The sequence below is a fragment of the Arthrobacter sp. MOO21 genome, from assembly GCF_057369995.2.
In genome coordinates this window covers 3,799,276-3,856,797 of record NZ_CM170671.2, presented here as the reverse complement: position 1 = coordinate 3,856,797, position 57,522 = coordinate 3,799,276, and the positions used below count along the sequence as shown (strand labels likewise).

The window sequence follows — 57,522 nt, the reverse complement described above, 5'->3', positions numbered from 1 at the left end:
GGCGCGGAAGGCAAATTCCGACGGCGGTCCGGCCAGTTCCGCGGACCAGGACCTCGTGCGCAACGCAGTGGACGCCCTGCTGGGGATCCGACTCTAAGCTTCGGGGTCCACGGGCTGACAGAAAGGGGGCCCCGCCGGGATTCTTTCCCGGCGGGGCCCCCTTTTTGGTCTAAATGTCAGGGCTGGTTGCCGTCAGGGCCGGTCCTGGCCCCGCCGCTTCAGGTACCGCTCGAATTCACGGGCAATCGACTCGCCACTTGCTTCCGGCAGGTCGGCAGTGTCCTTGGCTTCTTCCAGCTGCCGGACATACGCGGCGATCTCCGGATCCTCGGTGGCCAGTTCATCCACGCCACGCTCCCACGCGTCCGCTTCCTCCGCCAGTTCATGCGTGTCCAGCGGCACCTGCAGCAACTCCTCAATCCGGTGCAGGAGGGCCAGCTGGGCCTTGGGGGAGGGGGCCTGGGCAACATAGTGCGGAACAGCCGCCCACAGCGACACCGTGGGAATCCCCGCCAGGAGCGCCACTTCGGAAAGTACGCCCACGATGCCCACAGGACCTTCGTACTGTGAGGCTTCCAGGTTCATCCGCTCCCGCAGCTGGGCATCATCCGAGGAGGTGCTTACTGGAATGGGTCGGCTGTGCGGAACATCCGCGAGGAGGGCCCCCACCAGGACCACGTAGTCGACGTTCAGTGCCTCGGCGTGGACCAGGAGCTCCGCGGTGTACGCGCGCCACTTATAGGACGGTTCCGTGCCCTGCACGAAGATGACGTCCACGTTGGAATTCGGCGCACTGGCCTTGTAGATCCGGGTGGACGGCCATTTGATCTTGCGCTCCCCGGCCGCGTTCCGCCGGACCGTGGGACGCGTGAACTGGAAGTCGTAGTACTCATCGGCGTCAATGGACGCCACCTTCTTGCCGCCCCACAGCTTGTTCAGGTAGCGCAGCGAATCGCTGGCCGCTTCTCCGGCGTCGTTCCACCCTTCAAAAGCGGCAAGCATCACAGTTACGCGCTGCCCGTCAGCCACTGGCTGCAGGAACCGTTCCCGCTCGGGTCCGGCACCCTGTTCGGCGGTGTCTCCCTCGAAGCTATTCATTTCTTCACCCTACGTCCAAGGAGCTCACTCGTGCAGGGAATGAAGCGCCGCAAATCCCCGGAAGACGAAGGAAGATCCACATTGCCGGTGCCGGCTTCGCCGAGGGCGTAGCCCACAGCCCCCGCCCAGACAGTCCCCGTAGACTGAAGGCATGCGACTGCCAGCCTCCGAAAGCCCGCTCAAAGCCGTCCTCTGGGACATGGACGGAACCATTGTGGACACCGAGCCCTACTGGATCGCTGCAGAGCATGCGCTGGTGGAGGCCCACGGCGGAACCTGGTCCCACGAGCAGGCCATGCAGCTGGTGGGGCAGTCACTGACGTTTTCCGCCGGCCTGCTGCAGCAGGCCGGGGTCAAGCTTGAAATCCGGGAGATCATTGACTCGCTCACCGCCGAGGTGATCAGCAGCGTCAGGCATCAGGTCCCGTGGCGGCCCGGTGCCCGTGAACTCCTGGAGGAGCTGCACCAGGCGGGGGTCCGGTGCGCCCTCGTCACGATGTCGGAGGAGCCACTGGCACGGCAGGTGGTGGACAGCCTTCCCCGGCCGTACTTCGAGATCCTGGTCACCGGCGACACGGTTGCCCGGGGGAAGCCGCACCCAGAGGCGTACCTGACCGCCGTGGAGCTGCTGCAGGAACGCGACCCGGAGCTTGGGATCCACCACTGCGTGGCATTGGAAGACTCCGTTCCCGGGGTGGCCGCGGCTGTTGCTTCCGGCGTAGCCACGGTGGCGGTTCCGCACATCGTGCCGCTGCCTGACGACGGCAGCTACGCGCTCTGGGAATCCCTCGCGGGCCGGTCCCTTGCCGAGCTTGAGGCCCTGCTGGAACCTGCCCCGGCTGCGGGTTATCCCCGTGGCTGAGCCGGCCGGGCCGGGCCGCCGCGAAGGCATCCCGCTGGGACGCATCGCGGGCGTTCCCGTGGTGCTCGCCTACTCCTGGTTTGTTATTGCCGCCTTCACGGTGATTGCCTACGGTCCGGTCCTCGCGCGGAACAACCCGGTGCTGGGGGCCAGCGCCTACCTGGTCGCGTTCGCCTACGCCGTGCTGCTCCTGATCTCCGTCCTGGTCCACGAGCTGGCCCACGCGCTGACCGCCAAGATCTACGGCTGGCCCACCCAGAAGATCGTCCTCAACCTTTGGGGCGGACACACCCAGTTCGAAAGCTTCACGGCGTCCCCCGGCAGGTCCGTCCTGGTGGCACTGGCAGGGCCCGCCGCCAACTTCGTCCTTGCCGGCGGCGCCTGGCTGGTGCTGGCCACCTTCGGCCTGGGAAGCGTCGCCGAGATCCTGACCAACATCTTCATGTGGGCCAACTTCCTCATCGGCATCTTCAACGTACTTCCGGGCCTGCCGCTTGACGGCGGACGCCTCGTCGAGTCCATTGTCTGGAAAGCCACCGGAAGCCAGGCGAAGGGCACCGTCGCCGCGGGCTGGGGAGGCCGGATCATTGTCCTGGCCATCGCGGCCTGGTTCATTCTCCGGCCGCTGGTGGCCGGGGACGAACCGGACTTCAGCCTCCTCATGATCACCGTACTGGTGGGCAGTTTCCTGTGGATGGGCGCGTCTGCGGCCATCCAGCAGGGGAAACTGCGGGGGCGGCTTCCCCTGGTGAGTGCAGCGGCCTTGTCGACGCCGGCTGCCGGGCTTCCTGCCACCGGCACCGTTCACGATGCGTTGGCTTTGGGAGCTGCGGAAGGCGTATCCGTGGTGGTGTGCGGATCCGACGGCAGGCCCCAGGGCGTGGTGGACCCCCGTGCGCTGGCCTCAGTGCCGGCACCGGCGGCGGCCTCGACCCCCGTGACGGCGGTTTCCTTCCCGCTCGCACCCGGCGCCTACGTGCCGGAATGGTCCAAGGGGCAGGAGCTGATCCAGTTCCTGTCGCAGCTCGAAGGGCGCCACTACGCCGTCGTCGACCACAACGGCAGGGTGACCGGTTTGCTGACCCAGGAAGCCGTCCTTGCCGCCATGACAGGAAAGCGTCCCCCCAACGATAGGTACCCGCAGGGCCAGAACCGGTAGAGTTACCTGCCGGTCATGCATTGCCGCCGGGAACCACGACGTCCAAAGACCCAGTGGCGGCGGCACCATAGGTTTACAAGAGCGAGGAAGACATCATGAGCAGCGAAACCGCCGTCAACGACGCCCAGGGAGCAGCACCAACACATGCTGCCGCCAGCGGCTCGCAGCCGGTGGGTGCTGCCCGTCGCCGCGGCCCTTTCCGCGAAGGGGAACGCGTCCAGTTGACCGACGAGCGGGGGCGCATGAACACCATCACCCTTGAGCGCGGCGGCGCCTTCCACACCCACCGCGGCTTCCTGAACCACGACGAGATCATCGGCAAGGTGGACGGGTCGGTGGTCGTTAACAACGTGGGCCAGCAGTACCAGACCCTGCGCCCGCTGCTCTCCGACTTCGTCCTCTCCATGCCGCGCGGGGCCGCCGTCGTCTATCCAAAGGACGCCGGCCAGATCGTCACCATGGCGGACATCTTCCCCGGGGCACGCGTCGTGGAGGCGGGCGTCGGCTCCGGCGCGCTGTCCATTTCCCTGCTCCGCGCCGTCGGCGACAACGGCTACCTGCACTCGTTCGAACGCCGCGAAGAGTTCGCCGACATCGCCCGTGGAAACGTCGAGACCATCTTCGGCGGCCCGCACCCGGCATGGCAGGTTTCCCTCGGGGACTTCCAGGAAGAAGTGGTCAAGGCCGAGGCACCCGGCTCCGTGGACCGGGTGGTCCTGGACATGCTGGCGCCCTGGGAGTGCCTCGACGCCGTCGCCACTGTCCTTGCGCCGGGCGGCGTCTGGATCAACTACGTGGCCACGGTGACCCAGCTTTCCCGCACCGCTGAAGCCATCCGTGCCGATGGCCGCTTCACCGAACCGGATGCCTGGGAATCCCTGGTCCGCGGCTGGCACCTCGAGGGCCTCGCCGTCCGCCCCGACCACCGGATGGTGGCCCACACAGGATTCCTGCTGGTCACCCGGCGGCTCGCCGACGGCGTCACCGGCATTTCGGTCAAGCGCCGCCCCTCCAAGACGGAGTTCAACGAAGAAGACGTGAACGCCTGGACCCCCGGCGCCGTAGGCGAGCGGGCAGTGTCAGACAAGAAGCTCCGCCGCGCCGCCCGCGACGCCATCGCGGGGACGAACGTCGTGGACACCCCCGAGGTCACGAACTAGTCCAGATTTCGAGAGTCTCCATCCCTACCCGCCCTCTTGGGACTAATGTCTTAAGAGAAGCGCAGGAAGGGGCTGATACATCATGGAGACACCAAACCAGGACTCCGGACGTACACCGGCAGAGCAGTCTGCCGCCAACGACCTCTCGGTTGCTGACCGCCAGGTCAACATACTTCGGGACAAGCTCAGGCACATCGACCGCCAGCTCGCAGCGGCAACGCAGAACAACTCGAAGCTGGTCAGCATGCTTGAGACTGCGAAGGCAGAGATCCTCCGCCTGAAGAACGCCCTCGACCAGGAAGGGCAGCCGCCCTACAGCTTCGGCACCATCCTCCAGATCAACCCGAAGCGGCAGCCCTCGCCGGGCAGCAGCGGCCAGGCCGCCACGGAGGAATCGGTGGACATCTTCAATGCGGGCCGGAAGATGCGCGTGGGCGTCAGCCCGCTGGTCAACATCAACCAGCTCGCCGTGGGGCAGGAAGTCCTCCTCAATGAGGCACTGCTGATCGTCGCCGGGCTCGGGTACGAACGCGCCGGCGAGCTGGCCACGCTGAAGGAGATGCTGGGACGGGACCGTGCCCTGGTGGTCGGCCGGGCAGACGAAGAGCGCGTGGTCCGGCTCTCCGGCGCTCTCCTGGCGGAAAAGCTCCGGGTGGGCGACGCCCTCTCCGTGGACTCGCGGACCGGCTACGCCCTGGAAAAAGTCCCGCGCTCCGAAGTGGAAAACCTGGTCCTCGAAGAAGTCCCGGACATCACCTACGAGGACATCGGCGGCCTCGGCCCGCAGATCGAACAGATCCGCGACGCCGTCGAGCTGCCGTTCCTGCACCCTGACCTGTACCGGGAGCACGGACTGAAGGCCCCCAAGGGCATCCTGCTGTACGGCCCTCCGGGCTGCGGCAAAACGCTCATCGCCAAGGCCGTGGCCAATTCGCTGGCTGCCCGGGCCGCCGAACGCTCGGGAAACGTGGACCTCAAAAGCTACTTCCTGAACATCAAGGGCCCGGAACTCCTGGACAAGTACGTTGGCGAAACGGAGCGGCACATCCGGCTGATCTTCTCCCGCGCACGGGAAAAGGCCTCCGACGGCAGCCCGGTCGTGGTGTTCTTCGATGAAATGGATTCGCTGTTCCGCACCCGCGGGACGGGCATCTCGTCCGACGTCGAAACCACCATCGTGCCGCAGCTCCTGAGCGAGATCGACGGCGTGGAGCGGCTCGACAACGTCATCGTCATCGGCGCCTCCAACCGTGAGGACATGATCGACCCCGCAATCCTGCGGCCCGGCCGCCTGGACGTGAAGGTCAAGATCCAGCGACCCGATGCCGAAGCCGCCGCCGACATCTTCAACAAATACATCACCCCGGACCTGCCCTTCCACGAATCGGACCTGGCCGAGCACAACGGGGACGTCCAGGCCACCGTGGATGCCATGGTGCAGCGCACAGTGGAGGCCATGTACTCCACGGACAAGTCCAACGAGTTCCTTGAGGTCACCTACGCCAACGGCGACACCGAGATGCTCTACTTCAAGGACTTCAACTCCGGTGCCGTGGTCCAGAACGTAGTGGACCGGGCCAAGAAGTACGCCATCAAGGACCTGTTGACCACCCACCAGAAGGGGCTGCGCATCGAGCACCTGCTGCGTGCCGTGGTTGACGAGTTCCGCGAGCACGAGGACATGCCCAACACCACCAACCCGGACGACTGGGCACGCATCTCGGGCAAGAAGGGTGAGCGCATCACCTACATCCGCACCATCGTCCAGGGCAAGGCCGGGCAGGAGCCGGGCAAGTCGATCGAGACCATGCCCACCACGGGACAGTATCTATGACCGGAGCACAGGGACCCGCCGCCGGGGAAGGACTCCCCGTCGGCGGGGCGATGCGGGTCATGGGAGCCGAGACCGAATACGGGATCCACGCCCCCTCCGCACCTTCCGCCAATGCCACCATGATGAGCGCCCGGGTGGTGCAGGCGTATGCCCAGGTCACCCGGCAGCGTGCCGCCGGCGGCGCGGAAACGCGGTGGGACTACACGGACGAAGAGCCCCTGCACGATGCCCGCGGCTGGACGGTGGACCGGGGCGCCGCGCACCCCAGCCAGCTCACGGACCAGCCACCAGTGCTCGACGCCGAGGCGGTCGCCTTGGCGTACGGGCGCGAGGAACTCGAACTCGACGGGCAGGACGAATCAGGCACCCTCCTGATGAACATGGTCCTGGGCAACGGCGCGCGGCTCTACGTCGATCATGCACATCCTGAATACTCCAGCCCGGAGGTGACAAATCCCCGGGACGCTGTGGCGTGGGACGCCGCCGGCGACCTGGTGGCCCTGGCTGCCGTACGCAGGCTGGCAGCGGACCCTGCCCTGCCTCCCGTAAACCTGTACAAGAACAACACGGACAACAAGTCCGTCTCCTACGGGTCGCACGAGAACTACCTCATGCCCCGCTCCGTACCGTTCGGGGACATTGTGCGTGGGCTGACTCCTTTCTTTGTCAGCCGCCAGGTTATCTGCGGTGCCGGCCGGGTGGGGATCGGCCAGGACAGCGGCGTTCCGGGCTTCCAGATCAGCCAGCGGGCTGACTTCTTCGAAGCCGAAGTGGGCCTGGAAACCACCATCCGCAGGCCCATCATCAACACCCGGGACGAACCCCACTCCACCGCGGACAAATACCGGCGGCTGCACGTCATCATCGGCGACGCCAACCTCAGCCAGGTCTCCAATTACCTCAAGTTCGGGACCACAGCCCTGGTGCTCAGCCTCGTCGAGGCGGGACTGGCGCCCAGGATCGAAGTCCATGAACCAGTCATGGCCCTCAAAACCGTGAGCCACGATACCTCGCTGACAGCCAGGTTCCGGCTGGTGGACGGCAGGCGGGTCACCGCCCTGGACCTGCAATGGATGTACCACGAGGCAGCCGCCAAGCTTGCCCAGGACACCGGGGTGGGGGACGCGGTGGACGGCGATGGGCACACCCACGAGGTGCTGGAACGGTGGGCCACCGTCCTGACCCAGCTCGACAGTGACAGGGCGGCCGCGGCCTCCTCGGTCGAGTGGCTGGCCAAGCTTTCCCTGCTGGAGGGTTACCGGCAACGCGACGGACTGGAATGGAGCGACGCCCGGTTGGGGCTGGTGGACCTCCAATGGGCCGACATCAGGCCCGAGAAAGGCCTGTACTACCGCCTCCTGGCCCGGGAGCGGATGCAGCGGGTGGTGGAGGACTCCGCCATCGCCACCGCAGTATCGGAACCGCCCGCAGATACCCGGGCGTTCTTCCGGGGCAAATGCATCAGCACCTTCGGCAAGGATGTGGTGGGCGCAAGCTGGGACTCCGTGATCTTCGATGTGCCGGGGTATGGCCGGCTCCAGCGCGTGCCCACCCGGGAGCCGCTCAGGGGAACGAAAACCCTGACCGGAGCGTTGTTCGAGCGCTACCGCGAAGCGGGCCCGTTCCTCGGTGAACTGCTGGGACACAATAGCGCTCCGCCTGCGGCATAAACCGCGCCGGACGGCCCGTACCGTGGCAGGATGGGCATATCAGCGGATCCGCCGGATCCACTGGGAAGTAACAGGGAGGGATACCAATGGCAGGCCAGGAGCAGCAGCAGCCGCAGTCACGCGACAGCCAGGTCGACGACGACATTCCCGAGGCACCCCCGGCACCGCCCGAGGCGCAGGCCTCGGCCTCGACAGAAGGCGTGGACGACCTGCTCGACGAGATCGACGGCGTTCTGGAGTCCAACGCCGAGGAGTTCGTCCGGGCATTCGTTCAAAAGGGCGGCCAGTAACCGGGACCGCAGGGTGGCGGAAGCCGCGGACGGCCGGAATCTGTACCGACGTTGAAGTACCACGTACAAGGAGTGCATGAGTGCAGGAATCAACCGCCAACCAGGTAGCCGCCAACGCCACCTCGTCCTTTGCCGAACACCTGCAACGGGACCGGCCAGAGCTTTTGCCCTTCACCCGGTCCCTCCAGGGCGGCGCGCCAGGTGCCGCCCCGGTGCAGGTGCCGCATGCCACCACCATCGTCACCCTGAGCTACGACGGCGGTGTCCTGATGGCGGGGGACCGGCGTGCCACTATGGGGAACGTCATAGCCAGCAGGCACATCGAGAAGGTCTTTCCCGCTGACCGCTTCTCGGTGCTGGGCATCGCCGGAACAGCCGGCATAGCCATCGACCTGACCCGGCTGTTCCAGGTGGAACTCGAGCATTACGAAAAAATCGAAGGAACCCAGCTCAGCCTCGAAGGCAAGGCCAACCGGCTGGGCGCCATGATCCGTGGCAACCTTCCCATGGCGCTGCAGGGCCTCGCTGTGGTCCCGCTCTTCGCAGGGTTCGACACCAGCGCCGGTGTCGGCCGGCTGTTTTCCTACGACGTCACCGGCGGCCGGTACGAAGAACACGAACACCACACCGTCGGGTCCGGCTCCGTCTTTGCCCGCGGCGCCCTCAAGAAGCTCTGGCGTCCCAACCTCACCGCCGCCGAAGCACTGTCCGTCGCGGTCGAAGCTCTGTACGACGCCGCGGACGACGACTCCGCCACGGGCGGTCCGGACACCGTCCGGCAATTGTGGCCGGTTGTCTTCACAGTGGACAGCACCGGCGCACGCCGGGTTCCCGACGCTGAACTGGCTGCTGCCTCAAGAAACGTCATCGAAGCCCGCACCATCGCCGGACGGGAGGCCTGAGATGACCCAGCAGTTCTATGTTTCGCCCGAACAGTTAATGAAGGACCGCGCGGATTTCGCGCGGAAGGGCATCGCCCGCGGCAGGTCCGTCGTGGTCATCAGTTGCGCGGACGGCATCGCGCTCGTGGCTGAGAACCCCTCACCATCGCTGCACAAGATCGGGGAGATCTACGACAAGATCGCCTTCGCCGCCGTGGGCAAGTACAACGAATTCGAAAGCCTGCGGCAGGCAGGGGTGCGCTACGCGGATGTCCGCGGATACTCCTACGATCGTGAGGACGTCACGGCCCGCGGACTCGCCAGCGTCTACGCGCAAAGCCTCGGCGCGGTTTTCACCGCGGAGCAGAAACCCTTTGAGGTGGAACTCGCAGTTGCCGAGGTTGGCCCCTCCCAGGCGGAGGACCACCTGTACCGGCTGACGTTTGACGGGTCCATTGCCGACGAACACAGTTTCGTCGTGATGGGGGGGCAGGCGGAGCGGGTCTCATCGGCCATCGAGGCAGGATGGGAGGCGTCACTGGGCTTCGCCGACGCCGTCCGGCTGGCGCTGAAGGGGCTCACTCCGGCCCAGGAGGGGGACCAGCCGGCCATGACGCTGCCGCCCAGCGCACTCGAGGTGGCGGTGCTGGACCGGCTTTCCGAAACCTCTCGCGGCTCCCGGCGGGCCTTCCGCAGGCTCAACGCTGCGGACATCACAGCACTGCTGGCCTAGGAGGACCAATGGACAAGAGAATCTTCGGCATCGAAACCGAATTCGGGATCTCGTACTCGAGCCCCGACTCCAGGCCTCTTGCTCCCGAGGAGGTGGCCAGGTACCTCTTCCGCAAGGTTGTCAGCTGGGGACGATCGTCCAATGTCTTCCTCACCAACGGCTCCCGGCTGTACCTGGACGTCGGGTCCCACCCCGAGTATGCCACCGCTGAATGCGACGACCTCGCCCAGCTGATCGCCCATGACCGTGCCGGCGAACTCATCCTTGATGACCTGGTGGATGAGGCCCAGGCGCGGCTGGCCGCGGAGGGGTTCAACGGGACCGTCTACCTCTTCAAGAACAACACCGACTCGGCCGGCAACTCATACGGCAGCCACGAGAACTACCTCATCCCGCGGCGCGGCGAGTTTTCCCGGCTGGCCGAGATCCTCATCCCGTTCCTGGTGACCCGCCAGCTCATCGCCGGGGCAGGGAAGATCCTGAAGACCCCGCATGGCGCCACCTACGCCTTCTCCCAGCGCGCCGACCACATCTGGGAGGGTGTGTCCTCAGCCACCACTCGGTCCCGCCCCATCATCAACACCAGGGATGAGCCGCACGCCGACGCCGAGTTCTACCGCCGGCTGCATGTCATCGTGGGCGACTCCAACATGTCCGAAGCGACCGCCCTGATGAAGGTCGGAACCGTGGACCTGGTCCTGCGCATGATCGAAGCCGGCGTTATCATGCGCGACATGCGGATGGAGAACCCGATCCGCAGCATCCGGGAAATCTCCCATGACCTCAGCGGCCGGGCGCTGGTCCGTCTGGCGAACGGACGCCAGCTGACCGCGCTGGAAATCCAGCAGGAATACCTCACCAAGGTCACCGCCTTCGTCAAGGAGCACGGCGCCCACAACCCGCACGTCCCGGTGATCCTCGATCTCTGGGAACGCACGCTGCATGCGATCGAAAGCGGAGACACCAGGGCCATTGATACCGAGATCGACTGGGCCATCAAGAAGAAGCTCATGGACAACTACAGGGAGCGCCACAACCTGAACCTTGATGCGCCGCGCATCGCCCAACTGGACCTGACCTACCACGACATCTCCCGCAGCCGGGGCCTTTATTACCTGCTGCAGTCCCGCGGTGCGGTGCGCCGGATCGTGGATGACACCGTCATTAAGAGTGCGGTGGACGCCCCGCCGCAGACAACGCGTGCGAAGCTCCGCGGCGACTTCGTCCGCCGCGCCCAGGAATTGGGGCGTGACTACACCGTTGACTGGGTGCACCTGAAGCTCAACGACCGGGCCCACCAGACCATCCTCTGCAAGGACCCGTTCCGGAGTGTCGATGAGCGCGTCGACGCGCTCCTTGACTCCATGGGCTGAGCAGCTCCGGGCTGGCGTCCAGGTTCAGGGTCTATTCTGGATAAGGTCCTTTTTCCAGGGGACCTGCCACGATGCTGTCCGCTGCCAGGCGGGACGTCGTATCCACCCTGCCCCGACGAAAGTTTCTTACGTGCGCCGACTACTAGCAATCCTTCTTCCCGGCCTGCTGCTGCTGACCGCCTGTGGAGGCCAGAGCTCCCAGCCGGAGCCCACCAGCCAGTCCGCCGGGGAGACTGCGAAGTTCGACTCCCTCAAACTGACCGACAATGGGGACAAAAAGGCCCCGGGCGTGGAATTCGAAAAGCCCCTTACCGTGAGCGAACCGACCATCAAGGTGGTTTCCGAAGGCAGTGGCGACGCGGTCAAGGCGAACCAGGTTGCGAAGATTTCCATCCTGGCCCTGAACGGTTCCGACGGCTCCCAGCTCGAGGACACGTTCGCCAACGAACCCGAATCGCTTGAGCTGAACGACGAGCTCAAGACCAGCAGCGCCGTCATCTACAACGCCTTCGTGGGCGCGAAGGTCGGGTCCAGCCTGGCACTCGCCGTTCCCGGACAGCAGAGTGCGCCCGCCAGCGCCGGCCCGTCCGATGGCGCCACGCCGAGCCCCAGCGCCGCAGCCGAACCGTCCCAGCTGCTGATCATCAAGGTGCTTTCCGCCGCGGATGCCACGCCTGTCCTCGACAAGCCACAGGGCGAGACGGTAACCCCGCCGGCCGGACTGCCCACCGTGACGGAAAAGGACGGCGTCCCGGAAATCAACGTCCAGGGCGCCGCAGCCCCCACCGCACTGGTATCCCAGGACCTGATCAAGGGCACCGGTGCCACCGTCAAGGAGTCCGACACCCTGACGGTCAACTACGTGGGTGTCAACCTCGACGGCGGCACCAAGTTCGACTCGAGCTTTGACCGCGGCCAGCCCGCAACGTTCCCCCTCACGGGAGTCATCAAGGGCTGGACGCAGGGCCTGGCCGGCAAGGCGGTAGGGTCACGCGTCCTGCTGGTCATCCCGAAGGACCTGGCCTACGGCGACGCCGGCCAGGGCCAAGCCAAGGGCGACCTGGTGTTCGTAGTGGACATCCTCGGGGTCAAGTAGCAAGACTTACACCAGATGCCGCGTCACCGCGGCACCCTTCAGCACAGACACAGAGGAGAAAGCATGTCGTTTGGACAGCGGGAATTCGACCGCCAAAAGCCCGAGATCGATTTTCCGGAGGGCGACGTCCCCACGGAACTGGTCATCACCGACCTCATTGAGGGCGAAGGCCCCGAAGCCAAGGCAGGGGACACCGTCTCCACCCACTACGTCGGCGTCGCCTGGTCCACGGGCGAGGAGTTTGACGCTTCCTGGGGCCGCGGTGCACCGCTGGACTTCCGCGTCGGCGTCGGGCAGGTCATCCAGGGCTGGGACCAGGGACTGCTGGGCATGAAGGTGGGCGGCCGCCGCCGTCTCGAAATCCCCTCCGAGCTGGCCTACGGCTCCCGTGGCGCCGGCGGGGCGATTGCACCCAACGAGGCCCTGATCTTCGTGGTGGACCTCGTCGGCATCCGCTGACCAGTTCCACCAGCAGCACCAAGCGCGGCAGCACCGGGAGCCATTCCCGGTGCTGCCGCGCTTTCTGCGTTCACCCGCGGAGTTTAGTAACGTAGCCAACGTGTCCGTACCCCGCACTGAACGACTCCTCAACTTGCTGATTGCGTTGCTGAACACCCGTTACGGGCTCCGCCGCAGTGAACTGCGCGAAAAGGTCTACCACGACACTTCGGGCAACGATGTGGCCTTCGGGCGCATGTTCGAACGGGACAAGAACGACCTGCGGGACATGGGCTTCGAGGTCGAAACGTTGACGGACCTCGGCTGGAGCGAGGACGATCCCGCCACCACCCGCTACCGGATCGGCAAGGAGTCCAACCGGCTCCCTGACGTCCAGCTTGGACCCGAGGAATGGACCGTCCTGCTGCTGGCCGCCCAGCTCTGGGAACGGGCCGCGCTGGGAACAGCTGCCCGCAGCGCGGTGCGGAAACTCCAGGCTTCGAGCCGCCTTGCCGACGTCGAGCTCCCGGCCGGGGTCCAGCCGCGGATCAAGCCTGCCGGACAGGCCTTCGATGACATCGTCGCCGCCATGCACGCCAGGCATCCGGTCACCTTCACGTATCTTGCCGGCAGTACCGGGAAGGAGGAACCGCGCACGGTTGAGCCCTGGGGGCTCGGCAGCCGCTTCGGGCAGTGGTACCTGGTGGGCCACGACCGCGGACGGAATGCGGTCCGTTATTTCCGGCTTTCCCGGATGACCAGTGCCGTCACCACCCTGGCCAGGGAAAGTTACTCACCGCCGGGGGACTTCAATATCCGCGAGGAACTGGACCGGCTTCCGGAATTACCGCTCCGCACCGCCGTCGTAGACATCAAAGCGGGGCGCCTGCTGGCACTTCGCCGCCGTGCGGTGGATGGCCTGCCGGATGAGTCGGCAGACGGTCCCGCCGACGGCTATGACCGGCTCAGCCTGGAGTACCGGGATCCGGAGGTGCTGGCAGAGGAACTGGCGTCCTACGGGCCCGACGCGCTGGCCGTTGCCCCTGCCGAACTCACCGGGGCGGTCCGGCGCCGGCTACGCGCTGCGGCGGACTTCAGTGCGTCGCCCGTGCCCGCCTACGCGTTTACCGGCACCCGGCCGCGGACGGCCGCGAAGGGCACCTCCGAGGACCAGCTCAGGCGCATGCTCCAGCTGGTCCCCTTCCTGGTGCACAACCAGGGCCTCCACATCCAGGATGTGGCCACGCACTTTGGCGTCAGCAGGGACCAGCTGGAAGCGGACCTTCGCATCCTCATCTGCACGGGCTTGCCGGAGGGCTATCCGGATGACCTGCTGGATATCCAGTGGGAGGACGACCATGTCTTCATCACCCAGGACCTGGACCTGAAAAAGCCTGTCCGGTTTACGGTCGAGGAAGCCTGCGCCCTCCTGACCGGACTGGAAACCCTCAACGGCCTCCCGGACCTTCCCGGCGGCGGTGCCCTGGAATCCGTCACGCTGAAGCTGCTGGCAGCGGCCGGCGAAGAGGGCCTCCGCGCTGCCTCCCTGGCTGGGCCCCAGGTTGCACCCGCCGACGCCGCCACCCATGCCACCGTACGCCGGGCCATCGAATCACGCGCACAGCTCCATCTGACGTACCTCTCGCCCCAGCGTGACGCCGTCACCGAGCGGGACGTGGATCCCTTGCGGCTCTATTCACTGGACAACACCTGGTATGTCGAAGCCTGGTGCCACCGGGTGGACGGACTGCGCAACTTCCGCCTGGACCGCGTACAGGACGTGTACCCCAACGGGGCGCCCGCCATGTCGGGGTACCCGCCTGCCGGCGGCGTACCGGCCAAGCTTTTCACCGCGAACGACGACGACACGACCGTCACGCTGCAGCTCACCCGCCAAGGGCGCGGGCTTGCGGAGGACTATTACGCCGAGCGCACCGCGGAACTTCCCGACGGCGGGCTGGTCGCCGACGTCAGGTTCGGCAATACCGCCTGGCTGCCAATGTTCGTGGCCCAGCACGGCGGTGCGGCAAGGATCCTGGCTCCCGCCGAACTGGCACGGGCCGCGCAGGAATGGCTCGCGGCCTCGCTCGCGCGTTACGGCGGATAGACTTTCGAGATGCCTTGGTGGTCCTGGATCCTGATATGGGTGGCGCTTGTTGCGCTGTCGTTGCTGTTTTACGTCCTGTTGGGCATCCGCCTCTTCCGCCAGTTCATGGCCACCGTCAGGGACCTGGGCGAGGCCGGCAGCACGCTCGGCAGGCTGGGTCCCCTGGACCAGCAGCCGGAGCCCGACGACGAAAAACGTGCGGCGCCCGGCTCCGCTGTTTTTGCCTCACCCGCACTCATGCGACATGATTACGAGGCATCCAAATCCAAAAGGCGCGAAGAACGCCGCCGCCGGCGGGTCCAGCGCAAGAAGGACCGGGGCCAGCCCCAGGCACTCGGGGATCTCGACTTCACATAGAAGTAGGATGTATTTAGAGGAAAGGATTTCCCGTGGGAAGACTCTTTGATGGCCCCTGGCCCATCGTCATTATCATCGTTGTCGCTTTGCTTCTCTTTGCTGCGCCCAAGCTCCCGGCCATGGCCCGGAGCCTCGGACAGTCGATGCGGATCATCAAGTCCGAGGTCAAGGAAATGAAGAACGACGGCAAGACCGAATCCACCGATGCCAGCGGCCCGGTGGAAGGCACCATCGTGAACCACCCCAAGGCGAAGCCAGGTGAGCCGACAGACGGCACCGACGTTCCGCCGTCGAACCGCGCCTGACCTCCAGTGGCACTGTCGCGGTCCCGTAAAGCCAATCCCGAGGGACGCATGTCCCTTTGGGAGCACCTCAAGGAGCTGAAGAACCGGCTGATCAAGTCGGCAATCGGCGTCGTCATTGGCGGCATTGGGGGCTGGATTCTTTACGATCCGCTGCTGAAGGCACTGGCCGAACCGGTCAACCGGATCTCGGATGAGACCGGAGGCCTCGCGGCCATCAACTTCGGCACCATCGCCTCGCCCTTCGACTTCAAGCTCCAGATGTCGCTGCTCATCGGGGCAGTCATCTCCAGCCCCATCTGGATCTACCAGCTCTGGGCCTTCATTACCCCGGGGCTGACGTCCAAGGAACGGCGCTACACCCTGGGCTACATGGCGGCCGCCATCCCGCTGTTCCTTGCTGGAATCTGGGTTGGCTGGCAGGTGGTCCCGCAGGTGGTGCACGCGCTGACCCAGTTCACGCCCGAGGGATCATCCAGCGTCATCGACGCACGCACATACATTGAATTCGTGACCCGGATGGTGCTCGTCCTCGGTATCGCGTTCCTGGTCCCGGTGGTGCTGGTGGGCGTCAACATGGCAGGACTCGTCTCCGGCCGCACCATCCTCAAGGCCTGGCGCATCACCGTCTTCCTCGTGTTCGTCCTGGCGGCCATCGCGGCGCCGGGTGCGGACGCCATTTCCATGTTCATGCTGGCCGGTCCGCTCCTGGTGCTGTTTTTTGCCGCCATCGGCATCTGCATCATGAACGACAAGCGCCGCGCACGCCGCCAGTCCCGGCAGGCCGAAGAGACCGAGGCCACGGCCGACATCGCCACCCCGAGGAGTGAGCTAAAGAACCTCTAGGCTGCCGCTAGGCTAGGACTATGTCCTCCACCTCCGGGCCGGTCTCCTCCGGGCCCACCGATCCCGAAGAGCTGTCACCTGCTGAACGGTACCGGGCCAGCGCCGAGCGCCGGGCCGAGGCAGCCACCTACCTTGGGTCGTTCACCCGGACCCTGGACTTCGAGCTCGACGACTTCCAGCGGCAGGCATGCCGCTCCCTGCAGGACGGCAGGGGTGTCCTCGTGGCCGCCCCCACCGGTGCCGGCAAGACCATCGTGGGGGAGTTCGCCATCTACCTGGCCCTGCAGCGGGGCCTGAAGGCTTTCTACACCACCCCCATCAAAGCGCTGAGCAACCAGAAGTTCACCGAACTCACCGCCAAGTACGGCGCCGGCAACGTCGGGTTGCTGACCGGCGATACCAGCATCAACGGCGATGCCCAGGTAGTGGTCATGACCACGGAGGTCCTGCGGAACATGCTCTACGCGGACTCGGAGACCCTGGCTGACCTGGGCTACGTGGTCATGGACGAGGTCCATTACCTTGCGGACCGTTTCCGCGGCGCCGTCTGGGAGGAGGTCATCATCCACCTGCCCAGCGAGGTCCAGGTTGCTTCGCTGAGCGCCACGGTCTCGAACGCCGAGGAATTCGGCGCCTGGCTCGACACCGTCCGCGGCGACACCGACATCATCGTCTCGGAGCACCGGCCGGTGCCGCTGTGGCAGCACGTCATGGTGGGCCGCCAAATCATGGATCTCTTCGCCGGGGAAACCAGTTTCGATGAGATCGCTCCGCCGGTGGAACCGGGTGATGGCGAACCGGAGCGCGCGGGACTGCCGCGCGGAACCTCCAAGGGCCGGGGTTTCGACGTCAACCCGGACCTGCTCGCGGTGGCGCGCAGCGAAAGCCAGCAGGGCTACCGCAGCAGCCCGGCGGGCCGCGGCCAGCGCGGGCGGCGCGGAAACGACCGTCCAGGCCGCGGGGCTGAACCGACGGGTGTTCGCCGGGCCAGCCGTCCCCAGGTGATCGCCAGCCTGGACCGCATGGACCTGCTGCCCGCCATCACTTTCATCTTTTCCCGCGCCGGGTGCGAGGCGGCGGTGGCTCAGTGCGTGTCATCGGGGCTGTGGCTCACCACCGAGAAAGAGCAGCGCATCATTGCGCAGCGGGTTGATGAAGCGGGGCAGGACATTCCGCCGGACGATCTCGACGTCCTGGGTTTCTGGACGTGGCGGGACGGCCTGCTGCGCGGCTTCGCCGCCCACCACGCCGGAATGCTGCCCACCTTCAAGGAGGTGGTGGAAAAGCTGTTCGCCGACGGCCTCGTCAAGGCTGTCTTCGCCACGGAGACGCTGGCACTGGGCGTCAACATGCCCGCCCGTTCCGTGGTGCTGGAGAAACTGGACAAGTTCAACGGTGAGGCCCACGTGGACATCACCGCGGGGGAGTACACCCAGCTCACCGGCCGTGCCGGCCGGCGCGGCATCGATATCGAGGGCCATGCCGTGGTGCTGTGGCAGCCCGGCACGGACCCGACGGCGGTCGCCGGCCTGGCATCCCGGCGCACCTATCCCTTGAACTCCAGTTTCCGGCCCACCTACAACATGAGCATCAACCTGCTGGCCCAGTTCGGCCGGGCCAGGGCGCGCGAGATCCTGGAGTCCTCCTTCGCGCAGTTCCAGGCCGACCGTTCCGTGGTGGGCCTGGCGCGTCAGGTCCGGAGCCGGGAAGAATCGCTGGCGGGCTACGCGAAGTCCATGACCTGCCACCTGGGCGACTTCACCGAATATGCCCGCCTGCGCAGGGAACTTTCCGACGCCGAGAACGCAACATCGCGCTCCAAGTCCCGCATGCGGAAGTCCCTCTCGGACGACTCGCTGGCGCGCCTGCTGCCAGGCGACGTGGTGAATGTCCCCGGCGGACGCGCCCCCGGGCCCGCCGTCGTCCTGAGTTCGGACCACAGCAGCCGTGAACCGCGGCCCGCCGTTCTCACGCTCGACAGCCAGCTCCGCAGGATCGGCATTGACGACCTTGAGGGCCCCATCGCCCCCGTCACGAGGATCCGGATCCCCAAATCCTTCAACGCCAAGGTACCGAAATCGCGGCGGGACCTGGCCTCTTCGGCGCGGAACGCGCTGCGGGAGAACCGGCCGCCGGCACCGGGCCAGAACCGCAACCAGGACTTCGGCCGTGGCGCGGCGCTCCCCAACCAGGAGAAGCGCATCGCGGACCTCCGCCGGGCCCTGCGCTCCCATCCCTGCCACGGCTGCAGCGAACGCGAGGACCACGCCCGCTGGTCCGAGCGGTGGTGGAAGCTGCGGCGGGAAACCGATGGCCTGGTCCGCCAGATCCAGGGGCGGACCAACACCATCGCCAAGACCTTTGACCGGGTGTGCGACGTCCTGTCCGCCTATGGCTACCTCGAGGATGCGGGCGACGACGGGCTGCGCATCAGCCGTGACGGGCAGCGGTTGCGCCGGATCTACGGCGAGAAGGACCTGCTGATCTCCCAGGCCCTGCGGTTGGGCGCCTTCGACGACCTGGACGCCGCGGAGGTGGCCGCCCTGGCCAGCGCGCTGGTGTACCAGGCCAAGCGCGAAGACCGCGGGCTCCGGCCACGCATGCCAAGTGTCTCCCTCGAAACGGCGGTGGACATCGTGGTGAGGGAGTGGTCCGTCCTGGAAGACGTGGAGGAGGAGAACAAGCTCCCGCTCACGGGTGAACCCGAGCTGGGCCTCGTCTGGCCACTCTACAAATGGGCCCGGGGGCGGCACCTGCAGGATGTCCTCAATGGAACAGACCTCGCCGCCGGGGACTTCGTCCGCTGGGTCAAACAGGTGGTGGACCTGCTCGACCAGCTGGCCAAGATCCCGGGCCTGGATCCGCGCCTGGCCCGGCTGTGCGCCGAGGCAATCTCCTTGATCCGCCGCGGCGTCGTGGCCTATTCGTCCGTCCTCTGATTCGCCAACGCCGGCCCCCGGCCGGCCCGTTCCGTCCCAGGAGCCTGCCCAGTATGACCCTTCCCGATGGCCAGTCCATGTCCCGCCCCAAGCCCGTGCTGTACCGCAACGGGTCCGTTTACACTGCAGCGGACCCCTTCGCAACGGCCATGCTCATCGACGGGGACACCGTGGCCTGGGTTGGATCGGAGCAGGCCGCGTCGTCCATCGCTGACAGCTCCATGGAGATCATCGACCTGCGGGGCGCACTGGTCGCCCCGGGCTTTGTTGACTCCCACATGCACCTGACCGAAACCGGGATCGCCCTGGAGTCACTGCAGCTGGGTGAGGTGGCGTCTGCCCGGGGGCTGCTCGACGCCGTGGCATCAGCACCCGGCGAAGGGCCCGTCCTGGGCCACGGCTGGGATGACACGGCGTGGGAGGACCCTACCCTGCCCACCGCGGAGGAGCTGGAGCGGGCGTCCGGCGGCAGGCATGTCTACCTGTCACGGGTGGACGTGCACTCGGCATTGGTTTCGGCGTCACTGGCGCAGGCCGCGGACCTGCGCGGCAAGGACGGGTACGACGGCGGCGGGCGGGTGACCCGGGCAGCCCACGCGGCTGCCCGGTTGGCCACGCGGCGGATGCCGGCCGGGACGCTGCAGCGGCACCAGGCCCGCGCCCTGGCCGAAGCGGCAGCGAACGGATACGTTGCGCTGGCCGAGATGGGTGCACCCCACATCGGGGGCGCAGACGACCTGCGGCTGGCCGCCGGTTGGAATACGGACAGGGCCGGGACGCGGCCGTATCCCGAAGTCCTTCCGTACTGGGGGGAGCTGGTCGCCTCCGAGGAGCAGGCACGCGGCCTCCTTGACCAGTTCGGCTTTGGTCTTCGGGGCCTTGCCGGGGACCTGAACATCGATGGGTCCCTCGGGTCCCGGACGGCTGCCCTCCGCGCCGGGTATGAAGACGCGGCAGGGGAGCGGGGCAGCCTGTACCTGGACGTCGACCAGGCGGCCGCCCACCTTGCAGCCTGCTCGCTGGCCGGGATCCAGGGCGGATTCCACGTCATCGGCGACGCCGGCCTGGACGTTGCGCTGGCGGCTCTGGAGCGTGCCGCGCAGGAAGTGGGCGAGCAGCGGGTGCGTGCAGCAGGCCACCGCCTCGAGCATGTGGAGATGGTCGATGCCGCAGCCATTGGGAAGCTGGCCCGCTACTCGGTCACCGTCAGCGCGCAGCCTGCGTTCGATGCGGCGTGGGCCGGCCCCGGCGGCCTGTACGAACGAAGGCTGGGGGAGCGGAGCAGGGCCATGAACCCGTTCGCGGCTCTTTACGCCGCCGGCGTTCCGGTCTGTTTCGGAAGCGACAGTCCGGTGACCCCGCTCCGCCCCTGGTCCAGCGTCCGGGCCTGCCTGGAACACCACAACACCGATGAACGGATCTCCGCGCGCGCGGCATTCCTGGGCCACACCCGGGCCGGTTGGCGTGCGGCCCGCCACTCCAACCCCATGGCAGGCCAGCTGGTACCGGGTGCACCGGCAAGCTTTGCGGTGTGGGAAGTCGAGGAACTGATGGTCCAGGTCGCCGATGGCCGCGTGCAGTCGTGGAGCACCGATCCGCGGGCCAGGACACCGATGCTGCCCGCACTGGACACCGGCGCCGATCCGGTCTGCCTGCAGACGGTCAGGAACGGCACCGAACTGTTCGCCAGCCCGGCCCTGCGATCCTGACCCAGCAACCCGTCCTATAATGGGGAGTTGCGCCCGCCGCCGACCAGCTTGGCATCCGGTGCTCCGACCACTTCCCCCAGGAAAGGCCCTTTGTGCGCGTCCTTACGATCATTCCCACCTACAACGAACTTGAATCGCTGCCCAAGACGCTCCAGCGGCTGCGGACGGCTGTTCCGGCGTCGGACGTCCTGGTGGTCGATGACAACAGCCCGGACGGCACTGGCAAACTTGCCGACGGCATCGCCGCCGAGGATTCACAGGTCCACGTCCTGCACCGCAAGGGCAAGGAAGGGCTGGGCGCGGCCTACATCGCCGGCTTCAAATGGGGCCTTGAGGCTGGCTACGACGTCCTGGTGGAGATGGACGCCGACGGCTCCCACAAGCCCGAGCAACTGCCGCAGCTGCTGGAAGCCGTGGACCAGGGCGCGGACCTGGCGATGGGTTCGCGCTGGGTTCCCGGCGGCAGCGTGGTCAACTGGCCGCTGTACCGGCAGGCGATTTCCCGGGTGGGAAGCACCTACGCCCGCCTGATGCTGGGACTGAAGATCAAGGACGTCACCGGCGGCTACCGCGCGTTCCGCCGCACCACGCTGGAGAAGCTCAACCTGGACCAGGTGGACTCGGTGGGCTACGGCTTCCAGGTGGACCTGGCATGGCGCGTGGCCAAACTGGGCCTCCGCATCGAGGAACGGCCCATCACTTTCGTGGAGCGCGAGCTGGGTGCCTCCAAGATGAGCGGCAACATCGTGCTCGAAGCCATGATTAACGTGACCAAGTGGGGACTCGCGGCGCGCTGGAACACCCTGGCCGGAAAGCTGAAGAACTCGTCCCGGCCCTAAGCTTTTGGTGGCGCCGGGCAACGGCACAGGAGGCTCGGCACAGGAAGCACGGCACAAGAAAAGGGGGCTTCCCGCACCACGGTGCGGGAAGCCCCCTTTTCTGCAAATCCGGTCTTAGGCCGAGCGGCGTTCACCGCGGCGTTCACGCAGAATGGTCAGGCGGTCCTCGAGAATCTGTTCCAGCTCGGGCAGGGAGCGGCGTTCCAGCAGCATGTCCCAGTGCGTGCGAACAGCCTTGTCATTGCTGGTGTCAGGCTTTTCACCGTCCACCAGAAGCGCTTCCTTGCCGGTCTTGGACACCCAAACCGGAGGAATCTCGGCCTCGGAGGAGAACGTGACGAAGACCTGCTCGCCGTCCTCGCAACGGTATTCGACGCGCTGGCGCGGAGCCGGCTCAACTCCGGATTCGGTCTCCATGCTCTGCGCGCCAAGGCGCATGCCCCGCAGGCTGCGATCGCTCATGATTTCTCCCTCTGTTCGGTTCGCGGATCAAAACCCCGCGTAAGCCGGCGGTGGCCACGCACCGCCGGACTAGTGTGTGCACTGTGCTGCATCATAGGATTCAACGCATTGCGAAGCTTGGTTGTTCCAGCGGGTATTCCCTGCCGGACAAATACCCAATTATACGGGCGCCATATCATCTGGACCAAAACAGCGAGGGATCCGCGGTCATGCGGATCCCTCGCGTGCCCTGTGCACCTGTTTCGTGGGCCCTTGGTTACGGCTCGGCAGGCCTGGCGGCCACCTCGTCGAAAAGCCCGCCGACGGCGGAGTCCGGTGCGGTGCCGCCCAGCGCGTTTCCGATTCCCTTCAGCGCTTCGCCCACTTCGCTGGGGATGATCCAGAGCTTGTTGGACGAACCCTCGGCCAGCTTCGGCAGCGTCTGCAGGTATTGGTAGGCGAGGAGTTTCTGGTCCGGGTTGCCCTTGTGGATGGCGTCGAAGACCTTCTGGATTGCCTGCGATTCACCGTCCGCACGGAGAATCGCGGCCTTGGCTTCACCTTCGGCCTTGAGGATGGCAGCCTGCCGCTGCCCTTCCGCCGTGAGGATCGCAGACTGCTTTGTTCCCTCGGCAGTGAGGATCGCCGCACGGCGGTCACGCTCGGCACGCATCTGCTTCTCCATTGAATCCTGGATGGAGTGCGGCGGATCGATCGCCTTCAGCTCCACCCGGGAAACCCGGATGCCCCAGCGCCCGGTGGCCTCATCCAGCACGCCGCGCAACTGCCCGTTGATCTGGTCGCGGGACGTCAGGGCTTCCTCCAGGTTCAGGCCACCCACGACGTTGCGCAAAGTGGTGGTGGTGAGCTGCTCCACGGCCTGGATGTAATTGGCGATCTCGTAGGTGGCTGCCCTGGGGTCGGTCACCTGGAAGTAGACGACCGTGTCGATCGAGACCACGAGGTTGTCTTCGGTGATGACCGGCTGCGGCGGAAACGAGACCACCTGCTCGCGCAGGTCCAGGAGCGGGAGGAGCCGGTCCACGAACGGAATCAGGATGGTCAGGCCAGGGTTGAGCGTCCGCTGGTACTTGCCAAGGCGTTCAACGACGCCGGCGCGGGCCTGCGGGATGATCCGCACCGACCGGACCAAAACAATAATCACGAACACGATCAGGACCATCAGCACGATGGCCAGTGCGGTTCCGCCCACGTTTTCCATACAACTCCTTGTTCCCCAATTGTCAGGCTGTATCTGGACCGGCAACCGCCTCCGGCGGTGCCGACACAACTGCTGTGGCACCGTCGATTGCGGCCACCACCACTTTTTGCCCGGCGGGCAGGACACCGGCGGCCGAGCGGGCGCTCCAGATGTCGCCGCCTATCTTCACCAGGCCGCCGTCGGAAGTGACGGCCTCCATCACCACAGCCGGTTCACCGATCAGCCGGTCCACGTTGGTGCGCTGTTCGGCGGGGCCCTTCTTGAGATGCCCAAGTGCCACTGGACGGACAAAGGCCACCATGAGCAGGGACACGATGCAGAAGACCACCACCTGCAGCCAGGGTTCCGCGCCGGCGAAGTCAGCAACCAGCGCGGCAAGTGATCCGCCGCCCAGCATGATGAAAAACAGGTCAAGGGTGATCATTTCGACCACGGCAAACGCCAGGAAGGCCGTGAGCCACAGTGCCCACCAGTTTTCCCCTAGCCATTCGAACATCCTGGTTCCCCCTTCGCCACGGGGAACCGCCTCTGCGGACCCGCCGGTAGCTGTTCCTTCATCCTAGTCCGCCGGACGCGCCGTATGGTGGGGCGCACACGGGCGCCGGGGCTTAGTGGCCAAGTCGTTACGCGGCGCTGGCCCTCCGCGGCCGGAAGACCAGGATCCGGAATTTTGCGTCGGCGGTGACCGGCTCCCTGGAGCCTTCAAGCCGGGCCGCGATCGCTTCCCGGTCCAGGTGGTGGCCCGCCGGTCCCATGAACGCCAGGTCGGCGGCTTCCCGCCGCGTCAGCAGCAACGGAATATCGACGTCGGCGCTGGTTTCCGCTTCGAAGTCCCGGGCCATGGATTCGGCCAGCCTGTTGTCCTTGCCCTCCTCGATGCCGAGCATCCCCGTGACCTTGGCGATGCTGGCGAGATGTCCTGGCCTGGGCGTGACCACCACCAAGGCTCCGCCGGGCCGGAGGACCCGGGCGAACTCGGCGGGATTGCGCGGGGCGAAGACCACCGTGACGGCGTCCACGGATGCGCTGGCCAGCGGCAGGGGCTGCCAGATGTCCCAAACGAGGTTGACGGCTTCCGGGTTGAGCCGGGCGGCACGGCGCAGGGCGAACTTGGAGATGTCCAGGCCGACGGCCCCGGCGCGGACTCCCCGCGCTGCTGCGGCGTCGAGGATTTCCCGGAGGTAGTGGCCGGTCCCCGTGCCCGAGTCCAGCACGGCGCCGCCCTCCTGCGGCAGGAAGGGAACGACGGCGGCTGCCAGCGCTTGCGCCAGCGGCCGGTAATGCCCGTCCCCGAGGAAGTTGAACCGGGACTCAACCATCGCCGCGCTGTCGGCTTCGAAGGCTGTCCCTTTGCCGACCAGCAGGTTGAAGTAGCCCTGCCGCGCCGCGTCGAAGCTGTGGCCTGACGGGCACCTGAGGCGCCCCTGGTATCCGGCGCCCCCGGCTGCGGGCTCGAAGTGGCTCCTGCACACCGGGCACAGCAGGGGCAGGTCGGCGGTGGAAGGCATGGGAACCATCTTAGGGCCGCGCGTGCCGGGGACGGGCTGCGCCTGCCCGGGCCCAAAGGTCAGGGAAGGGAAATACCCGCCGGGCCGTCGTCGAACCCCAGCCCCTCGCGTGCCTTGCCAATCCCTGCTTCTGCCCAGTGGGCAGCGTATTCGGCGTTGCTGCTCAAGGAACGGAGCTGGGCGCGGTCGATGTATAGGATCCCGTTGAGGTGGTCGGTCTCATGCTGCACGATCCGCGCCTGCCAGCCGGAGAACTCCCGCCGCTCGGCTGTGCCTCCGGGTGTCTGGAAATCGAGCAGCACGGTGTCCGCCCGCGCCACGACGGCCTGCAGGCCGTTCAGGGAAAGGCAGCCTTCATAAAACGATGCCAGTCCGGAACCCACAGGGGTGTAGCGGGGGTTGACGATGGCCAAAAAGTCCAGTGGCTCCCTGTTGCGCAAGGCCGCGGCCTCCGGGGTGACGTCGTAATGGTCCTCCAGGACTGCCAGCTGCAGCGGAATGCCCAGCTGCGGTGCCGCCAGGCCAACACCGGGCGCCTCATGCATGACCTCGCGCATGACGCCTATCAGACGCTCAAGCTGTCCGGCCGGGAGCTGGCCGTCGAATGCAGCCGCCCGCTGCCGCAGGGCGGGATGGCCTGCCTGGACGATCGGCGGCAGGGTGCCGGCAGCAAGGATCCGCTCGACGGTCTCGACGATCTGTTCAGTGCTGGCGGTGGTCTGCGGAACGGTGGAGGTCATGGTCACAGCCTACTGGCGGACCGGGAGCGGCCACCTGCGCTAGTGTCGGGTGCATGGCTGATGAATCCCCGCTGCCCGCCCCGCCCCTGGAGCGTGTCCTGGCGTTTTTACGGGTGCTGGAGGCAGGCGGGGGAGCGGAGGATATCCGGCCGTTCCTGGCTGAATCGTTCGTATTGACCGAAGCCCCGCACCTTCTGGCACCGGAGGGGTCCACGCGGACGCTGGCGGAGGTGCTGTCGGGTGCGGACCAAAGCCGTGAGGTGGTGGCGGACCAGAAGTTCACCATCCGCAGGACAACCTGCGAGGACGGGCGGGTCGCTGTGGAGGCCGACTGGTCGGCAACCGTCCTGATGGACCTGCGCTACTGGGACCGCGGTGAGACCATCCGGGCCAGGACGTCGTCGGTGTTTGAGGTCAGCAACGGCGTCATCACCAGCCAGGACAGCTACGACTGCTACTTCCGTTAGCCGCGCGGCGCATCCCAGTCCATCGTGAAACGCCTGGCCACCCACCGGTTCACGGCAGGCCTCGACGCCGCGGCGCCAATGGCGGCGCTCCGGATCCGCTGCAGCGGAGGCGGAAGCGGCCTGCCCAGCATCATGTTGATTTCGGCCTGGCGGCGCGCCACGGCTGCGGCCCGCCGCCGGGTCTTCTCGAAGCGCCGGAATTGTCCGTCCAGGGGCCGGCCCTGCAGCGTGGATTGCACCAGTGGCGCCAGCGCCTGGGCGTCAAGCCAGCCCAGGTTCATGCCCTGGCCCCCGATGGGACTGATCTCATGGGCGGCGTCGCCCAGCAGCAGCGACCGGCCGGCGCGGGTGCGGCGCGCCAACGTGGACTGCACGCTGAATGCGCTCAGCATGGAGTTGGTGTCCGGATCAGGGCGGATGCCGGTGCGCTCCATGACCATCGCGGCCAGGTCCAGTGGGCCCGCTGTGGTTGCCGGGCCGCCCAGCCGGACCACCCACCGCCGGATCCCGCCGGGAAGGGGAAACGACTCAACAATCCCGGCGGGCTCAAGGAACAGGACAGCGTCATCCCCATAGCCGGTGCCGTCGGCGAAATCGCCCATGAGGTAATGGTCCGGATAGGCCCTGCGGGTAGTCGCCAGGCCCAGGGCGCCGCGCAGCTGTGAGCGCGCACCGTCTGCGGCCACCAGGAATGATGCCGTCGCGGTCCCGGCGTGCCGTGTGGCACTTCCGCGCGTCTCGAATGCCAGGGTGACGGGGCCGCCGTCGTCCTTAACCCCCACCACCTTGGCGCCCCTGACCAGGGCCGCGGGGTCCAGGGCCCGGACGCGGTCCTCCAGCAGCTGCTCCGTCCTGAACTGGGGGAGTGCCAGCACGAACGGATAGTCCCCGGACACGGCGTCGAAGGACATGGTCCCCACGGTCCTGCCGCCGCTCACCGCGCGGCCCCGGCGGATCTGTACCCCTTCGTGGACCATGGCTGCCGCCACCTGGATCCGGTCGAGCGCCTGCAGGGCGGGCGGATGGATTCCGATGGCGCGCGTGTGCAGGTTCCGCGTGTGCCGCTGCTCCAGGACCCTGACCGACACCCCGTCCTGGAGCAGCACGGCGGCCAGGTAAAGACCCACCGGACCGCCGCCGACGATCAGCACATCCGTGTCCATGTCACCCCCGGCGGTAGGCAAGGACCTGGTGGAAGGCCGACGACCTTTCCACCGTCCACCCGGGACGTGCGGCAGCGGACAATTCGGCCGGCTTGTAGCTCCGGCGGATCGACGTCAGGCCGTCCCCGCGGATGAAGGAATGCCGGAAAGGGAGGGCCGCAACACTGAACAGGGCAAAGGCTGCGGGGCTGCGTACGAGGTCGTTGTGCAGGGCCTTGTCCACCGCGAGGATTTCAGAGTGCTTCAGGAGCTGCTGGAGCTCCTCGGGCACGAGGTGGTGCAGGACATGGTTGGAGATGACGACGTCGAATTTCCGCCCCTCGCCGACGAGGTCGCCGCTGTGTGCCTGGCGGAATTCGATGCCGGGGGCGGGCGGACGCCGGAGGGCGAAGCTGGCCGCGCGGGGGTCGGGGTCGATTCCGGTGATGTGCAGCGGCTTGCCGTCCCGTGCCGCCCACCGGGAAAGCATGACGGCGAGGTCCCCGCCGCCGCAGCCGATGTCCAGGACGGTCACGGGCCGCCGCCCGTCCCGTACCACCGTGCGCACTTCCTTCACATAGAGCCGCCGCCAGCCCGACAGGACCCGGTTGATGATGCCAAATTGCCGGTAGGTGTTTTCCAGGAGCCGCGGGTCGCAGTCCGGAAGGTCCATCTTCTCGGTGGCCCCGGCGGCGCGCTGGTGCATGAGGATCCCCATCTTGTGGCCTCCGCGTCAGCCGACGCCCGCTTCATCAGGGATGCCCGCTTCATCCGGGGCGCCCGCTTCATCCGGAAGGAAACGTTCCGGCTCCACGGCAGATGCCTGCCGGAGCTTGGTGAACAGTCCGGTTTCCACAGTGAGCCCGGGTCCGAAGGCCATGGAGCAGATGCGTTCTCCGCCGTCGTCACCTTCCGCCAGCTCCTGCTCCAGGATGTGCTTGAGGACAAACAGGACGGTGGCACTGCTCATGTTGCCGTAACTGCGGAGGGTTTCACGCGCGGGGACCAGTTGGGTGTCGGTCAGGCCCAGCCGGGACTGGACTTTGTCCAGGATGCTCCGACCTCCCGGGTGGATGGCCCAGTGGGGGACGGCAGCGTAGGGGAGTGCCGCCAGGTGCGGCTCCCGTTCGAGGAGCGGCTGCAGGGCGCCGACAATGTGGTCATCGATGATGTGCGGCACATAGTTGCCCAGCACCATTTCGAATCCGTTGTCGCCGATGTTCCATGCCATGGAATCCTCACCGACGGGGGTCAGCACAGTCTCGAAATGGTCCAGCGTGAGCAGCGCCCTTTCTTCCGTGCCGGGCCGGGCGGTGACGACGGCGGCTGCGGCCCCGTCAGCGAACAGCGCCGAGCCCATGATGGTGTCGGGGTCGTTGGACGTCCGGACATGGAGGGAACACAGTTCGGCGCAGACAACCAGGACGACGGCGTTCGGGTCCGCTTCACAGAAGAGCTTTGCCGCCCGGAGCGCAGGGAACGCCGCATAGCAGCCCATGAATCCCAGGTGATAGCGCTGGACAGCCGGATTGAGGCCCAGTTCCCGGACCACCTTGTAGTCGGGGCCGGGGTTGAAGAAGCCTGTACAGGAGACGGTCACGAGATGAGTTATGTCAAGTAAATCGAGTTCGGGGGCAGCATCCAGGGCAGCGCGGGAGGCCTTCACGAAGAGTTTGGTGGCTTCCCGGGCAAAGATATCGTTGCGGACCTTGGTGCTGGGGTTCAGGAGCAGCCCGGTTTGCTGGTCGTAGAACTGCGGGTTGTCCGAGCGGGACGAGTTGGTCAGTTCATCGACGGCGGTGAACCTCGTGTCGATGGCGGCGCCGTCAAAACAGGTAGTCACCAGCCGGGAACCCAGGCGGGACAGGCCGGGCTGGGCTGCGAACACGTCACGGGCTTCGGACTGGATCAGCATTGTCGTCGGGACTGCAGTTTCAAGTGAACGCACGTAGACCGTCATTGACTCATTCTTGACGCGCACCGGGATAAAGACAATGGTGCGCACGGCGTGGACCTGCGCGTTTATTCGCTTTGACCAGCGTCAGTGAACTCATCGAAGGGCTGCTTCACGGCGTCCTGCCGAACCCCCTGCTGCGGCCCGCTACTAAACGCCGATAATCAACATTATGTAAAGTAACGCGAATCCGGCGCTGCCCCACCGCAGCCTTGGCTACGCCGGCGACGCTGCGCGGCCCCTCCGCGGCAGTGCATCGGACTAGTGGCGGCGGCGGATGGACGCCCCCACAACAGCACCCACTCCGAGCCCCGCAGCGAATCCCCAAAAAGGAGTATGGAAAATTGCAAGGCCGAGGCTGATCCCCAAGGCTGCACCGACCAAACTGCAAATCCAGAGCGGCTTGTTCACCTGAACCTCCCGATGTGCCGAGTCCGGTTTTCTGAACCGGCGCCCGAGCCGAGCCTACTCCCCCGCTGCTGCCGGAACGGCCTGCCCGGTGACCCGCATCAGCAGTAGTCCGGCAGTACTTGCACTGCCGCTCGGGCCGATAAGCTCGAAAGTATGAGTTCCGTGGAAACGAAACCGGCCAACAAGGTACCCGCAAAAATTGTCCTGGCGGCGGCCATTGCCGACGCCATCCTGATCCTCACCTTCGCAGCGATCGGACGCGACGCGCATCACCGGGAGGATCCGGTGGCTGGCGTGTTCCTTACTGCGTGGCCGTTCCTCGCGGGCGCAGCACTTGGCTGGATCGCAGTCAAAGCGTGGCGCGACCCTCTGTCCGTGCGCCGCGCCGGGGTCGTCGTGTGGCTCGGCAGCCTCGCCGGGGGCATGCTGCTCAGGGCGCTTACCGGCCAAGTGGTCGTGCTTCCCTTTGTGGTTGTTGCCACGCTGAGCCTGGGGCTCTTCCTGGTCGGCTACCGCCTCGTGGCCGCGGCAGCAGGCAAGTTCCGCAACAGATGACGCCGGAGGTGGATCCAGGCCGCCGGCAGGTACCGATGTAATAGGCTGGCAGCAGAGAAAAGCTTGCCGGGCACTGGCTGGGCGCAACAGATCCGAAGGGGTTTAGACGTGGTTACCGCATTCGTTCTGATCAAGACTGACGCCTCCCGCATTCCCGAGACCGCCGAGGAGATTTCAGCCATCGACGGCATCAGCGAAGTGTATTCCGTCACCGGGGAATGGGACCTGATCGCGGTGGCCAGGGTCCGCCGGCACGAGGACCTGGCGGATGTCATCGCGGACAAACTCTCCAAGGTACCGGCGGTGGTCCACACCACAACCCACATTGCCTTTCGGGCGTACTCGCAGCACGACCTGGATGCCGCGTTCTCCCTCGGCTTCGAGCAGTAAACCTGCCGTTATGACCGGCTGAGCGAGACCCAGCGGTCCAGGACCGCGGCGGCTGCCCCGGAGTCGATCGACTCGGCTGCCCGTTCAAACGCCTTCTGCATGCGCTCGAGGAAGGTCCCTTCGGCCTTGAGGTCGAAGGCGACCAGGCCGGCGGCGGCGTTCAGCAGCACGGCGTCGCGGGCAGGACCTTCCTTCCCGGCCAGAACCTCCCGGACAACGCCGGCGTTGGCCATTGCATCCCCGCCACGAAGCTGTTCAACAGTTGCCAGGCGGATGCCCAGGTCCTGCGGCGAGAAGACCAGTTCGCCCACCTTTCCTTCGCGGATCTCCCACACGGTGGAAGGGCCGGTGGTGGTCAGCTCATCGAGGCCGTCGTTGCCGCGGAAGACAACTCCCCTGCTCCCCCGGCGTGCCAGGACGCCCGCAACGAGCGGCGCCATCCGTGCATTGGCAACACCCACAGCGGATGCCTGCACCTTGGCGGGATTGGTCAGCGGTCCCAGGAAGTTGAAGGCAGTAGGAACAGCCAGTTCACGGCGCGGCACCGCAGTGTGGCGGAACGAGGGGTGGAAGACCTGCGCGAAGCAGAACGTGATCCCCGCCTCTTCGGCGTTGCGGGCCACGCGCTCTATGGGCAGGTCGAGCCGCACGCCGAGTGCCTCGAGCACATCGGCGGAGCCCGACGACGACGACGCAGCCCGGTTGCCGTGCTTCACCACCTTCGCACCGGCGCCGGCGGCCACGAGGGCGGCCATGGTGGAAATGTTCACGGTGTTGAGCTGGTCACCGCCGGTGCCCACGATGTCCAGCTTTTCCCCGGAGATCGCCACCGGATTGGCATGGGCAAGCATCGCCTCGACCAGGCCGGAGAGTTCATCCACCGTTTCACCCTTGGCGCTGAGGGCCACCAGGAACCCGGCAATCTGGGCGGGCGTTGCTTCCCCGGACATGATGGTGTCCATGGCCCAGGAAGTGTTGTCCGCTGTGAGGTCGACGCCGTTGATCAGTGCCGAAATCAGTCGGGGCCATGTGTTGCCGGGCGCTGCAGATGCCTGTGAAGTCACCTCCTGATGCTATCGAGCGATGGCGTGCACTGACCAATGTGAACGGTCGCGGGAACTTTTCGCCGCGATTTCGCGTCTTTGTAGAAAAAGTCCTCCGAAAAGGCGGTTTGCGTTGGGCAGCACGGACTTTTACAGACATAATGTCTATGTGACATCTGCGACCCATGCCCCCAGTACCCCGGCGCACCCCACGCTGAACCGCCCCAACATGGTTTCTGTCGGAACCGTTGTGTGGCTGTCCAGTGAGTTGATGTTCTTCGCCGGTCTCTTTGCCATGTACTTCACGCTTCGCTCCACGAGCGGGCAGATGTGGGCGGAAGAGACGGCCAAGCTCAACTTCCCGTTTGCGCTCGTTAACACGATCGTCCTCGTGGCCAGTTCCTTTACTTGCCAGATGGGCGTCTTCGCCGCAGAGCGGCTGCAGCCCCGCCGGACCGGAGGTGCACTGCAGTTCGCCCGCTGGGGAATGAACGAGTGGTTCACCCTCACGTTCCTGATGGGCGCATTCTTCGTCGCCGGCCAGACCACCGAATACGCGATGCTGGTGTCGGAGCACGTTTCGCTCTCCTCCAACGCCTACGGCTCAGCCTTCTACATGACCACCGGCTTCCACGGCCTCCACGTCATCGGCGGCCTCATCGCCTTCCTGCTCATCATGGGCCGGTCCTTCGCTGCGAAGAAGTTCGGACACTTCGAGGCAACGTCCGCGATCGTCACGTCTTACTACTGGCACTTCGTTGACGTCGTGTGGATCGGCCTCTTCCTGGTCATCTACGTACTCAAGTAGCCAGCTTTGATTCTTTTTCTACAAGAGGCAGAATTTCAGGTAGCGGCTCCCGGAGCCGGCGCAGGATCGAATAAAGGAACCACCACGTGAAGGCACTCTCACAAAAGCGGCGTCACCCACTTGCAGCAATAGCGCTGCTTCTGATGGGCCTCCTCATCACTGGTGGGCTGTACGCCGTTGCCACCACCGTCAACGAGGCCAAGGCTTCCACCACCACCTACAGTGCGAGCGACGTGGAAGAGGGCGGCAAGCTGTTCGCCGCCAACTGCGCCACCTGCCACGGCATGGGTGCAAGTGGCTCCAAGGATGGTCCCTCGCTGGTGGGTGTCGGTGCCGCTGCTGTTGATTTCCAGGTGGGCACCGGACGTATGCCCATGCAGATGAACGGCCCCCAGGCCATGAAGAAGCCCGTCCAGTTCAATGACGAGCAGACCCACCAGCTTGCAGCCTACGTTGCTTCCCTGGGAGCCGGCCCGGCGATTCCTGAAGAGCACCTGCTGGACGAGGGCGGCGACGCCGCTGCCGGTGGCGAGCTCTTCCGCACGAACTGCGCCATGTGCCACAACGCCGCTGCTGCCGGTGGCGCCCTGACCCGCGGTAAGTTTGCGCCCGCCCTTGCGGACGTTTCCGGCAAGCACATCTACGAGGCCATGGTCACGGGTCCGCAGAACATGCCGGTGTTCAGCGACGCGAACATCTCCCCGGAGGGCAAGCGCGACATCATCACCTTCCTGAAGCAGATCGAAACCACCGGTTCCCCTGGTGGTGCCGATCTCGGATCCCTGGGTCCGGTAGCCGAAGGGCTGTTCGTATGGGTTGCCGGCCTCGGCGTCATCATCGCCTTCACCATCTGGCTGACGTCCCGGACTTCCTGACATTCCGCAGGGAACCAGAAACTTCTGCTGACCCGGTCAGCAGCTTGATATTAGAAACTAACCCGGCGATCGCCGGGACGAGAGAAGGATGAGGCGAATTATGGGCAACCATAGTGACGGCAGTCCGAACCACTCGGGCACCGTAGCTACGGCTGGTCAGAATGAGGTGGAGAAGTTCCAGGATCCTGGAATCCCTCCGCACCGTTTGCGCCTGGCTGACACGGACCCGAAGGCCGCCAAGCGGGCAGAACGGCAGGTCGCCTTACTATTTGGCGTTTCTGTTGTTGGAACCCTGATCTTCCTGGTGGCGTACTTCGCCATCGATCTGGGTGACGATTCCAGCATTGCCACCATCCGGCTCCAGAACGCCCTGCTCGGCGTCGGCACTGCGTTCGCCATGCTGGGCATCGGTACCGGCATCGTGCACTGGGCCAAGGCCCTCATGCCCGACCACGAGGTTTCCGAGGAACGCCACGCGATCCGTTACGAAGAGGACCGCCAGGCTGCTGTCCGCATCGTCGACGACATCGTCGAGGAAACCGGCATCAAGCGCCGCCCGCTGATCCGGAACACTCTTCTCGGTGCCGTGGCCCTTGCCCCGCTTCCGGCGGTTGCCATCTTCGGCGACCTCGGTCCCCGTCCCGACGACAAGCTCGCACACACCATGTGGGCCCCCCAGGACGGCAAGCGCAAGCGCCTCACCAGGGACCCGGACGGGACCCCCATCAAGGCATCGGATGTCACCATCGGTTCGGCGTTCCACGTCATCCCGGAAGGCCTGAACGAACTCGAAGAAGGCAAGCTCAATGAGAAGGCCAAGTCCGTTGTGCTGCTCATGCGCCTTGATCCGGCATCGCTGAACCCCTCCAAGGGTCGTGAAGAGTGGGGCTACAACGGCATCGTTGCCTACTCGAAGATCTGCACCCACGTCGGTTGCCCCGTTGCTCTCTACGAGCAGCAGACGCACCACCTGCTGTGCCCGTGCCACCAGTCCACCTTTGACCTCACGCAGGAGTGCAAGGTGATCTTCGGCCCCGCCAGCCGTCCTCTCCCCCAGCTGCCCATCGCAGTTGATGACGAGGGCTACCTCGTCGCTACCAGCGACTTCCATGAACCCGTAGGACCAAGTTACTGGGAGCGTGATATGCATGAGCGCAGCATCAACAGCTGAGCCCGCTTTCGTCGCCAAGACCAAGACAGGCCGGTTTACCGACTTTGTCGATTCACGTGTTGGCGGTTCCGGGATCCTCCGCGAGTTCGGCCGCAAGGTCTTCCCCGACCACTGGTCCTTCATGTTCGGTGAAGTGGCGCTGTACTCGTTCGTCATCCTGCTTCTCTCCGGCACCTTCCTGACGTTCTTCTTTGATCCGTCCATGGCGGAAACGCACTACGACGGTGGATACGTACCGCTCAAGGGCGTCGAGATGTCGGTGGCCTACAGCTCATCGCTGAACATCTCCTTCGACATCCGCGGCGGACTGTTCATGCGCCAGGTACACCACTGGGCAGCACTGCTCTTCGTGGCGTCCATCGCTGTACACATGCTGAGGGTCTTCTTCACCGGCGCGTTCCGCAAGCCCCGCGAAATGAACTGGGTTGTGGGCGGTGTCCTGCTGATCCTGGCCATGGCTGCCGGCTTCACCGGCTACTCGCTCCCCGATGACCTGCTGTCCGGCAACGGCCTGCGCATCATCGACGGCGTGATCAAGTCGATCCCGGTTATCGGCACGTACATCTCGTTCTTCCTGTTCGGCGGGGAGTTCCCCGGTACGGCCATCATCAGCCGCCTCTACATGCTGCACATCCTGCTGGTGCCGGCACTGATCCTGCTGATGATCGTGCTGCACCTCTTCATGGTTGTCGTCCACAAGCACACCCAGTACCCGGGTCCGGGCCGCAACGACAACAACGTCGTCGGCTACCCGCTGGGTCCGGTGTATGCAGCCAAGGCCGGCGGCTTCTTCTTCATCGTGTTCGGCGTGATCGCGCTCATGGCCGCGTTCTTCACCATCAACCCGATCTGGAACTACGGTCCGTACGACCCCTCCCCCGTTTCCGCCGGTACGCAGCCTGACTGGTACATCGGATTCGTCGACGGCGCCCTGCGCCTCATGCCGGGAACCTTCGGCGACTGGCACGTCGAGCAGATCTTCTTCGGACAGGTCTTCACGTTCAACGTCCTGCTGCCCGCCCTGGTACCGGCCGGCATCCTGTTTACCGTGATGTTCACCTACCCGTGGATTGAGCGCTGGGTGACCAAGGACGACCGTGAGCACCACGTCCTTGACCGTCCGCGTAACGCGCCGACCCGTACGGGCATCGGTGTCGCCGGCTTCATCTGGTACTGCGTCATGTGGGCAGCTGCCGGCTCCGACCTCATCGCCACGCACTTCCACGTGTCCCTGAACGATGTCACCTACTGGCTGCGCGCCTTGTTCTTCGTGGGACCGATCATCGGCTTCATCGTCGCCAAGCGCGTCGCCCTGGCGCTGCAGCGCAAGGACCGCGAGATCGCACTGCACGGCCGGGAGACCGGACGTATCGTGCGGCTCCCGCATGGTGAGTTCATCGAGGTTCACGCTCCGCTCGACGAATACAAGCGCTACAAGCTTGTTGGCTTCGAGTCGCCGGAGGTGCTGCCTGCCGTACCGAACGAGCACGGCGTCGTGACCCGCAAGGAAAAGCGCCGCGCTGCGCTTTCCCGCTGGTTCTTCGAGGACCGGGTCGCCCCGGCCACCCCCGCAGAGCTTGAGGCTGCACACGGCCACGGCCACGCCGCTGTCGAAAGCACAGAGGAAGCGAAGAGCCTGACCCACTAGGGTTCAAGCCCAACGGATAGGGCCCGGTCCATATGGACCGGGCCCTATTTGCGTCCGGGCGTCAACCCAGGTTGGGGGCGCTGCGCGGGATGGCGCGGCGTGACGCGAAGGGACTAGTGGTTCCTTGCCCGCCGCGCACCTGGCCGCTGCAGAGGAACCCAGAGCTTGTAGCGGTCCGCGCGGTAGTACGAAACGGAGTAGTCCACCATGGCCCGTGCCACGAAGGCGTGGCGCTGGATCTTGAGCAGTGGTGCCCCGACATCCACGTTCAGCAGCCGGGCGGTGGATGGCGAAGCGGCGGTCGCTTCGATCATGTCCTCCCCCCACTCCATGACGAGGCCGAACTGTTCGCTGAGGACGTTGTACAGGGAAGTCGGCGGCTCGCCGTCGAGAAGGCCCGGAACACGGTGGGCGGGGATGAAGTTCTCGTCAACGCTCATGGGCTCGCCATCGGCCAGCAGCAGCCGCCGGAAGCGCACCAGCGGCGTGCCCTCATCCAGCTGCAGTTCGCGGGCCAGGAAAGCGCTGGCGCCAATCTGTTCAAAGCTCAGAACTTTCGCGGCAGGAACCATTCCGCGCCGCTGCATCTCTTCGCTGTAGGACGTCAGCTTCACCTGCAGGTCGAGTTTTGGCTTGCGAACGAATGTACCCAGGCCAACGACACGCTCAATGACTTCCTCGCCCACGAGCGCGTCAATGGCCTGCCGCACGGTCATCCTTGCAAGCCCGAAACGCTCCGCCAGGTCCCGTTCGGAAGGGAGGGCCGAGCCCGGCGGGCACGACTGGGCAATGTAAGCCCGCAGTATCTCGCGCAGCTGAACGTAAATGGCGGTACCGCTGGTGCGGTCGATTTCACCGGTGATTGCCGTGGCGCCAGCTGCCATCTGTATGTCTCCTGCCGTGGGGTCCGTACTCCAATTTTAGGACGGTCTAGACCAGCCCGGAGACAGCACGCCTTCTTTCGCGGGACCGGTTTACGGCCAGCTATATTGGGTCAGGAAAATCAGACAACAGGCGGGATTGGGGCCCGTCGCGACGAAGGAGTCCCCCTTTGCCAACACAAAAGGCCGTGGTCACCGCCCCGGTGGGCCTGCACGCCCGTCCTGCTGCGGTGTTTGTCCGCGCGGCGACGGAAACGGGACTTCCCGTGACCATCAGGAAGGCCGGCGCCGAGGATGTTGACGCCACCTCGCTGCTGCACGTGATGACTGCCGACTTCCCGGTGGGCTGCGAGGTGGAGCTTTCCATCAGTGACGCGGCCCTGGACGGCGCACACGGCCGCCGGGAAGCGGAAGAGGCACTGGGCAGCCTCCGCCGGCTGCTCGAGTCGCAGGGGGCCTCGTAGCCCCCTTTTTGACGACAACGACGACGGGCCCCACCTTCCTTGAGTTCTAGCGGTCGTTGCAACACCCATAGATTTTGGGAGTTGCAACGACCGTGCCGCATTTAAGCGAAATTTCAGCGGAGTCCCGGAAGTACGCGAGATCGACTGTTCAGCAGAGGGAAGAGTTCTTCCGGGTTTTTGACCGACTCGGAAGTGCGACATTGGCCGCGGCAGAACTGGGTTTGAACCGGAACAGCTGCTATCAGTGGCTCCGCAAGGCTGGCCTCACTTCCGGGAACACCGCATCAACCCGGGCGGCAGCCAGAGCCAAGTACACGCCCGAACAGAAACGGGAGTTCTTGTCCGTTCTCGAGCGGGAAGGGAGCGTGACTGTTGCCGCAGCTGAAATCAGCCTGAATGTAAACACCGCGTTCCGCTGGGCACGCGAGGCGGGCATTTCCAGCCGACCGGTGAGTCATCGCAGGCGGGTGGAGTACCTGCGCTTACGGGACCAAGGACTGAGCCGGCGCGATGCGGTCAAGGTGCTGGGCGTTCCCCGCAGCAGTGCACGGGAGTGGGAGCTTGGGGTGAGGAAATCGGGCGGTCGACGCATTTATCCAGCTGGACAGAGAGTGCACTACAACCATGTCGTGGATTCTTCGACACTTCCTGCCGTCCCCGACAATAGGCAGCAGACCCGGCCTGTATCGATCTCGGTGCTTGAACGGCCCCTTGACCCGAGGTTTCTGTCGCTGCAAGAACGCGAAACCATCCGGGACCTGAACGCCGCTGGGGCTTCGGTACGTTCAATCGCGGCAGTGTTGCAGCGATCGCCGTCGACCGTTAGCCGGGAAATCACCCGTAACGGCCACCCGGGCGTTGGCTACCAGCCGTATGCGGCGCAACGTCAAGCTGCCTCACGCCGCGCCCGGCCCAAGATCGCGAAACTCGCTGGTGAATCGGACCTGAGCAACTACGTGAAAGAGAAACTGCTCATACGCTGGTCTCCGGAGCAGATCAGCCACACCCTGGTCGACGAGTTCCCCGACAAACCGGAGATGCGCGTGAGCCCAGAGACGATCTATCAAGCCCTCTACATCCAGGCCCGGGGCGGCCTCAAACGCGAGGTCGCAACTGCCCTGCGGACGGGCCGGGCCCGCCGCAAACCCCACAAGGATCCACAACAACGCCAGTCACGGTTCGTGGATCCGATGGTCATGATTTCCGAACGCCCGCCCCAGATCGAAGACAGGGCCGTTCCCGGGCACTGGGAAGGCGATCTCATCACCGGGGCGAACAACCAGTCCGCGATCGCCACGCTCGTGGAACGCACCACCCGCTACGTGATGCTCGTCCACCTTCCCGGGGACCACACCGCGGAAACCGTCCGCGACGGACTTATCAACACCATGTCCACCCTTCCGGGGCACCTGCGCGGCTCCCTGACCTGGGACCAAGGCGCGGAAATGGCAGCCCACAAATCCTTCAGCCTCGCCACCGACATGGACGTCTACTTCTGCGACCCGGCCAGCCCCTGGCAGCGCGGCTCGAACGAAAACACCAACGGGCTACTGCGCCAATACTTCCCCAAAGGAACCGACCTGTCCGTCTACGGCCCCGAAGACCTCGAACACGTCGCCCAGGAACTCAACGGCCGCCCACGCAAAACGCTCGACTGGAAAACTCCAGCCGAGCGTCTGCGTGATTTACTACTAACCACCTAACCAGCAGGTGTTGCAACGACCCCTAGAATCCGCCGAGCCGGGCACCCGCCGTCGTTGTTTAGCTGGTTCTGCCTAGTGCGCGTGGTCTCCGCGGCTGTATTCGTAGACCCAGCCCACGAGCGCGACCACTGCGATGCCTCCAGCGACGAAGACGATCCAGAAGCCGACAGCCAGGCCAAGGAAGCCGGTGGCGCAGGCGATGCCGAGGACCAGAGGCCACCAGCTCCAGGGGCTGAAGTGGCCCTGTTCGCCGGCGCCCTCGTGGATCTCGGCGTCGCTGCGGTCCTCAGGACGCATGCCGACGCGCTTGCCGGTGAAGCCGAGGTAGGCGCCGATCATGCCCGCGAGGCCACCGACCAGGAGAATACCCAGAATGCCGACCCATTCACTCCAGTTGGTCAGGAAGCCGTACACCAACGCAACCGGGACGAAGAAGAAGACGCCCGAGCCAAAGATCCAGGATTCGATTTTCACTGTGCGGTGTCCTTCTGGTCGGCGTTGCCGAGGGCCCGCGCTGCGGGAGCCGGCGACTCAACGGTGTGGACCTGGCGGAGTTCAGGGTGGTGCAGGTCCAGGGCGGGGCGCTCCGAACGGATCCGGGGCAGGGAGGTGAAGTTGTGCCGCGGCGGCGGGCAGGACGTGGCCCACTCAAGCGAGGCCCCGAAGCCCCAGGGGTCGTCCACCTGCACCTTTTCGGCGCTGCGCCAGGTGATGTAGACGTTCCAGAAGAACGGAATCAGGGAAGCGCCGAGCACGAACGAGGCCACCGTGGAGAACTGGTTCATCCAGGTGAAGTTGTCTTCCACGAGGTAGTCGGCGTAGCGGCGGGGCATGCCCTCGACGCCCAGCCAGTGCTGGATCAGGAAGGTGCCGTGGAAGCCGAGGAACAGGAGCCAGAAGTGGATCTTGCCCAGGCGCTCGTTGAGCATCTTCCCGGTCCACTTGGGCCACCAGAAGTAGAACCCGGCGAACATGGCGAACACCACCGTGCCGAACACCACGTAGTGGAAGTGCGCCACCACGAAGTAGGAGTCCGAGACGTGGAAGTCCAGCGGCGGCGAGGCCAGGATGATGCCGGTCAGGCCACCGAAGAGGAAGGTGATCATGAAGCCGATGCTCCACAGCATCGGGGTCTCGAACGTCAACGACCCGCGCCACATGGTGCCGATCCAGTTGAAGAACTTCACGCCCGTGGGGACCGCGATGAGCATCGTCATGAAGGAGAAGAACGGGAGCAGGACCGCGCCGGTGACGTACATGTGGTGGGCCCACACCGTCACCGAAAGGGCGGCGATGGCGATGGTGGCGTACACCAGGCCCTTGTAGCCGAAGATCGGCTTGCGGCTGAAGACCGGGAAGATCTCGGAGACGATGCCGAAGAACGGCAGCGCGATGATGTACACCTCGGGGTGGCCGAAGAACCAGAACAGGTGCTGCCAGAGGACGGCGCCGCCGTTTTCGGGATCGAAGATGTGGGCACCGAACTTCCGGTCCGCGCCGAGCGCGAACAGTGCCGCGGCCAGCGGCGGGAACGCCATGAGAACCAGGATCGCAGTGACCAGGGTGTTCCAGGTAAAGATCGGCATGCGCCACATGGTCATGCCCGGGGCGCGCATGCAGATGATGGTGGTGATGAAGTTGACCGCGCCGAGGATGGTGCCGAAGCCGGACAGCGCCAGGCCGAACACCCAGAGGTCACCGCCGACGCCCGGTGTGAACGTCGTGTTGGACAGCGGCGCGTAGGCGAACCAGCCGAAGGACGCAGCACCCTGCGGGGTGATGAAGCCGGAGACGGCGATGGTGGAGCCGAACAGGAAGAACCAGAACGCCAGCGCGTTCAGGCGCGGGAACGCCACGTCCGGGGCGCCGATCTGCAGCGGCATGATCACGTTGGCGAACCCGGCAAACAGCGGGGTGGCGAACATCAGCAGCATGACGGTGCCGTGCATGGTGAACAGCTGGTTGTACTGTTCCTTGGTCTGCAGGATCTGCATGCCGGGCTCGAACAGCTCGGCACGGATCAGCAGCGCCATCACGCCGCCCAGGCAGAAGAACACGAAGGACGCGATCAGGTACATGTACCCGATGGTCTTGTGGTCCGTGGAGGTGATCCAGTTGACGACGATGCGCCCCTTGGATTTTGGCACCACGGGAGCCGCCAGGGTTCCCGCGGGTGCGGTTTGGGTGTACGTAGCCACGTCGCTCCCCTTACTTGGTTTCGTTCAGGTTCGGGTTGCGGTCGTACTCCACGCCAAGCAGGCCGGTGTTGCCTTCAGCCTTGAGCTGGTCCATGTGCGTCTGGAATTCGGATTCCGACACCACCTTGACGCGGAACAGCATTTCGGAGTGGTACTCGCCGCAGAGTTCGGCACACTTGCCGTCGTAGGTTCCCTCCTTGGTGGGGGTGAACCTGATGTAGTTGGTCTTCCCAGGGATCATGTCGCGCTTCTGCAGGAAGGCGGGAACCCAGAAGGAGTGGATAACGTCGCGGGCGTTGAGCTCAAGATCAACGGACTTGTTGACCGGCAAGTACAGCGTGGGGAGCTGTTCCTTGTCGATGGTGTTGCCGGTGAGGTGCGCCTGGACGCCGGCTTCGTGCAGGTCTTCCTTGATCACGTCGCCGGACTTGTAGTTGAAGTCCCATGCCCACTGCTTGCCGCGGACGTCGACGACGACGTCGGCCGGCTGGGAGCGGTCGTCAATGGCCTGCTGGTCGCGGTCGGTGAAGTAGAAGAACACCAGCACCATGAACAGCGGGATCGTCAGGTAGAAGACCTCCAGCGGGAGGTTGAAGCTGGTCTGCCGGGGGAAGCCGACGGTGCCTTTGCGGCGGCGGTAGGCGACCAGGCACCAGACGATCAGACCCCAGGTAATGATGCCCACAACCAGGGCGGCAATCCATGAGTTGACCCAGAGGTCCATGATGCGGTCGGTGTTGCTGGTGGTGCCACGTTCTGTGGGCAGCCACCCCTTCTCTACCTCTGGCGAACATCCGGTCAAAACCAACGCGCCGGCAATTGCCAAGCTTGAGATCGTGGTGATCGTTTTGCGTCGGCTGCCGGTTCGGTTCTGCGAACTCACAGACGGCCCTTCCTACTTGTTGCTGTTGTCCGGGCAGCCATCGGCGGCCCCGGGCACACTAAAAAGTTTTACTACTCGGTGTAGAGCTTACCGCTCCCCCGGGCGTTTCGCCCACATGTCGGCGCCGAGCCTCCATGCCGTTTTTCACGGCAGGAAGCCCGGCGCGGGCATCGGGCGAAATAACCGGCTTAGTGGAACGAATCGCCGCAGGCGCAGGAGCCGCCGGCGTTCGGATTGTCGATGGTGAAGCCCTGCTTCGAGATGGTGTCCTCGAAGTCGATGCTGGCACCGCTGAGGTACGGCACGCTCATCTTGTCCACGACCACTTCGACGCCGTCGAAATCGCGCACGGCGTCACCGTCAAGGAGCCGCTCGTCGAAGTAGAGCTGGTAGATCAGCCCGGAGCAGCCGCCGGGCTGCACGGCGACGCGGAGGCGAAGGTCCGTGCGGCCTTCCTGTTCGAGGAGGCTGCGTACTTTGCCTGCAGCTACATCGGTCAGGTTGACCTCGTGAACGGGCAGTTCCTCGCTGGCCGCGGGGGCGGCGGTGCTGTTTTCGTTGGTTGCGGTGCTCATTGGCCTACCTTCTTAGGACGGTCTGGCGGCGCCGCTCTGACGGCGCCTGCCCCTACGGATACGGTATGGGCTATAGCTACATGCTACGCGCGGCAGTCCTGTAGCTCTAACTGCTGACGTAACCCGCAAAGTCTCCCGGTTGTTCCCTGGAAGCGCATGTTCAGGACGCTGATTCAGAGCCCTTCGTCATTCAGCCCGGCCAGAAGCAGTGCCTCGGCCAGGATCGCGTTGCGGAAATCGCCGATATGCAGGGATTCGTTGGCGCTGTGGGCCCTGGAGTCAGGGTCCTCGACACCGGTCACCAGGATCTGGACATCGGGATACAGCTCCGTCAGATCCGCGATGAACGGTATGGAGCCGCCAATTCCGGTTTCCACGGCCGGGACGCCCCATGCCTCCCCCAGCGCCCGCATGGCCAGCACTGCGGCAGCGGATGAGGTATCCGTTTGGAACGGGTTGCCGGCCTCCCCCGGCGTGAAGACGACTTTGGCACCGAAGGGCGCGTTGGCTTCCACGTGCCGGCGGACCGCTTCCATGGCGTCGGCAGGCACCTGGCCGGGCGCCAGCCGGAGACTGAATTTGGCCCGGGCGCGCGGCAGCAGGGTGTTGGATGCAACCTCTACGGCAGGCGCGTCGAACCCTATGATCGACAACGCAGGCTTGGTCCACAGCCGCGACGCTATGTTCCCCGACCCGGCCAGGCGCACACCGTCCAGCACGGAAGCGTCAGCCCGGTAGTCGGCCTCGGGCATGTCGACGGCGGCCGAATCCGTAGCCACGAGTCCTTCGATGGCAACGTTCCCCTCGTCGTCGTGGAACGTGGCGATCAGGCGGGACAGCAGGGTTGGCGCGTCCAGGACCGGTCCGCCGTACATGCCGGAGTGGACGGCATGCTCCAGGACCTGCACCTCGATGACGCCGTCCACGAGGCCGCGCAGGCTGGTGGTCAGGGCCGGAATCCCCACCTTCCAGTTGCTCGAGTCGGCGACGACGATGACGTCGGCCCGGAGCAGTTCGCGGTTCGCTTCCAGGAAGGGCCGGAAAGTCGGCGACCCCGCCTCCTCCTCCCCCTCGATGAAGAAGGTCACGCCCAACCCCAGGGAACCGGCGAGGACCTCCGAAACGGCCGCGTAGGCAGCCACGTGCGCCATGATGCCGGCTTTGTCATCGGCCGCGCCGCGCCCGTAGAGCCGGCCGTCCTTTTCCACGGCGGCAAACGGCTCCGAATTCCAGAGGGATTCGTCGCCCACGGGCTGGACGTCGTGGTGTGCGTAGAGCAGGATGGTCGGCTTGCCCGGAGCAGCAGGGCGGCGGGCGACGACGGCGGGCCCGCCCGGCGTGCCGTCCGGCTTGTTGCAGGCCAGGATCTGCACGTCGGCAAGTCCGGCTGCCCGCAGCAGGCCGGCGACGGCCTCGGCGCTTTGCTCGAGCGGGGCCCGGTCAAAGCTCGGCCAGGCGATGCCGGGGATGGCAACCAGTTCCTTCAGCTGGGCGAGGGTTTGGTCAAAGGAACGGTCCACGGCCGAGCGAAGGTCGTCCGCCCGGGTTCCGTCGGAACGGGAGCCTGAAGGGCCCGGGGAATTGCGCGGGGTGTCCGCCGATGATGAAGTCATGGCGAAAACATTACCCGCGTCACATTGCGCCGCAGCTGAAGGCGGGCTGGACGCAGGCCGCCGGCCGCCCTCCGCAAGGTATTCTGTTCAGGTGTTCGGACGTAGAAAAGAAGCGCCCTCGGCGCAGGCAACAGTAGACCAGCAAGCTCCAGAGGCGGCGGCCCGGCAGGGCAGCTCCGCAGGCAAAGGCGCACCCACTCCCACCCGCAAGGCCCAGGAGGCTGCCCGCAAGCGCCCGCTGGTGCCCGAGGACCGCAAGGCCTCCAAGGCTGCCGAACGCCAGGCCGTCCAGGACCAGCGCCTGAAGATGCGCCGTGCGCTGGACACCGGCGACGAGAAGTTCCTGCCGCTGCGGGACAAGGGTCCCCAGAAGCGGTTTGCCCGCGATTACGTGGATGCGCGCTTCAACCTTGGTGAGTACCTGATGTTCGGCGCCCTGGTCTTCGTGCTGGTGTCCCTGGTGGTCCCGGCTTCCAGCGACATGATGATCTACGTCCTGGGCGCTTTCTGGGTCATGTTCCTGGCAGTGTTCGTCGACGCCTTCATCCTCTCCCGCAAGCTCCGGAAGCGGCTGGCGGAAAAATTCGGCGAGGTGGAGCGCGGCACCGTGTGGTACGGCTCCATGCGTTCCCTGCAGTTCCGCAAACTGCGCCTGCCCAAGCCCCAGGTGAAGCGCGGACAGTACCCGGCCTGACGTCCTCCCGGGAAAGAATCCCGGCAGCATTGAAAAACGAGCCCCGGCGGTAGTACCGCCGGGGCTCGTTGTGCATTCTCAGGCGCGGCGGTTCTTCGCCAGCTGCCGGTTGATCCGGGCCGCCCAGAACGGCCCCTCATACAGGAAGGCCGTGTAGCCCTGGACCAGGGTGGCGCCGGCATCCAGCCTGTCCTGGACATCCTGTGCCGACTCCACCCCGCCCACTGCCACGAGAACCAGCTGGTCGCCCGTGGCTTTCTTCAACCGCTGCAGGACCTCGAGGGAGCGCTGTTTCAGCGGCGCCCCGGACAGCCCACCCGCCCCGCACTTCTCCACGTCAGCCGCCGGTGAAACCAGCCCGGTCCTGGCGATCGTGGTGTTCGTGGCGATGATGCCATCCAGCTTCAGGTCCAGCGCAAGCCTGGCGACGTCGTCGATGTCCTCGTCACTGAGGTCCGGGGCGATCTTCACCAGCAGGGGCACATGCCGTCCGGCGGCACGGTCCGCCTCCTCGCCCACCGCGGTGAGCAGCGGGCGGAGGGTTTCAACATCCTGGAGCAGCCGTAGCCCGGGGGTGTTGGGCGAGCTGACGTTGACCACCAGGTAGTCGGCGGCGGGGGCCAGGCTGCGTGCGCTGATGAGGTAGTCATCCACTGCGTCGGCGAGCTCCACGACCTTTGTCTTGCCGATGTTGACGCCGATGACCGGCCGCACGCCGGGGTACCTGCGCTGAAGTGCCGCGCGCGCTGCCTTCAGGCGCGGCGCGACTGCGGAGGCGCCGTCGTTATTGAATCCCATCCGGTTGATGACCGCGCGGTCCTGGACCAGGCGGAAGAGACGCGGCTTGTCGTTTCCCGGCTGGGCCTGCCCGGTGATGGTGCCCACCTCTACGTGGCCGAACCCCAGTTCCGTCAGGGCCTCGATGCCGTGCCCTTCCTTGTCGAACCCGGCGGCCAGCCCGAACGGCGACGGAAAAGTCACACCGAACGCCGTGGTCTGCAACGACGGGGCCGGGGCGGTCAGCTTCTGCAGGAGCTTTCCGGCACCCGAGGCATGCACCAGCCTGATGCCCATGAATCCGATTTTGTGGGCGCGTTCTGCGTCCATCCATGAAAAGGCAAGCCTGAAGAAAGTGGGATAAACGCGCATGGCACTAGTTTTCCGTCTCGCGGGCTCCAAACCAAAACGGCGCAGCGAAAACGTTCGTCCTGGCACGGCACCGCCGGTTGCAGCCGGATTAGCATGAGGACATGGAGTGGCAGCCGGACATCCTGGGCGGGGAGTTCCAGTCCCACGCCTTCACCGCGAGAGGGTCCGACGGAGTGGAACGCACGGCCACCCTGGTCCGGCTCCGTCCGGCCGGCGCCCAGCCCCCTCCCGCCCACGGCCACCGCGCCGTGTTGTTCCTCCACGGCTGGAGCGACTACTTCTTCAACGTGGATCTGGCGCGGTTCTGGGCCGCGGCCGGCTACGACTTCTATGCATTGGACATGCATAACCACGGACGGAGCCTGCGCCCCGAATCACCGGGCGGATACGTCGCTGACCTTGCCGCCTACGACGCCGAGATCAAGGAGGCGTGCCGCCTGATCGCCCGGGAAAGCGGCCCGGACCCGGTAACCCTGATGGGCCATTCAACCGGCGGCTTGGTCGCTGCCCTCTGGACGAGCCGCCACCCCGGGACCGTGTCCCAGCTGGTCCTCAACAGCCCGTGGCTGGAGATGCATGGAAGTTCGCTGGTGCGCCGGGCCGCGTCCAGCATGGTGCGGCCCGTGGCCCGGTTCCGGCCCCAGGCAATCCTCCGCCTGCCCGAGCGGGGACACTACTGGCGCACCATCAGCAGTGCCGCGGACGGTGAGTGGCCGCTTGATGAGCGCTACCGGCCGCCGATGGCCTTTCCCGTGCGTGCCGGCTGGCTGAGGGCAATACTTGCCGGGCACGCACGGGTGGCCCGTGGACTGGAGATCGAAGCGCCGATTCTTGTCCTGCTGTCCAAGGGGAGTGCGAATGGGCTCCTCTGGTCGGAGGAGATGCGGCGGACCGACGCCGTCCTGGACGTCAACACCATTGGCGTGCGCGCGTTGACGTTGGGCCGTACCGTCACCGTGGAACGGATCGACGGCGCCCTGCACGACGTCTTCCTCTCCCCCGGCCCGGTCCGCGCTGACGCCTACGCACGCCTGGCCCGCTGGCTTGGCGCCTACGGCAGCCTGGCCGGCGGGCCGCCCGGCGCAGCGCATGAAGCCAGCCCCCATGAGGGCCGGTGAGGCTAAGCCCCGGAGGTATCCGGCCCGGCGTCCGCAGCCGGCGCCGCGGCATCGACGGCACCCCCGTACCGGCGGTCCCGCCGGGCATATTCCTCGACGGCGGCCCAGAGCGTTCTCCGGTCCACGTCCGGCCACAGCGTGTCCATGAAGACGAATTCCGCGTAGGCAGACTGCCAGAGCAGGAAGTTGGACAACCTCTGCTCCCCGGAGCTGCGCAGGAACAGGTCCACGTCCGGCAGGTCGGGTTCATCGAGGTATTTCTGGATGGTGCGCTCGGTGATGGCGCCCGGCTTCAGCTTGCCCGCAGCTACGTCGGCGGCAATCGCAGAGACCGCATCGGTGATCTCGGCGCGCCCGCCGTAATTAACACACATGGTCAAATTACAGGTGGTGTTCGCGGCCGTGAACTCCTCCGCTTCCTCCAGCTCCCGGATGACCGAGCCCCACAATCGGGGGCGCCGCCCGGCCCACCGGACACGGACGCCCCAGTCGTCCAGCTGGTTGCGTTGGCGGCGCAGCACATCCTTGTTAAATCCCATCAGGAAGCGCACCTCTTCCGGGGACCTGCGCCAGTTCTCCGTGGAAAAGGCGTATACGCTGACGTATTCGATCCCCAGCTCGATGGCGCCGGCCATGACGTCCAGGAGGGCCGGTTCCCCTGCCTTGTGGCCCTCGATCCGCGGCAGGCCGCGCTGGTTGGCCCACCGGCCGTTGCCGTCCATCACGATGGCGACGTGCCGCGGAATGAATTCGGCCGGTATGGACGGGGCCACCGCACCTGACGGGTGCGGGTAAGGCGCCAGCACAGGATGGGTGCGTTTGCGGGCAGGACTGTTCTTTTTCCCCAGGACCACTGTCAGTTACGCTCCACATGCTTGAGGGATTTCAGGACTCGTTCGAGATGCCATTGCAGGTATGCAGCCACCAGGCCCGCAGCTTCCTTCCGGTGCTGGTGAAGCGACGCGTCGGCCGTCCCCCAGTCTCCGGTCAGCAATGCCGCCAGAAGGGAGACTGTTTCCGGGGCGGGTGCCGGTGAACCGGGCGGCCGGCAGCCACCACACACCATTCCACCGAAGGGGGCGGAGAAGGCCGAGTGCGGACCCGGCAGGCCGCAGCGGGCACAGTCGGTGAAGCTGGGCGCCCAGCCACCGGTGGCCAAGGCACGGAGCAGGTATGAATCCAGGATGAGGCCGGGCGCGTGTTCGTCGCGGCTCAAGGCCGCAAGGGCGCCCACCAGCAGGTTGTACTGGGCGGTGCCTGCCTCCCCGTCCACGTCCGTGAGCTTTTCGGCCGTTTCCGTCATGGCCGCGGCAACGGTGTACCGGCCGTAGTCCGCCGCGATGCTGCCGCCGTACGCACCTTTGGCCACGGCCTGGGCGACGATGTCCAGCGTCCGGCCTGACACCAGCTGCAGGTCCGCCACCATGAACGGTTCAAGCCGGGCCCCAAAACGGCTGCTGGTGCGCCGCACTCCTTTGGCAACGGCACGGACCTGGCCGTGATGCTTTGTCAGGAGGGTGATGATCCTGTCCGCCTCGCCCAGCTTGTGGGTGCGCAGCACCACAGCATCGTCCCGGTACGCCCGGGAGGCAAAAGAGTGTTGGGCCACGCTCTATCTTCCCATCCTGGCCGGCACCTCGCTGCCGCCGATGCGGCTGTACCGCCGGCAGGACCGGCGGCACAGCTCACGGATGTCAGGACTGGGCGTCCCGGATGGCGCGGTTCACGGCCGAGATAACGGCCTTCAGCGAGGACATGCTGGTGTTGGCGTCGATGCCGACGCCCCACAGGACCCGCTCCCCCACGGCACATTCGACGTAGGCGGCCGCCATGGCGTTGCCGCCCTCGGACAGGGCGTGCTCGCTGTAATCCAGCACGCGGACGTCAACCCCGTCCTCGTGGAGGATGTTCAGCAGGGCGGCAATCGGGCCATTGCCCGTGCCGGTGCGGCTGACCTGGGCACCGTCAATGGTGAGGGAGGCGTGCAGCGTCATGCCGCCGTCGTCATCCGTTTCGGTCTTGACCCCGCCCAGGGAGTAGCGGCCCCACTGCCCGTCAGCCTTGCCGGAGGGCAGGTATTCGTCCTGGAAGATCTGCCAGAGCTGGGCGCCGCTGACCTCGCCGCCCACGGTGTCCGTGCGGCGCTGGATGACACCGGAGAATTCGATCTGGGCGCGGCGCGGCAGGTCCAGGCTGTGCTCGTTCTTCAGCAGGTAGGCGACGCCGCCCTTGCCCGACTGGGAATTCACGCGGATCACGGCCTCATAGCTGCGGCCGAGGTCCTTGGGGTCCACCGGCAGGTACGGGACCTGCCAGGTGAAGTCGTCTACGGCCTTGCCGGCTGCGGCGGCGTCCCGTTCCAAGGCTTCGAAGCCCTTCTTGATGGCGTCCTGGTGCGAACCGGAGAACGCGGTGAACACGAGGTCTCCGCCGTACGGGGAACGTTCGGGGACCGGCAACTGGTTGCAGTATTCCACCGTGCGGCGGATGTCATCGATGTTTGAGAAGTCGATCATGGGGTCGATGCCCTGCACGAACAGGTTCAGGCCCAGGGTTACCAGGTCCACGTTGCCGGTACGTTCCCCGTTGCCGAAAAGGCAGCCTTCGATGCGGTCGGCTCCAGCCATGTAGCCCAGTTCGGCAGCCGCGACGCCGGTGCCGCGGTCGTTGTGCGGGTGCAGGGACAGGATGATGCCCTCGCGGGGGTGCAGGTGCCGGCTCATCCATTCGATGGAATCGGCGTAGACGTTGGGGGTTGCCATTTCAACGGTGGCGGGGAGGTTGATGATGACCTGGCGGTCCGCCGAGGCTTCGAAGACGTCGGCCACGGCGTTGCAGACCCGCACGGCGTACTCCAGTTCGGTGCCGGTGAAGGACTCCGGGGAGTACTCGTAGGTCACGTGCGTGTCCGCCAGGGTTTCCTCGTACTTCTTGCACAGGCGTGCACCCTGCAGGGCGATGTCCAGGATTCCGTCCTCGTCCTGGTTGAAGACCACGCGGCGCTGCAGCACCGAGGTGGAGTTGTAGAGGTGGACGATGGCCTGCTTGGCGCCGACCAGGGATTCGTAGGTCCGCTCGATCAGGTGTTCGCGGGCCTGCGTCAGCACCTGGATGGTGACGTCGTCGGGGATGTGGTTGCCCTCGATGAGCTGGCGGACAAAATCGAAGTCCGTCTGCGACGCGGACGGAAAGCCCACCTCGATTTCCTTGTAGCCCATGCGGACCAGCAGGTCGAACATCTTCATTTTGCGGGCCGGGCTCATGGGGTCGATCAGCGCCTGGTTGCCGTCACGCAGGTCCACCGCGCACCAGCGCGGCGCCTTGGTGATGACCTTGTCCGGCCACGTGCGGTCCGGCAGTTCGACCTTGATCTGGTCCTGGAAGGGCGTGTAGCGGTGGAACGGCATTCCTGAGGGCTTCTGTGCGTTTCGCATTACTTATCGGGGCCTTTTCTGTGGTTCTTCTTTGAAAGGGTGGCCGGGCAACACAAACTCCGCAGCGAGGGTGGGCCTAGCGCTGGATCGCGCCTGTGGCCTCGCCGCGGCAGCTAAGAAGAAGGAGCTCTGCACGCACCTTTTGAGGGTAACACGGGTGCGTAAGATGAAAGGGCACTACCGTCCGTAAAGTCCAGCATGCAGACGCCCCCGGTGTTCGGCCGGCTGCGGCATCCCAGCAAAAGGAGTTTCAGTGCCCATATCGGGGATCGACCTGTCCACCTTTGATCACACAGTCCGGCCGCAGGACGACCTCTACCAGCACGTCAACGGTGCCTGGCTGAAAGCGACCGAAATTCCCGATGACCGGCCCCTTGAAGGAACCTTCACCGCCCTCCGTGACGGGTCGGAAATAGCGGTCCGCGACATCATCGAGGAAGCAGCCGCCAAAGGCGCGGAGGCCAGCGGCATCGAACGGAAGATCGGTGACCTTTACAACAGCTTCATGGACGAAGCAACAGTTGAAGGAAAAGGCATGGAGCCGATCCGGGAGCGGCTCGCGGAGGTTCTCGCCACCGGCTCCCCGTCGGCCCTCCTGGCCCTCGCCGGCCGGCTGTTCCGGGCGGACGTGGGAGGCCTCTTCTACATCTACCCTGCCCCGGACGCCGGAAACCCGGACCGGGTCCTGCTCTACACGGGACAGGGTGGCCTTGGCCTTCCGGACGAGTCCTATTACCGCGAGGAGAAGTTCGCCCCGATCGTGTCGGCCTACACGGCGCACGTGGAAAAGATGTTCGGGCTGGCAGGGCTTCCGGATCCCCGCGGGGCAGCCGGCCGTGTTGTGGACCTGGAATCCAAGCTCGCCTCGCACCATTGGGACAACGTCACCCTGCGCGATCCGCAAAAGACCTACAACCTTCGGACTGCGGACGAGGCAGCCGCGATGTTCCCGCTCCTGCCTACCTGGTTTGAGGCTGCCGGCATCGCTGAGGACAAGCGCGCCGAGATCGTTGTGAGCACCCCCGATTTCTTTGCCGGCGCCGCGGGGCTGCTCGAATCCGTGCCGCTGTCCACCTGGCAGGAATGGCTGGCGATGCGTGTTGTCAGCGCTGCGGCGCCGTATTTGTCCGCCGCGTTCGTGGACGCCAGCTTTGCGTTCTACGGCACCACCATCAGCGGCACCCCCCGGAACAAGGACCGGTGGAAGCGCGGGGTTGCGGTAGTGGAAGCCGCCCTGGGCGAGGCGGTGGGACAGATCTACGTTGCCCGGCATTTTCCGGAGACGCACAAGGAACGGATGCAGACCCTGGTGGCGAATCTCATCGAGGCCTACCGCCGCAGCATCACGGACGTGTCGTGGATGGGTGAGGACACCAAGGCGGAGGCACTTCGGAAGCTTGAGGCCTTCCGTGCCAAGATCGGCTACCCCGACGAGTGGATTGACTACTCGGCGGTGGTGATTGAGCCCGGCGATCTCCTGGGCAACGTGGAACGGGCGCACAACGCCGACGTCGACAGGCACCTTGACGAGGTGGGCAAGCCGGTGGACCGGAACAAGTGGCTGATGACGCCGCAGACGGTCAACGCCTACTACCACCCCATGATGAATGAGATCGTGTTCCCGGCGGCAATCCTGCAGCCGCCGTTCTTCACGGCCGGGGCCGACGATGCGGTCAATTACGGTGGCATCGGCGCCGTGATCGGGCACGAGATCGGTCACGGTTTCGATGACCAGGGCTCACAGTTCGACGGCGGCGGGGCCTTGCGCAACTGGTGGACGGACCAGGACCGCCAGGCTTTCGAAGCCCTGACGGCCCGGCTCGTGGCACAGTACGACGCCCTCTCACCTGGCGCCGCGCCAGGGCACCACGTCAACGGCCGCCTCACCCTGGGCGAAAACATTGGAGACCTGGCGGGGCTCACCATCGCCTACAAGGCCTACCGGATCAGCCTGGACGGCAAGGAGCCGGAGGTCATTGACGGCCTCACCGGGCAGCAGCGGTTCTTCGCCTCCTGGGCCGCCGGGTGGCGCCAGGTCATCCGGCAGGAAGAGGCCATCCGCCGGTTGGCCACCGATCCCCACTCCCCCAACGAGTTCAGGACCAACGCCATCGCGAGGAACCTGGATCCGTTCCACGAGGCGTTTGATGTCACCGAGGAAGATGGCATGTGGATGCCTCCCGGTGAGCGCGTCAGCATCTGGTAACGGGATACAGGACAGGCCCCGCCGCACGGCGGGGCCTGTCCCGTGTGCGGCGGTTTGAGGCCGCCGGTTGGCACTGAGGGGCTTTTGGATGCGCCGGCTGGTTGGACGCCGCTACTGCCGCACGATCAGGTCCGGGTTTGCCTGCTGGCAGACCTTGTCCCCGGCGGTCTGGTTGACAATGTCCTTCGGCAAGGCAGCTGCGCCGGCCCCGGCTCCTGCACCGAACGAGGTCCCGGTGGTGAAGTCGCTGCCAACATAGACCTGCACGCCCGTGACGGCAGGTGCCGGGATCATCAGGGTTGCCGGAATGCCCAGCAGGGCTGCGACGTCGGCGGCAACGTCGGCGAAGCCGTTTCCGTAGTACACCGCCGTCTTGGCCACGGGCTGAGCAACGAACTGGCCCGTCTGGGTGAAGCCGCCGGCTACCAGAGCCTGGACGAGTTCCTGGGCGCGGCCCGCAACGCCGCTTCCGTTGGCGACGGTGACGGGCTGGATGGCCTTGTTGTAGGTGGGCGCGGGAGTCGCGGTTTCGGTGGGCTCCGCCGACGGCGCCGCCGTTTCGCTGGGCGACGGCGTGGTGGGAGCGGTGGGGTCCGTCAGGTCCACATTCTTGCGCATGGCCGAAAAAAGCTGCGCGCCTGCGGGTTCGGCGATCACCAGCCGGTTGGGGTCGACGGGTGCGGGCGTGGTGGGGACTGCCACGAATGCCACCTTGCTGATGTCGATGTCCTTGAGCCGGTTACCGATGGTCAGCAGTGTGGGGATGGAAGCGAGCCCGTCATCAACCGTGAGGTTCTGGGTGACAACGTCAGCGATCTTCAGCATCTTGGCGGGGTCGGACAACGTGCCCTCGTCCTTGATCTTCCGCGTCAGCGAGGACAGGAAGCTCTGCTGGGCCTTGATGCGGCCGAGGTCGCCGCCGTCGGCATACGCATGGCGGGCGCGGAGGAAGGCAAGTGCCATCTCTCCCTGGACCGATGATGTTCCCGCCGGCAGCCGCAGCCGGGAGTCCGGATCGTAGACGGCGTCGCTGATGCAGACCTCCACGCCCCCCACCGCGTTGGAAAGTTCCTTCACGGCGTTGAAGTCGGCCATCATGAAGTGGTCCACCTGCATGCCCGTGAGCTTGTTGACGGTGTCCACGGCGCAGCCGATGCCCGCCTCGCTCATGGCCTCGTTGATCATGACCCCGGTGCGGGCAGGGAAGTCCTTGTTGGTCTTCCTGTCCTTGCAATCGGGGATGTCCACCAGCAGGTCACGGGGGAAGCTGATGACGTTGACGCGCTTGTTGTCCTCGGAGATGTCCATCAGCATCATCACGTCCGACTTGCCGTAGCCAGTGGAATCATCAGCCGTTCCGTATTCGGAGTTCTTGCCATCACGCGTGTCCGAACCGAGGATCAGGATCTGCATCCGGCCCGTGGCATCGCTCACCGGGGACTCCGTGCCCTCGCCGCCGGCGTTCAACGGCGCCTTGGAGATGTTGTTCTGCAGACGGAAGAGCCAGAACCCTGCAAAGGCTAGGCCGGCCACGAGAACCACTGCCACCACGGCGGTGGTGGCCTTTAACCACACCGGCATCCCGCGGAAGGGGCCCAAATGGCGGGCCGCTCCCAGGCCGGTGCCACTCGCGTGGCGGGACACGGGCCCCGGTCCGGCAGGCACATCAGCCTCGTTGTCGCGTGTATCGCGGCCTCGACCCACGTGGTGAACCTTCCTCTAAAGACGAATCCGGTCCATTTTAGTGGTCCAGTCTGTAAATTAAGGGGTTGGCCCCCAGGAGGGCCGCTAAGTGTTAGAAACCCAGTTTGACGAGCTGTTTGGGGTCCCGCTGCCAGTCCTTCGCCACCTTGACGTGGAGGTCAAGATAGATGCGCGTGCCCAGGAGGGCTTCGATGCCCTTGCGGGCGTTGGTGCCCACTTCGCGGAGCCTGCTCCCGCCCTTGCCGATGATGATGGCCTTTTGCGAGGGTCGCTCGACGTAGAGGTTAACGCGCACATCCAGCAGCGGATTGTCCTCAGGCCGGTCCTCCCGGGGAACAATCTCCTCGACCACCACGGCGAGGGAATGGGGAAGTTCATCACGGACGCCTTCCAGCGCAGCTTCGCGGATCAGCTCCGCCACCATCACGGCTTCGGGTTCGTCCGTCAGTTCACCGTCCGGGTACAGCGGCGGCGACGGCGGCATGTGGCTGATCAGCACGTCGGCCACCGTTTCCACCTGGAAGCCGTCAGTTGCCGAGACAGGGACGATGTCCTTCCAGCCGTCCTCCCCCATGACTTCGCGTCCGAGCTCGGCGACGGCGAGGAGCTGTTCCGTGAGCTGCTGGCGGTCCACCAGGTCCGCCTTCGTCACGATGGCCACCACAGGCTTGCGTCCCACCGCGGCGAGCTGCGCTGCGATGAACTTGTCGCCGGGGCCGATCTTTTCGTTGGCCGGGAGGCAGAATCCGATGGCGTCAACCTCGGACAGCGTGTCGGCGACAAGGTCATTGAGCCGCTTGCCGAGGAGGGTGCGCGGGCGGTGCAGGCCCGGGGTGTCCACCAGGATCAGCTGGGCGTCCTCGCGGTGGACGATGCCCCTGATGGTGTGGCGCGTCGTTTGCGGCTTCGCGGATGTGATGGCCACTTTCTTGCCGACCAGCGCGTTCGTCAACGTGGACTTGCCCGCGTTGGGCCGTCCGACGAGTACCGAGAAACCGGCGCGGAAACCGCCGAAGTCCTCGGCGGCTGCATCCTTAATTTTCTTGCTCACGGGGAACTCCCTGCTGGGTTGCTTCGGCCTCTTCCAGGAGGCCTTCAAGGTCAGTCTCTACTCTTGGCACCGGCGCCGCAATGATGTGGCTTACCCGGTTCCGGCGGCCTTCCAGCCTGTCGGCGCGCAGCGACACGCCCTGTACTTCCACGCTGCTTCCCACGATGGGAACACGGCCCAGGGCCTTGGCGAGGAGGCCACCCACGGTGTCCACCTCGTCGTCGTCGAGCTCGAGATCGAACAGCTCACCAAGGTCATCGATGCCCATCCGCGCGCTGACACGGTAGGAGCCGTCGCCCAGCGCTACGGCTTCGGCGCTCTCGGTGTCATATTCGTCGACGATTTCCCCGACAATTTCCTCGATCAGGTCCTCAAGGGTGACCAGGCCGGCAGTGCCACCGTACTCGTCGATCACGATGGCCACGTGCGTGGATTCCTTCTGGAGCTCCCGCAGGAGGTCGCTGACGGGCTTGGATTCGGGCACGTACCGCACTTCGCGGGCCAGGGCCTCCACCACCGGCTGTTCCTCGTCCGCAGCCAACTGGTGGATGGCGGCGGCAACGTCCTTGAGGTAGATGATGCCCAGGATGTGGTCAGTGTTTTCGCTGATGACGGGGATTCGGGAATACCCGGAGCGCAGGAACAGGGACATGGCCTGGCGAAGGCTGGAGCCGGCGTCAATGGTGACGATGTCCGTCCTCGGCACCATGACGGCGCGGACGAGCGTATCGCCGAAATCGAACACGGACTGGATCATTTCCGCCTCGGTGTCCTCGATCATGTCCGATTCGCTGGCCCGGTCCAGGAGCTCACGGAATTCCTGCTCACTGAAGAATGCGTCATCGCCCCCGGGCGCGCCGGGGGCTGCAGAGCTGCCCAGCGCCACGAGCCAGCCGGGGATGGGTCCGAGGATGCTTGTCAGGAAGCGGACCATGGGCGCCGTGAAGCGGACGACGGCGGTGGAATGGAGCCGCCCAATCTGGCGCGGCGAAACACCCACGATGACGAATCCCAGCAGCGCCATGATGCCGGTGGCCACCAGTCCCGCCAGCCAGACGTTGTCCAGCAGGCTTGAAACGAGGACCGCGACGGCCACTGCGGAAGCCATCTCGAACCAGACCCGCCAGAATCTCAGTGCCCGCGTGTGGGCTACCGGCTGGGCAAGGATCCGGCGCATGGCAGTCCCGCGGCTTCTCAGCAGGGCCTGTTCGGCGTCGTGGCGCGGAAGGAAACTGAAAGCGGCTTCCGCTGCCGTCAGCACTGCCGCGACGGCAAGGAACACCAATGCCATCGCGACCAGGAGCAGTTGCGTCACTGGGTTGTCTCGGCGGGTGCTTCTTTGCCGGTGAAGCCGGACAGCAGTTCCCGCTGGAGCCCGAACATCTCCGCTTTTTCTTCCGGTTCGGCATGGTCGTAGCCGAGCAGGTGCAGGATCCCGTGGGTGGTCAGAAGCAGCATTTCGTCCTGCAGGGAGTGGCCCGCGTTTTTGGCCTGCACCTTGGCAACTTGCGGGCAGATCGCAATGTCCCCCAGCATCCCCTGCGGCGTGGGCCGGTCGGGGGTTCCCGGGGTGAGCTCATCCATGGGCACCGACAGGACATCGGTGGCACCCGGTTCGTCCATCAGCTCGATGTGCAGCTTTTCCATCGCCGGTTCGTCCACCAGGAGGATGGACAGCTCGGCCTGGGGATGGATGTAGAGCTGTTCAAAGATGTAACGGGACAACGCAACAAGTTCGGCTTCCTCAACCTGGACACCGGATTCGTTGTTCACCTCAATGC

General features: G+C 65.6%; 55 protein-coding genes (2 of these 55 cut by a window edge). 31 read left to right on the top strand and 24 right to left on the bottom strand.

The window, feature by feature from the left end:
* Window positions 1-97, top strand: partial view of a cysteine--1-D-myo-inosityl 2-amino-2-deoxy-alpha-D-glucopyranoside ligase gene (gene mshC, locus AC2JAJ_RS17960; RefSeq protein ID WP_486414987.1) — the final stretch only. 1,181 nt of this gene lie to the left of the window's left edge; the window shows 97 of its 1,278 coding nt (coding positions 1,182-1,278); the start codon falls outside the window, past its left edge; the stop codon is at window positions 95-97.
* Window positions 98-192: 95 nt separating this feature from the next.
* On the opposite strand, the gene AC2JAJ_RS17955 is transcribed toward mshC, so the two are convergent.
* Entirely contained in the window at window positions 193-1,098 is a 906-nt protein-coding gene (locus tag AC2JAJ_RS17955; RefSeq protein ID WP_221385049.1) for a PAC2 family protein, read from the bottom strand.
* A 151-nt stretch (window positions 1,099-1,249) separates the two neighbouring features.
* On the opposite strand from AC2JAJ_RS17955, the gene AC2JAJ_RS17950 reads away from it, so the two are divergent.
* The 18 genes from AC2JAJ_RS17950 (at window position 1,250) to AC2JAJ_RS17865 (ending at window position 21,693) form a co-directional block, all read left to right on the top strand.
* The gene (locus tag AC2JAJ_RS17950) at window positions 1,250-1,960 is read left to right on the top strand and encodes an HAD family hydrolase (protein WP_486414988.1); all 711 of its coding nucleotides are present in this window, start codon (window positions 1,250-1,252) and stop codon (window positions 1,958-1,960) included.
* Window positions 1,953-3,119, top strand: coding sequence for a site-2 protease family protein (locus AC2JAJ_RS17945; RefSeq protein WP_486414989.1), 1,167 nt, complete (start codon window positions 1,953-1,955; stop codon window positions 3,117-3,119). Before AC2JAJ_RS17950 ends, AC2JAJ_RS17945 begins: the two co-directional genes overlap by 8 nt.
* A 95-nt stretch (window positions 3,120-3,214) precedes the next feature.
* A complete protein-coding gene (locus tag AC2JAJ_RS17940) occupies window positions 3,215-4,279 on the top strand; it encodes a tRNA (adenine-N1)-methyltransferase (protein ID WP_486414990.1) in 1,065 nt (354 codons plus the stop codon).
* Between the two features lie 82 nt (window positions 4,280-4,361).
* Window positions 4,362-6,113, top strand: coding sequence for a proteasome ATPase (gene arc / locus AC2JAJ_RS17935; RefSeq protein WP_221385047.1), 1,752 nt, complete (start codon window positions 4,362-4,364; stop codon window positions 6,111-6,113).
* Window positions 6,110-7,783 (top strand): depupylase/deamidase Dop, encoded by a 1,674-nt coding sequence (gene dop, locus AC2JAJ_RS17930; protein WP_501053233.1) that lies wholly within the window; start codon window positions 6,110-6,112, stop codon window positions 7,781-7,783. Before arc ends, dop begins: the two co-directional genes overlap by 4 nt.
* Window positions 7,784-7,869: 86 nt before the next feature.
* Window positions 7,870-8,073: a ubiquitin-like protein Pup gene (locus AC2JAJ_RS17925; RefSeq protein WP_221385045.1), complete on the top strand. Its 204-nt coding sequence runs from the start codon at window positions 7,870-7,872 to the stop codon at window positions 8,071-8,073.
* Window positions 8,074-8,153: 80 nt separating this feature from the next.
* Complete coding sequence (gene prcB, locus AC2JAJ_RS17920; RefSeq protein WP_221385044.1) at window positions 8,154-8,975, top strand: proteasome subunit beta; 822 nt, start codon at window positions 8,154-8,156, stop codon at window positions 8,973-8,975.
* Window position 8,976: 1 nt separating this feature from the next.
* Window positions 8,977-9,687, top strand: a complete 711-nt coding sequence (gene prcA, locus AC2JAJ_RS17915) for a proteasome subunit alpha (protein WP_486414991.1) — start codon at window positions 8,977-8,979, stop codon at window positions 9,685-9,687.
* A gap of 8 nt (window positions 9,688-9,695) precedes the next feature.
* Window positions 9,696-11,060: a Pup--protein ligase gene (gene pafA, locus AC2JAJ_RS17910; protein WP_221385037.1), complete on the top strand. Its 1,365-nt coding sequence runs from the start codon at window positions 9,696-9,698 to the stop codon at window positions 11,058-11,060.
* A gap of 130 nt (window positions 11,061-11,190) precedes the next feature.
* On the top strand, window positions 11,191-12,156 hold the full coding sequence (locus tag AC2JAJ_RS17905; protein WP_486414992.1) for an FKBP-type peptidyl-prolyl cis-trans isomerase: 966 nt from the start codon (window positions 11,191-11,193) through the stop codon (window positions 12,154-12,156).
* 63 nt (window positions 12,157-12,219) lie between these two features.
* On the top strand, window positions 12,220-12,615 hold the full coding sequence (locus AC2JAJ_RS17900) for an FKBP-type peptidyl-prolyl cis-trans isomerase (RefSeq protein ID WP_486414993.1): 396 nt from the start codon (window positions 12,220-12,222) through the stop codon (window positions 12,613-12,615).
* 100 nt (window positions 12,616-12,715) lie between these two features.
* Entirely contained in the window at window positions 12,716-14,701 is a 1,986-nt protein-coding gene (locus tag AC2JAJ_RS17895) for a helix-turn-helix transcriptional regulator (protein ID WP_486414994.1), read from the top strand.
* Window positions 14,702-14,710: 9 nt separating this feature from the next.
* The gene (locus AC2JAJ_RS17890; protein ID WP_486414995.1) at window positions 14,711-15,058 is read left to right on the top strand and encodes a hypothetical protein; all 348 of its coding nucleotides are present in this window, start codon (window positions 14,711-14,713) and stop codon (window positions 15,056-15,058) included.
* Window positions 15,059-15,090: 32 nt separating this feature from the next.
* Complete coding sequence (gene tatA, locus AC2JAJ_RS17885) at window positions 15,091-15,363, top strand: Sec-independent protein translocase subunit TatA (RefSeq protein ID WP_045731378.1); 273 nt, start codon at window positions 15,091-15,093, stop codon at window positions 15,361-15,363.
* A gap of 48 nt (window positions 15,364-15,411) precedes the next feature.
* Entirely contained in the window at window positions 15,412-16,206 is a 795-nt protein-coding gene (gene tatC, locus AC2JAJ_RS17880) for a twin-arginine translocase subunit TatC (protein ID WP_486414996.1), read from the top strand.
* Between the two features lie 20 nt (window positions 16,207-16,226).
* Window positions 16,227-19,145, top strand: a complete 2,919-nt coding sequence (locus tag AC2JAJ_RS17875) for a DEAD/DEAH box helicase (RefSeq protein WP_486414997.1) — start codon at window positions 16,227-16,229, stop codon at window positions 19,143-19,145.
* Between the two features lie 53 nt (window positions 19,146-19,198).
* Window positions 19,199-20,854, top strand: coding sequence for an amidohydrolase family protein (locus tag AC2JAJ_RS17870; protein WP_501053232.1), 1,656 nt, complete (start codon window positions 19,199-19,201; stop codon window positions 20,852-20,854).
* Between the two features lie 92 nt (window positions 20,855-20,946).
* A complete protein-coding gene (locus tag AC2JAJ_RS17865; protein WP_486414998.1) occupies window positions 20,947-21,693 on the top strand; it encodes a polyprenol monophosphomannose synthase in 747 nt (248 codons plus the stop codon).
* A 114-nt stretch (window positions 21,694-21,807) separates the two neighbouring features.
* Here the strand turns inward: AC2JAJ_RS17865 and AC2JAJ_RS17860 are convergent, their stop codons facing one another.
* The 5 genes from AC2JAJ_RS17860 to AC2JAJ_RS17840 form a co-directional block, all read right to left on the bottom strand.
* A complete protein-coding gene (locus AC2JAJ_RS17860; protein ID WP_018761356.1) occupies window positions 21,808-22,155 on the bottom strand; it encodes an RNA polymerase-binding protein RbpA in 348 nt (115 codons plus the stop codon).
* Between the two features lie 256 nt (window positions 22,156-22,411).
* Complete coding sequence (locus tag AC2JAJ_RS17855) at window positions 22,412-23,356, bottom strand: SPFH domain-containing protein (protein WP_486414999.1); 945 nt, start codon at window positions 23,354-23,356, stop codon at window positions 22,412-22,414.
* A gap of 22 nt (window positions 23,357-23,378) precedes the next feature.
* A complete protein-coding gene (locus tag AC2JAJ_RS17850) occupies window positions 23,379-23,852 on the bottom strand; it encodes an NfeD family protein (RefSeq protein ID WP_486415000.1) in 474 nt (157 codons plus the stop codon).
* 127 nt (window positions 23,853-23,979) lie between these two features.
* A complete protein-coding gene (locus AC2JAJ_RS17845) occupies window positions 23,980-24,864 on the bottom strand; it encodes a methyltransferase domain-containing protein (protein WP_486415001.1) in 885 nt (294 codons plus the stop codon).
* Between the two features lie 59 nt (window positions 24,865-24,923).
* Window positions 24,924-25,604, bottom strand: a complete 681-nt coding sequence (locus tag AC2JAJ_RS17840; RefSeq protein WP_501053231.1) for a peptide deformylase — start codon at window positions 25,602-25,604, stop codon at window positions 24,924-24,926.
* 53 nt (window positions 25,605-25,657) lie between these two features.
* Here AC2JAJ_RS17840 and AC2JAJ_RS17835 point away from each other — a divergent pair, with 53 nt between their 5' ends.
* Complete coding sequence (locus AC2JAJ_RS17835) at window positions 25,658-26,071, top strand: nuclear transport factor 2 family protein (RefSeq protein WP_486415002.1); 414 nt, start codon at window positions 25,658-25,660, stop codon at window positions 26,069-26,071.
* On the opposite strand, the gene AC2JAJ_RS17830 is transcribed toward AC2JAJ_RS17835, so the two are convergent.
* The 3 genes from AC2JAJ_RS17830 to AC2JAJ_RS17820 are packed head-to-tail and all read right to left on the bottom strand — an operon-like array spanning window position 26,068 to window position 29,173.
* A complete protein-coding gene (locus tag AC2JAJ_RS17830; protein WP_486415003.1) occupies window positions 26,068-27,234 on the bottom strand; it encodes an FAD-dependent oxidoreductase in 1,167 nt (388 codons plus the stop codon). The two genes, AC2JAJ_RS17835 and AC2JAJ_RS17830, sit on opposite strands and share 4 nt — an antisense overlap.
* A gap of 1 nt (window position 27,235) precedes the next feature.
* The gene (locus AC2JAJ_RS17825; RefSeq protein WP_486415004.1) at window positions 27,236-27,931 is read right to left on the bottom strand and encodes a class I SAM-dependent methyltransferase; all 696 of its coding nucleotides are present in this window, start codon (window positions 27,929-27,931) and stop codon (window positions 27,236-27,238) included.
* A 15-nt stretch (window positions 27,932-27,946) separates the two neighbouring features.
* Window positions 27,947-29,173, bottom strand: coding sequence for a type III polyketide synthase (locus AC2JAJ_RS17820; protein WP_486415005.1), 1,227 nt, complete (start codon window positions 29,171-29,173; stop codon window positions 27,947-27,949).
* A gap of 558 nt (window positions 29,174-29,731) precedes the next feature.
* Here AC2JAJ_RS17820 and AC2JAJ_RS17815 point away from each other — a divergent pair.
* Together AC2JAJ_RS17815 and AC2JAJ_RS17810 are read left to right on the top strand one after the other, a co-directional pair.
* A complete protein-coding gene (locus AC2JAJ_RS17815; protein WP_486415006.1) occupies window positions 29,732-30,133 on the top strand; it encodes a DUF3054 domain-containing protein in 402 nt (133 codons plus the stop codon).
* A 108-nt stretch (window positions 30,134-30,241) separates the two neighbouring features.
* On the top strand, window positions 30,242-30,523 hold the full coding sequence (locus tag AC2JAJ_RS17810; protein ID WP_221384994.1) for an Lrp/AsnC family transcriptional regulator: 282 nt from the start codon (window positions 30,242-30,244) through the stop codon (window positions 30,521-30,523).
* A gap of 8 nt (window positions 30,524-30,531) precedes the next feature.
* Here the strand turns inward: AC2JAJ_RS17810 and trpD are convergent, their stop codons facing one another.
* Entirely contained in the window at window positions 30,532-31,587 is a 1,056-nt protein-coding gene (trpD, locus tag AC2JAJ_RS17805) for an anthranilate phosphoribosyltransferase (protein WP_486415007.1), read from the bottom strand.
* A 148-nt stretch (window positions 31,588-31,735) separates the two neighbouring features.
* Here trpD and ctaE point away from each other — a divergent pair, with 148 nt between their 5' ends.
* The 4 genes from ctaE (at window position 31,736) to qcrB (ending at window position 36,068) form a co-directional block, all read left to right on the top strand.
* Window positions 31,736-32,374 carry an aa3-type cytochrome oxidase subunit III gene (gene ctaE, locus AC2JAJ_RS17800; RefSeq protein ID WP_175318541.1) on the top strand — a complete coding sequence of 213 codons (639 nt, stop codon included), beginning with the start codon at window positions 31,736-31,738 and terminating at the stop codon, window positions 32,372-32,374.
* An 86-nt stretch (window positions 32,375-32,460) separates the two neighbouring features.
* Window positions 32,461-33,249, top strand: a complete 789-nt coding sequence (qcrC, locus tag AC2JAJ_RS17795) for a cytochrome bc1 complex diheme cytochrome c subunit (RefSeq protein WP_221384990.1) — start codon at window positions 32,461-32,463, stop codon at window positions 33,247-33,249.
* Between the two features lie 100 nt (window positions 33,250-33,349).
* On the top strand, window positions 33,350-34,420 hold the full coding sequence (gene qcrA, locus AC2JAJ_RS17790) for a cytochrome bc1 complex Rieske iron-sulfur subunit (RefSeq protein ID WP_221384988.1): 1,071 nt from the start codon (window positions 33,350-33,352) through the stop codon (window positions 34,418-34,420).
* Window positions 34,398-36,068 (top strand): cytochrome bc1 complex cytochrome b subunit, encoded by a 1,671-nt coding sequence (gene qcrB, locus AC2JAJ_RS17785; RefSeq protein WP_221384987.1) that lies wholly within the window; start codon window positions 34,398-34,400, stop codon window positions 36,066-36,068. The genes qcrA and qcrB overlap by 23 nt, the downstream gene beginning before the upstream one ends.
* 113 nt (window positions 36,069-36,181) lie before the next feature.
* On the opposite strand, the gene AC2JAJ_RS17780 is transcribed toward qcrB, so the two are convergent.
* Entirely contained in the window at window positions 36,182-36,952 is a 771-nt protein-coding gene (locus AC2JAJ_RS17780) for a GntR family transcriptional regulator (protein ID WP_221384985.1), read from the bottom strand.
* Between the two features lie 167 nt (window positions 36,953-37,119).
* Between AC2JAJ_RS17780 and AC2JAJ_RS17775 the strand changes: the two genes are divergently transcribed.
* Window positions 37,120-37,413, top strand: a complete 294-nt coding sequence (locus tag AC2JAJ_RS17775) for an HPr family phosphocarrier protein (RefSeq protein WP_221384983.1) — start codon at window positions 37,120-37,122, stop codon at window positions 37,411-37,413.
* 497 nt (window positions 37,414-37,910) lie between these two features.
* Window positions 37,911-39,116 (top strand): IS30 family transposase, encoded by a 1,206-nt coding sequence (locus AC2JAJ_RS17770; protein WP_473697619.1) that lies wholly within the window; start codon window positions 37,911-37,913, stop codon window positions 39,114-39,116.
* 72 nt (window positions 39,117-39,188) lie between these two features.
* Here AC2JAJ_RS17770 and AC2JAJ_RS17765 read toward each other — a convergent pair whose 3' ends face one another.
* From AC2JAJ_RS17765 to AC2JAJ_RS17745, 5 genes are all read right to left on the bottom strand, one after another.
* Window positions 39,189-39,590, bottom strand: coding sequence for a cytochrome c oxidase subunit 4 (locus tag AC2JAJ_RS17765; protein ID WP_221384981.1), 402 nt, complete (start codon window positions 39,588-39,590; stop codon window positions 39,189-39,191).
* Window positions 39,587-41,314: an aa3-type cytochrome oxidase subunit I gene (gene ctaD, locus AC2JAJ_RS17760; protein ID WP_221384979.1), complete on the bottom strand. Its 1,728-nt coding sequence runs from the start codon at window positions 41,312-41,314 to the stop codon at window positions 39,587-39,589. The genes AC2JAJ_RS17765 and ctaD overlap by 4 nt, the downstream gene beginning before the upstream one ends.
* Window positions 41,315-41,324: 10 nt before the next feature.
* A complete protein-coding gene (gene ctaC / locus AC2JAJ_RS17755; RefSeq protein WP_221384977.1) occupies window positions 41,325-42,197 on the bottom strand; it encodes an aa3-type cytochrome oxidase subunit II in 873 nt (290 codons plus the stop codon).
* Window positions 42,198-42,385: 188 nt separating this feature from the next.
* On the bottom strand, window positions 42,386-42,772 hold the full coding sequence (locus AC2JAJ_RS17750) for a HesB/IscA family protein (RefSeq protein ID WP_221384975.1): 387 nt from the start codon (window positions 42,770-42,772) through the stop codon (window positions 42,386-42,388).
* Between the two features lie 173 nt (window positions 42,773-42,945).
* Window positions 42,946-44,385, bottom strand: coding sequence for a M20/M25/M40 family metallo-hydrolase (locus AC2JAJ_RS17745; RefSeq protein WP_501053230.1), 1,440 nt, complete (start codon window positions 44,383-44,385; stop codon window positions 42,946-42,948).
* A 91-nt stretch (window positions 44,386-44,476) separates the two neighbouring features.
* On the opposite strand from AC2JAJ_RS17745, the gene AC2JAJ_RS17740 reads away from it, so the two are divergent.
* A complete protein-coding gene (locus AC2JAJ_RS17740; RefSeq protein ID WP_221384972.1) occupies window positions 44,477-45,079 on the top strand; it encodes a DUF3043 domain-containing protein in 603 nt (200 codons plus the stop codon).
* A 78-nt stretch (window positions 45,080-45,157) separates the two neighbouring features.
* Here AC2JAJ_RS17740 and AC2JAJ_RS17735 read toward each other — a convergent pair whose 3' ends face one another.
* Window positions 45,158-46,228: a quinone-dependent dihydroorotate dehydrogenase gene (locus AC2JAJ_RS17735; RefSeq protein WP_501053229.1), complete on the bottom strand. Its 1,071-nt coding sequence runs from the start codon at window positions 46,226-46,228 to the stop codon at window positions 45,158-45,160.
* A 101-nt stretch (window positions 46,229-46,329) separates the two neighbouring features.
* Here AC2JAJ_RS17735 and AC2JAJ_RS17730 point away from each other — a divergent pair, with 101 nt between their 5' ends.
* The gene (locus tag AC2JAJ_RS17730) at window positions 46,330-47,346 is read left to right on the top strand and encodes an alpha/beta hydrolase (protein WP_486415008.1); all 1,017 of its coding nucleotides are present in this window, start codon (window positions 46,330-46,332) and stop codon (window positions 47,344-47,346) included.
* Between the two features lie 2 nt (window positions 47,347-47,348).
* Here AC2JAJ_RS17730 and AC2JAJ_RS17725 read toward each other — a convergent pair whose 3' ends face one another.
* The 3 genes from AC2JAJ_RS17725 to leuA form a co-directional block, all read right to left on the bottom strand.
* Window positions 47,349-48,200, bottom strand: coding sequence for an isoprenyl transferase (locus AC2JAJ_RS17725; protein WP_486415009.1), 852 nt, complete (start codon window positions 48,198-48,200; stop codon window positions 47,349-47,351).
* 2 nt (window positions 48,201-48,202) lie between these two features.
* Entirely contained in the window at window positions 48,203-48,955 is a 753-nt protein-coding gene (gene recO / locus AC2JAJ_RS17720; protein ID WP_486415010.1) for a DNA repair protein RecO, read from the bottom strand.
* An 85-nt stretch (window positions 48,956-49,040) separates the two neighbouring features.
* Window positions 49,041-50,780, bottom strand: a complete 1,740-nt coding sequence (gene leuA / locus AC2JAJ_RS17715) for a 2-isopropylmalate synthase (RefSeq protein ID WP_221384957.1) — start codon at window positions 50,778-50,780, stop codon at window positions 49,041-49,043.
* A gap of 253 nt (window positions 50,781-51,033) precedes the next feature.
* Between leuA and AC2JAJ_RS17710 the strand changes: the two genes are divergently transcribed.
* The gene (locus AC2JAJ_RS17710) at window positions 51,034-52,986 is read left to right on the top strand and encodes a M13 family metallopeptidase (RefSeq protein ID WP_486415011.1); all 1,953 of its coding nucleotides are present in this window, start codon (window positions 51,034-51,036) and stop codon (window positions 52,984-52,986) included.
* Between the two features lie 111 nt (window positions 52,987-53,097).
* Here AC2JAJ_RS17710 and AC2JAJ_RS17705 read toward each other — a convergent pair whose 3' ends face one another.
* The 4 genes from AC2JAJ_RS17705 to ybeY all read right to left on the bottom strand — a co-directional run.
* Window positions 53,098-54,690, bottom strand: a complete 1,593-nt coding sequence (locus AC2JAJ_RS17705) for an LCP family protein (protein WP_486415012.1) — start codon at window positions 54,688-54,690, stop codon at window positions 53,098-53,100.
* Between the two features lie 91 nt (window positions 54,691-54,781).
* Window positions 54,782-55,741, bottom strand: a complete 960-nt coding sequence (era, locus tag AC2JAJ_RS17700; RefSeq protein WP_486415013.1) for a GTPase Era — start codon at window positions 55,739-55,741, stop codon at window positions 54,782-54,784.
* Window positions 55,725-57,056 (bottom strand): hemolysin family protein, encoded by a 1,332-nt coding sequence (locus AC2JAJ_RS17695; protein WP_486415014.1) that lies wholly within the window; start codon window positions 57,054-57,056, stop codon window positions 55,725-55,727. The genes era and AC2JAJ_RS17695 overlap by 17 nt, the downstream gene beginning before the upstream one ends.
* Window positions 57,053-57,522, bottom strand: the 3' portion of a protein-coding gene (gene ybeY / locus AC2JAJ_RS17690; protein ID WP_221384949.1) for an rRNA maturation RNase YbeY. The gene runs 4 nt beyond the window's last position; the window shows 470 of its 474 coding nt (coding positions 5-474); its start codon lies beyond the right edge, outside the window; it ends in the stop codon at window positions 57,053-57,055. The genes AC2JAJ_RS17695 and ybeY overlap by 4 nt, the downstream gene beginning before the upstream one ends.

Coding starts and splice junctions, on each gene's coding strand:
- AC2JAJ_RS17955 (WP_221385049.1), bottom strand. CDS start 1,098: ATGAATAGCTTCGAGGGAGACACCGCCGAACAGGGTGCCGGACCCGAG.
- AC2JAJ_RS17950 (WP_486414988.1), top strand. CDS start 1,250: ATGCGACTGCCAGCCTCCGAAAGCCCGCTCAAAGCCGTCCTCTGGGAC.
- AC2JAJ_RS17940 (WP_486414990.1), top strand. CDS start 3,215: ATGAGCAGCGAAACCGCCGTCAACGACGCCCAGGGAGCAGCACCAACA.
- arc (WP_221385047.1), top strand. CDS start 4,362: ATGGAGACACCAAACCAGGACTCCGGACGTACACCGGCAGAGCAGTCT.
- dop (WP_501053233.1), top strand. CDS start 6,110: ATGACCGGAGCACAGGGACCCGCCGCCGGGGAAGGACTCCCCGTCGGC.
- AC2JAJ_RS17925 (WP_221385045.1), top strand. CDS start 7,870: ATGGCAGGCCAGGAGCAGCAGCAGCCGCAGTCACGCGACAGCCAGGTC.
- prcA (WP_486414991.1), top strand. CDS start 8,977: ATGACCCAGCAGTTCTATGTTTCGCCCGAACAGTTAATGAAGGACCGC.
- pafA (WP_221385037.1), top strand. CDS start 9,696: ATGGACAAGAGAATCTTCGGCATCGAAACCGAATTCGGGATCTCGTAC.
- AC2JAJ_RS17900 (WP_486414993.1), top strand. CDS start 12,220: ATGTCGTTTGGACAGCGGGAATTCGACCGCCAAAAGCCCGAGATCGAT.
- AC2JAJ_RS17890 (WP_486414995.1), top strand. CDS start 14,711: ATGCCTTGGTGGTCCTGGATCCTGATATGGGTGGCGCTTGTTGCGCTG.
- tatC (WP_486414996.1), top strand. CDS start 15,412: ATGTCCCTTTGGGAGCACCTCAAGGAGCTGAAGAACCGGCTGATCAAG.
- AC2JAJ_RS17875 (WP_486414997.1), top strand. CDS start 16,227: ATGTCCTCCACCTCCGGGCCGGTCTCCTCCGGGCCCACCGATCCCGAA.
- AC2JAJ_RS17870 (WP_501053232.1), top strand. CDS start 19,199: ATGACCCTTCCCGATGGCCAGTCCATGTCCCGCCCCAAGCCCGTGCTG.
- AC2JAJ_RS17860 (WP_018761356.1), bottom strand. CDS start 22,155: ATGAGCGATCGCAGCCTGCGGGGCATGCGCCTTGGCGCGCAGAGCATG.
- AC2JAJ_RS17855 (WP_486414999.1), bottom strand. CDS start 23,356: ATGGAAAACGTGGGCGGAACCGCACTGGCCATCGTGCTGATGGTCCTG.
- AC2JAJ_RS17850 (WP_486415000.1), bottom strand. CDS start 23,852: ATGTTCGAATGGCTAGGGGAAAACTGGTGGGCACTGTGGCTCACGGCC.
- AC2JAJ_RS17845 (WP_486415001.1), bottom strand. CDS start 24,864: ATGCCTTCCACCGCCGACCTGCCCCTGCTGTGCCCGGTGTGCAGGAGC.
- AC2JAJ_RS17840 (WP_501053231.1), bottom strand. CDS start 25,604: ATGACCTCCACCGTTCCGCAGACCACCGCCAGCACTGAACAGATCGTC.
- AC2JAJ_RS17835 (WP_486415002.1), top strand. CDS start 25,658: ATGGCTGATGAATCCCCGCTGCCCGCCCCGCCCCTGGAGCGTGTCCTG.
- AC2JAJ_RS17830 (WP_486415003.1), bottom strand. CDS start 27,234: ATGGACACGGATGTGCTGATCGTCGGCGGCGGTCCGGTGGGTCTTTAC.
- AC2JAJ_RS17825 (WP_486415004.1), bottom strand. CDS start 27,931: ATGGGGATCCTCATGCACCAGCGCGCCGCCGGGGCCACCGAGAAGATG.
- AC2JAJ_RS17820 (WP_486415005.1), bottom strand. CDS start 29,173: ATGACGGTCTACGTGCGTTCACTTGAAACTGCAGTCCCGACGACAATG.
- AC2JAJ_RS17815 (WP_486415006.1), top strand. CDS start 29,732: ATGAGTTCCGTGGAAACGAAACCGGCCAACAAGGTACCCGCAAAAATT.
- qcrA (WP_221384988.1), top strand. CDS start 33,350: ATGGGCAACCATAGTGACGGCAGTCCGAACCACTCGGGCACCGTAGCT.
- qcrB (WP_221384987.1), top strand. CDS start 34,398: ATGAGCGCAGCATCAACAGCTGAGCCCGCTTTCGTCGCCAAGACCAAG.
- AC2JAJ_RS17780 (WP_221384985.1), bottom strand. CDS start 36,952: ATGGCAGCTGGCGCCACGGCAATCACCGGTGAAATCGACCGCACCAGC.
- AC2JAJ_RS17750 (WP_221384975.1), bottom strand. CDS start 42,772: ATGAGCACCGCAACCAACGAAAACAGCACCGCCGCCCCCGCGGCCAGC.
- AC2JAJ_RS17745 (WP_501053230.1), bottom strand. CDS start 44,385: ATGACTTCATCATCGGCGGACACCCCGCGCAATTCCCCGGGCCCTTCA.
- AC2JAJ_RS17735 (WP_501053229.1), bottom strand. CDS start 46,228: ATGCGCGTTTATCCCACTTTCTTCAGGCTTGCCTTTTCATGGATGGAC.
- AC2JAJ_RS17730 (WP_486415008.1), top strand. CDS start 46,330: ATGGAGTGGCAGCCGGACATCCTGGGCGGGGAGTTCCAGTCCCACGCC.
- leuA (WP_221384957.1), bottom strand. CDS start 50,780: ATGCGAAACGCACAGAAGCCCTCAGGAATGCCGTTCCACCGCTACACG.